The organism is Paenarthrobacter sp. OM7, from assembly GCF_029873575.1.
Classification (GTDB): Bacteria; Actinomycetota; Actinomycetes; order Actinomycetales; family Micrococcaceae; genus Arthrobacter.
Window position 1 is genome coordinate 678,811 of record NZ_CP123579.1, and the last position, 56,855, is coordinate 735,665.

The following is a 56,855-nucleotide window of genomic DNA, read 5'->3' on the forward strand; positions in this document are numbered from 1 at the left end:
AGGTTTCCACTTGGGCCGTTCCCGGCGTCGGTTTTTCCCACTGGTTCAGCTTGCCGTCCCACACCAGTTCGAATGTGCGCAGGAGGTTCACTTCGTTGGGCCCCGGTGCCACCAGCACCGAAGCGTGCTCCGCACCCGGGATGTACCACTCGAGTCCCTGGAAAATCAGTAGCCCAGGACGTGCTGCACGCTGCGCCTGGATTTCCTTGTTGGCATTGACTGCGCCGCCATTGTTGGCATGGCCGAAGTTGCTGTGTTCCGTTAATGCCAGCCAGTCAACGCCGTAGGCCTGCGCGGTGTCCAGCTGCTGCTTGATCATGTACTTCGCGTCGTGGCTGTACTGCGTGTGGACGTGGTGGTCACCCACGAGCCACTTCAGTTGGGGGTCGTTCCCACCCGGGTTCGCCATCGCCGGCCGGGCCGTGGCAGCCGTGGCAGCGGTGCCTGCGGCTATGATGCCGGCCGACTGCAGGATGCGCCGGCGGCTCAGCCCCATGCTCCTTAGTTCAGCATCGGCCAGCTTCACACTCTGGCTGTGGGTGGTCGTCATTTCTTCTCCAGTGCACATAGCGCTTCCCTCTGTCGATTCCGATCCCCCCAGCGGGATCACAGTAGGGAACCTGGATGGCACGAAGGTTAACCGGGCGGGAACGATTGGGGGAGGCGGTCCGGCTAAAACAGCGGAATCTGAACTTCCTTGATCCATTCGCCCCGGCGGTAGTCGCGGGCCCTGACTACTACGCAGTCGTTGTAGACCTCAACTTGCAACCCACTGGCTTCCCGGCCATCCAAGGCGCGTTCACCGCCCGCGCCATTGTCCTCCCAGAGCGTCTGGACTGCGCCGGTGTTGATGACTTGGAATCCCTGCAGGTTGCCCGTGCCTGGAACCGTGCGGCGAACTTCCCAGTCAGCCAACTGAAGCGCCCAATGGGTGTGGGCCGTGAAGACGAAGACGTTCTTGTATTTGCCCAGGATGCCCAGTAGCCGATCCGCCTGAAGGTAGTCGTTCTTGTACAGGTTGTTGCGGGTCCCAGAGACCGTGTCCGGGAACGGGTGGTGGGTGAAAACCATGACAGGTTTTCCCTTGCGGGCCCAATAAGCCAGACGCTGCTCGAGCCAGGTGATCTGCTCCTCGCTGAGCCAGACCTCGTCCCACAGCTTCGCATCGTGGTAATGCATGTACTTCTCGGTACCCAGGATCAGTCCCGGCACGCCTCCAAGGTCAATTTCGGCGTAGACCTTGTCCCGGCCGGTGAAGGTGAAGAAGCTTTCGAAGAGCGAAGCTTCAGTAGTTCCGTTGGGCCACGTGGCCTGGGCGAGCGTGGTGGGATTGGAGTACTTCGGGACGTAGAACTCATGGTTGCCGATGGCCCAGTGGACGTTGGAAGCGTGGGTGTTGGCATCCAGCACTTTCCGCACGGCATCGTACTCAAAGTCGTAGCCCCGCGGCGTGATGTCTCCGTTGACCACCAGGCCTGCGCTTCGCTTGCTCGGATTGGTACTTTCGATGTCCTTGAGCGCGAGGTCAAAATCGGCCAGATCGCCCTGGATATCGCTGATGACCGTGAAGATTGTGGCCTTGCCGGAGGGACGGTTGCTGCCGTGTCCATTCTCAGAGGCTTGCGCGGGAGATGCTACGGCGGCCGTGGCCCCGATGGTGGCCAACCCTGCGATTGATGCTGCGATGGCAGAGCGGCGGCTGGGGGAAATCATGATGGAACCTTTCATTCATACGGGATGCGTTGACCCTCAGAAGGTAGATTCGTCCGGTGAATTGCGGGCAAAGTAACCATGGCCAACTTGTCATGACAGGTTGGCCGTTTGGTGACCTTTAACGGAGGGTGAGCCGATCTCCGGCGGCAAGCGCGGCTCCAAGTTGTATAGCCAAGGGTCTGAACACCTCGTGCTTCCCTATACATATGTCGACCCTGCTGGTGAATTTTCGCTCAATGTAGTGCCCCTTACTGCCGGACCCTCCCTACGGTTGAACCAGATGCTTCACATCGATCCCGTCGGCAGAGAAGAGTACGCAGTGTCTGAAATCAACGAACTCCAGGTGGTCCCGCACTGGATCGGGGGCGCTGAGGCGCCGTCGGCCGGGGACCGCACGGCCCCCGTCTTCGATCCCGCCCTTGGCCGGGAAACCAAGCTGGTCAACCTTGGCAATGCCGAGGACATCGAGTCGGCCATCGCCTCGGCGAACAAGGCTTTCCCGGCGTGGCGCGACATGTCGATCACCAAGCGCCAGCAGATCATCTTCCGCTTCCGGGAACTGCTGAACGAGCGCAAGGGTGAACTCGCGGAGATCATCACCTCCGAGCACGGCAAAGTGATCTCCGATGCCCTCGGGGAAATCACCCGCGGCCAGGAAGTCGTGGAACTGGCCACCGGCTTCCCGCACCTCATCAAGGGCGAGCATTCAGAGAATGTCTCCACCGGCGTCGATGTTTACTCCACCAAGTCGCCGCTGGGCGTGGTGGGCATCATCAGCCCCTTCAACTTCCCCGCCATGGTGCCGCTGTGGTTCCTGCCGATCGCCATCGCGGCCGGCAACACCGTGGTGCTGAAGCCGAGCGAAAAGGACCCGACGGCGGCTAACTGGCTCGCTGCACTCTTCACCGAGGCGGGACTTCCGGATGGGGTCTTCAACGTCCTGCATGGAGACAAGGAAGCCGTGGATGGACTGCTGGAGCACCCGGATGTGAAGGCGATTTCGTTCGTTGGATCCACCCCGATCGCGCAGTACATCTACGAGACCGCGGCCCGCAACGGCAAGCGCGTCCAGGCTCTCGGCGGTGCCAAGAACCACATGCTGGTCCTGCCCGACGCCGACCTCGAACTGACTGCCGACGCCGCCATCAACGCCGGCTTCGGCTCCGCCGGCGAACGGTGCATGGCCATCAGCGTGGTGGTCGCCGTCGAGCCTGTCGCCGATGCCTTGATCGAGAAGATCACCGCCCGCATGTCCACGCTCCGGATCGGCGACGGACGCCGCAACTGCGACATGGGCCCACTGGTCACCCGCCAGCACCGCGACAAAGTGGCCTCCTACATCGACGTGGCCCTCGAGGACGGCGCCAAGGTTGTGGTGGACGGCCGCGGCATTGAGGTGGACGGCGACCAGAACGGCTTCTGGCTCGGCCCCACGTTGATCGACGACGTCCCGGTCACCTCGCGCGTCTACACGGAGGAAATCTTCGGCCCGGTCCTGGCCGTTGTCCGCGTCAAGAGCTACGAAGAGGGCCTGCACCTGATCAACTCGGGCGCCTTCGGCAACGGCACGGCCATTTTCACGAACGACGGCGGCGCCGCCCGCCGCTTCCAAACCGAGGTGGAGGTGGGCATGGTGGGCATCAACGTGCCGATCCCCGTGCCGGTGGCCTACTACTCGTTCGGCGGGTTCAAGGACTCCATCTTCGGCAGTTCGAAGGCTTACGGTCTGCAAGGATTCCAGTTCTTCACCCGCGAAAAGGCCATCACCTCACGCTGGCTCGACCCCAGCCACGGCGGCATCAACCTCGGCTTCCCCCAGAACTAGAGGGGAGTGGGGGCTAACGCTCTTCCAGGAACTCGACGGCGGCGAACAGTTCCAGCCTGTCGCGCAGGCTGTCCAGGTTGAGTCCCAGGACGGTGCCCGCAGTATCGATCCGGTTCCTGAGAGTGTGCCGGTGGATCCCCAACTGCCGTGCCGTCCGATCCCAGACGCAGTTGTTCGCCAACCACGCCGAAACTGTTGGCAGCAGCTGGGTCTGTTCGGTTTCGTCGTGCTTGGCCAACGGCTGAATGAGTCGCCGGGCAACGGAGCCGGCTTCATCGCTGTGCAGCAGGCCCAGCATCCCGCCCCGGGAGATTTCCTCGAAGGCCACAAGGGGGCGGGTGAGTTCCCGAGCCCTTTGCAGTGATCGCTCTGCTTCCTTCAACGCCTTGGCGAGGTGAACGAAGTCCGTCTCCACCGACGTGCCCGCCGTTGCGCCGTACCGTTCCAGGAGGACTGTGACCTTTTGTTGCAGTGCCGGACCTGCCAGCACCACGATGTTCTCGTTCCGTTGGGCGTAGAAGACGGCGCCGCGGTGGTCGTCCGACAACAGTTCCAGCGCCTCCAGGAGGTTCTGTCCTTGCCCGGGAGGTTGGGCCATGGTCACCACAACGGGGTCGGCGGGCAGCCTGCCCCAGACCTGGCGGGCCGTGCGCTCGGCAACATCCGTGCTTCCTGCCAGCAATTGCTCGAAAACGCCTGCACGCAGGTGGCGGCGTGCGGTATCGAGGGTGCGCGTTTGCTCCAGGGCGAGGCTGGCCAGCGCGATCACACTGTTGATGATGTCGGTGCGGGCCGGATCCAGGGGTTCGATGGCACCCAGGACCAGCACTCCGCGCAAATGGTGCCGGCGGCCCAGCGTCTGTAAGGTGATCTGCTCGCCGTCGACCGTCAGTTGCGAGACCGATCGCGAGCCTTGGTCCAAGGATTTCCGTACGGCATCCATCACGCCGGGCATGATCGACGACGGCACGGGACGGTTGTTGGGCATCAGGATATGGTTTCCCGCAGCGTCGAACATCGCCACCCAGCCATGCAGCTGCCGCTCAAGCTCGGCCAGGATGGAGCGCAGTCCGTCGGGACGCAGGGCAGCCCGCGCGATGGCCCGTTGTGCTTGGAGCGACCATTCGGACCGTGCGTTCTGTTCCCTCGCCAGCAAATCTGCAACGAATCGAATAACAGCGATGAACGGCGTCCTGTCGGGGACCTCCAGTAAAGGCAACGCGTGGTTGCGGCATGCCTCTACCAGGCCTGGTGGCAGCACCCCGTGAATCACTTGGGTGGCGAAACCGAGGCCGCTGATCCCATGCTTGACCAACCGCGACACGTAGTCGTTGTAGAGCGCCACGGGACCGTCGCCCACCGGGAACTGCGTTCCGTCTGTCAGCAGCAGCTGCCCGGGATCGAGGAACGGCGTGGGATCGTCAAGATCGGAACTGTGGACCCAGGACACGGACGCTTCCACCGCAGGATCACCTGCCTTCGGGGTCACCAGCCTCAGGTTCAGTGAGCTGTTGCGAAGGATGGTGTTGATGGTTGGCGGCATGCTCAGGCACTCCTTGGAAAAAAGTAGTTCCACACCCTGCCAACTATACAAATGTCCTGGGGTGTTGCTCTGTTCAAAAGTTCAAGATGAAGGGGAAGCCCCACCCGCCCTTTCGAGAGGACCTCAATGTCTCCCACCCGGACCGCCCTGGCTGTTCCCACCTCCAACGCAGAGGTTGCCGCGTTGGACACTGGCAATGTCTTCCACTCCTGGTCAGCCCAGAAGACGCTGAAGCCTATGGCCATAGCCGGTGGTTCCGGCAGTACTGTCTGGGACCACGAGGGCAGGACATATCTGGATTTCTCCAGCCAACTGGTCAACACGAACATCGGCCACCAGCACCCGCGCCTCATCGAAGCCATCAAGCAGCAACTGGACACGCTCACCACGGTTGCTCCCGCGCATGCCAATCACACCCGCGCCCTGGCGGCCCAGAAGGTCCTGTCCCACGCGCCGTCAACTATGGACAAGGTGTTCTTCACCAACGGAGGTGCGGACGCCAACGAGAATGCCATCCGCATGGCCCGCTTGCACACAGGGCGGGACAAGGTCATCTCCCGTTACCGCTCGTACCATGGCAACACCGGCGCAGCCATCGTGGCCACGGGAGACTGGCGCCGCATCCCCAACGAATACTCCCGCGGACACGTCCACGTCTTTGGGCCGTACCTTTACCGTTCCGAGTTCTGGGCCGAGACTCCGGAACAGGAAGCGGAGCGCGCCCTGCAGCACCTGCGCCGCACCATTGAACTGGAAGGGCCGCAGTCCGTTGCCGCTGTGCTCCTCGAGACCGTTCCCGGGACGGCCGGCATTCTGCTCCCGCCGCCTGGTTACCTCGAGGGCGTTCGTGCACTCTGCGATCAGCATGGAATCGTCCTGATCCTCGATGAGGTCATGGCCGGCTTCGGACGCACCGGGGACTGGTTCGCCCTGGATGCCTTCAACGTCAGGCCCGATCTCATCACCTTCGCCAAGGGCGTCAACTCGGGCTACGTCCCGGTAGGCGGGGTCGTCATTAACGAGGACATCTCGGCCACCTTTGACGAACGGGTTTTCCCTGGCGGCCTCACATACTCAGGCCATCCGCTGGCTGCGGCCTCCATCGTTGCCTCGATCGAGGCTTTCGAGGAAGAGAACATCGTCGGGAACGCGGCCCGGATCGGCGCCGATCACCTCGAGCCCGGCCTGAATGCCCTGGCTGCCAAGCACGACGCCATCGGTGAAGTCCGGGGCCGTGGTGTGTTCTGGGCACTCGAGCTCGTGGAGGACCGTCAGACCCGGACGCCGGTCAGTTCGGCTTTCATGGGCAAGCTCAAAGCCGAACTGCTCCACCGCGGACTGTTGCCCTTCATTGCCGACAACCGCGTGCACGTGGTGCCTCCCGCCGTCGTGACTCCCGAAGAAGTACGCCAGGCGTTGGCGATCTACGACGACGCCCTGACCGCCGTCAGCTGACGGCTTCCCTTCGACCCGCCGCAACCCCAACTGAGCAGTTTCGGAGAAGTTTTCGTCCCGCTGGCACCGTAACTTGGGGGTTAACCGCACAGTTACGCAGGACAGAAGAAGGAATCCACCATGGCTGAGACCGGAACAACCGACAAGACCAAGTCCTACGACGGATTTACGGAGGAAGAGCGCGCGGCGATGAAGGAGCGTGCGCAGGAACTGAAGAAGGCTCCGCGCAAGAAGGCGTCCAAAGGCGACGGCGAGGCTGACGTCCTGGCCAAAATCGCTGAGATGCCCGAGGGGGACAAAGCCATGGCCGAAGCGCTTCACGCGATCGTCAAGGAGCATGCGCCCGAGCTCACGCCCAAGACCTGGTACGGGATGCCGGCCTACGCCAAGGACGGAAAGAACATTCTCTTCTTCCAAAGCTCCCACAAGTTCAAGGCCCGCTACGCCACGCTCGGGTTCGAAGAAAACGCCAAGCTTGACGACGGCGACATGTGGCCCACCTCGTTTGCCCTCAAGGAAATCACGCCGGGGGTCGAGGCAAGGATCGTGGAGTTGCTCAAGAAGGCGCTCGGATAATCACGGGCTTCCGGGGCCCTCTTCCTTGGCCCTAAGCCGGTTGGCTGTTGGCCGGCGGCAGATCCGGATTCATGGGTTCCAGGTCCGGATCTTCTGCCGTCCATACCTGCACAATGGCCCAGGCTACCGCCGCAATGGGAACCGACAACACGGCGCCGATGATCCCGGCGAGGATGGTGCCTGCCGTCAGCGCCATCAGGATGACCAGTGCGTGCAGTTCCAGGGACTTGCCCATGACCACCGGCTGAAGGAAGTCACCTTCAAGTTGGTTGACGGCGATCACTGCGATCACGACGATCAGCGCCACGATGGGGCCGTTGGCGACAAGCGCGACCAAAGCTGCCAGGATCCCGGCGACCGTCGCCCCAACCAAGGGTATGAAAGCTCCAATGAACACGATGATTGCCAGGGGGATGGCCAGCGGCACTTGGAGGATGAGCAGGACCGTGCCGATCGCTACCGTGTCCACCAACGCAACGATCGCCGTGCCCCGGACGTAGCCGCCCAGAACCTCCATGGTTCGCTTTCCAACCCGGCGAAGCTTGGCTTCCCTCAGGCCGGTGAAGGGTCGCAGGAAGAACTCCCAGATCTTGGCGCCGTCCTTGAGGAAGAAGAACAGGATCACTACCACCAGGCTGGCGCCGGCAAGGAACTCCGTCACCACCGATAGCCCGGTAACCGCCCCGGAACGTACCTGACTGCTCTGGGCAAACTCCACTGCCGCTTCACGTGCCTGGTTCAACTGCTCCCGATCGATGGGAAACGGCCCGGTCAGCAGGAAGTTCTCCAACTCATCCAGTCCGGCCGCGGCTTGGCTGATCAGTTCGTCCCACTGGCTGCGCACCGACAGGACGATCACCGTGATGACCCCGCCGAGCACTATCAGGAGGCCCAGGAAAGCGACGCCGGTGGCCAGGCCGCCGCGCCAGCCGCGCCGTCGAAGCATGTTGACGAATGGCCCTATGGCCGCCGCCAGGATCAGGGATATGAGCACCGGGATGACGAGCAGGCGGATTTGAAGCAGCCCGAAGATCGCCACCACCGTCAGGGTCAGAATGAGCAGTACCTGCGCTGCCCGGACGGACGCGCGGCCCAAGGAGTCCTTCCAGGGGTCGGGCTTGCGTTGCTTGCGGACGGAAACGGGCGCTGTTTCCTCGTGTGCCGTCATGGGGGCTCCTGTTCGTTCGCATCGGTCAACCGACCTGATCAAACATAAGCCTACTGACTAATGCCCTTTCCTAGTGTGCCGGATCGGCTTCCTGGTGCGTCGGATCGGGGTGCGGTGGTACCGGACCTGGGTCGGGAACCGGCGATGGCCCGGGTGTGGGGTTTGGATCCGGAATAGGGCTGGGTGGAAACGGTGTGGTGGGGTCCGGTGGCGGTGGCACCGGACCCGGGTCCGGGGGGAATGGCTCGGGCTCGTGAGTGGGAGGAAGGGTCATGATCTCTCCTTTGCGTACGCGGTGTAGTGCTCCGGGCAGATGCTTGCAGCCTACTCCCCGTTGCGTGGCAGCTATAGGGTTTCCAGCGTTTGTGAATTTCTAGGTCAAATGACCTAAAGTGAGTGTCATGAATGATCTCCTTGAATCTGACTCCACCGGTCCCGTCCTGATCGTCGGCGGCTACGGCACCGTCGGTACGGCACTCACGCGACTCGCCGGTACCCAATGGCGATTGCTCCTCACAGGCAGGAATCCGGACCGCGGCAGCCACCTGGCAAGCGGAAATGTGACCCTCCAAAGGTGGGACCTCAGCCGCCCGGAACCCTTCGAAGCCAAGGTCAGGGCGGTGATCAGCACTGTCAACGACCCCGACGACAGAGTTCTCCGCGCTGCCGTCAGCGCCGGCATTCCGTACGTCGATGTCACCCGCTGGACCAGCCGCGTCACCAGGGCAGCCACCCTGGCAACAATCCTGCGGCCCACTGCTCCTGTATTGCTGAGCTCGGGCTGGATGGGTGGCGTGATCAACATCGTGGCAGCAGCCTTGGCCCAGGACGCGGGCGGCAGTGACCAGATTGACGTCGCCATCCGTTACGACATCAACGACAGCGCTGGAGTTGATTCAGTGGACTTCATGGACCGGCTGGGACTGGACTTTGAAGTACGCAAAGGCGGTAAGGCCGCCGTCGTACGTCCGTTGAGCGACACCCGCTGGGTAGACATTGCCGGGCACCGCACCAAGGTGGCACGGCTCGACACTCCCGAACAGTTCACTTTGCCGCTCACCCTTGGTGCCGGATCGGTGGCCACCCGGATTGGGTTCAGCTCCAATACGTCCACGACGGCGTTGCTCGCCGCACGTGCGGTGGGACTGTTCCGCTGGGGGAGTGGGGAACGGTGGACGCCGCTGCGACGCTCCCTGTTGTATTCGCCCGGCGCGGGCGGCACAGCCCACATCCGTGTTGACGTGAAAGGACCGGGGACAACACGAACGGCCGTCGTTTCAGATCCGCAGGGACAGGCCCATCTGACCGCGTTGGGCGGATTGCTGGGGCTGCGCGCAGTGCTCGCGGAGGGTGCGCGGCCCGGTGTTTCCTTCCCCGAATCTGCGCCGGATCCTGCATCCCGGCTCGCGGAACTTGAATCGCACGGTGTGACAATATTGAGGTCATGACCGAAAGCAAGGGCGCCCTCAGGAAGGCTGCGCTCCTTGACGCTGCTGAAGAAGTATTGGTCACCAAGGGCAACGCGAACGCTGCAATGCGGGACTTTGCCGCTGCCGCAGGGGTGCGGATCGGACATCTGCAGCACTACTTTCCAACCCGTTCAGACCTTATCCGCGCCGTCCTTGAGCGAGCCCTGGAGCGCTCGCTGCGGCGGCTTGAGGAGACAGCCGGGTTCGACCTCGGCTCAGACGCGTCAGGCACGTTGTCCCGGGACGATTCCGGCCGTCTGCTCACCGCGCTGCTTCTGGAGCATTCGGAGTTGGCTGATGTAAGGATGCACTTGGAGATTTGGGCACTGGCCGCCTCGGATGATCAGGCGGCCGGTGCTCTGCGGTCTTTTTACCACCAATACGCTGCGCACGTTCAAGGTGTTGTCCGGCGGGGCCGGCCGGAACTGTCGGAGCCGTCCCTGAGGGGAGTGGCGGCCGCTATCGTCAGCCTCTTTGAGGGAGCGGCCGTGACACGATCCGACATCGCGGGGCTACGAACCGAACAAGGCGATCATGCCATCATCCGCACCGCGCAGTGGTTGATCCACGGACAGGAAACCGCCCAGTGAACCACCTGACGCCCACGCCCGCGCAGCTTCGCTGGCAGCAACTCGAATTCGGCGCCTTCATCCACTTCGGCATCAATACCTTTGCCGGCAAGGAGTGGAGCGACGGCACCATACCGCCGTCGAAATTCAACCCCACAGAACTCGACGCCGGCAGCTGGGTTCGTGCGGCCAAGGAGGCGGGCGCGAGGTACTTGATCCTCACTGCCAAGCACCATGACGGATTCTGCCTCTGGCCCACGGCGACAACTGACTACTCTGTCGCGTCCTCGCCCTGGCGCGGTGGGTCAGGGGATGTTGTTCGCGACGTTGCCGGGGCCTGCGCAGAACAGGGCGTCGGACTGGGGCTCTACCTGTCGCCCTGGGACCGGAACGCGGGCTGTTACAGCGATCCCGCGGCCTACGACGACTTCTACGTCCAGCAGCTCACGGAACTCTGTACCAGTTATGGCCCGCTTATGGAACTGTGGTTCGACGGCGCGGGTTCAGTGGGCCGCGAGTACGACTGGGAACGGATCATCGCTGTTGTTAAGGAGCACCAGCCGGAAGCCATGATCTTCAACATGGGCCAGCCCACCATCCGCTGGGTAGGCAATGAGAATGGGCTGGCGTCGGACCCCGTGAACTACGTGGTGGACCGCACATCCGACACCCAGTACACGGAGTCCAGCTCAGGGCTGGGGATCGAACACTATCTACCGCCGGAGTGCGATGTTTCCCTCCGCCGCGGCTGGTTCTGGCACCCGGACGACGAGCCCAAATCCACCGAACACCTGCTGGCGATTTATTACCAATCGGTGGGAATGGGTGCGAACCTCCTGCTGAACCTTCCCCCAGACACTCGGGGGCTGCTTCCGGAGCAGGATGTCGCGAGGCTCCAGGAGTGGAAGGCCGAGCTGGACCGTCGCCTCTCCGGCGCGGTTGAGGCCACTATTGACCATCACGACGGCGGAGCGACCCTGAGTTTCCCGGCTGCCGTGACGTTCAACCATGTGGAACTCGCGGAGGACCTGAGTTCGGGGCAACGGATCACTCAGCACGCGGTGTTTGGTGATGACGGCGTTGGGGGAGCGGGGCTTGATGGTGGAGCGGGGCTTGTTCAGGGGCAGACGGTGGGGCACCGACGCATTCACCAGATGCCCGTTGTCACCGCAAAAAGGTTGCACGTGAAACTAAGCGGTAAGGGTGGCGGCGGCCGCCTTAGCTCAGCGCGTGTCTACACCGGAGCGCTGGATGCCGCAGTGCCGATGATTCCCGAAGGCTACGAAGCCCCCACGGACGCGCCGGACCAACAGCCCAACTAGGTAACAGTAAATGTCCCATTGAGCGCTCACTGGGACGTTTACTGTTACCTAGTTGGGAGCCCGGCTCTTCCCACACCGGCCCCCAGAACATGGTGCAGGGAGGTAGCAACAGCTGCCCTCAAAAAGTTTTCAAAAAAACTCTGTACCTCGCGTAACCCTTTGGCGTCCTTGGTCGATTACGTCTGTGAAAGGGCCGAGCTGGAATTTGTCCCCCATCATGTTCCAGCTCGGCTCTTCCTTGTTCGGAGGAGTTGTCCAAAGTAGTTTCCCGGACAAGCGGGTCCTCTCTGGGGATGGCCCGGCAGAGCAGATACCCTTGGTGGGGTTGTCCGTCGTTCAACGCGGGTGACCTGGCTGGAAAGCCACGGACCTGCCGCCGATCGAAAGTCCCACAATTGTGACCGACGCGTTGACCGACGAAGCGCTTCATGCGCTCAAGGGCAATACCGCGGAACTGTTCAGCGCCGTTTACCAGGCCTACGCGGGCCAGGTTCTCGGATACCTAACGGCCAAAGGCGTGCCCGATCCTGAAGCAAGTACGCAGGACGTGTTCCTGGCGGTGTTGCCGCGGCTCGATGACCTCAGTGGTGGCGTCAATGGCTTGCGGACTTTCATTTTCTCGGTGGCCCATGCACGGATGGTGGATGAGCACCGGAAGCAAAACCGGGCGCCGATACAGCACGAGTTCGAGCCCGAACGGGACACGCGCGAAACGAGTTCTGCAGAGGCCGAAGCTTTGTCCAGACTGGCGCCATATGAGGTTGCGGCGCTTCTGGACAACCTGGGCGAGGACCAGCGTGAGGTCCTGCATCTCCGCATCGTGGCCGGCCTGACGGTTGAACAGGTAGCCGACATCATGGGGAAAACTGCTGGCGCAGTCAAGCAATTACAGCGCCGGGCCCTCATTACGCTCCGTGAGCATTCGGCAGTAAAGGAATATGTGTCGCCATGACATGCAGGGATACAGAACGCGAAGCGATCGTGGACGAGTTACTGCTCGACGCCGGACTCGCCGACGCTTCAGACGTCCGCCAAGCGCTGGTTTCGCTGGGTACCTTCGCCAACCTTCCGGCTCCCGCTCCCAGCCCGGAACTCGCTGCCATGATCGCCGGCCCGCACGATGAACTGTCCAAGCGTCGCTGGCGTCACAAGCACCGGACAACAGTAGTCAGCATCGCGGTAGTGGCTGCAATGGGACTTGGGGTGAGCGGCGTCGCCGCGGCCAGCTCGGGATTCACCCGGAACCCTTCCTTCATTGACCAGCTCATCATCAATTTCCATCCCCGGCCATCAATCGCGGCACCCGAACTGCCATCGCCTGACGCTCCCAGAGTCACTACGGAACCGGCTCCTGCTGCAGACCCCGCGGCGATTCCACCTTCCTCGGAAGCAGCAACCATTCCACTCCCCGCGGCTGCTGATGCCGACAATGAGGCACAGGCACAGGCACAGGCGCAGGCGCAGGCGCAGGCGCAGGCGCAGGCGCAGGCGCAGGCGCAGGCGCAGGCGCAGGCGCAGGCGCCCGACGCCGTCCCGGCAGTTCCAGTACCTAAACCTGCCGACGCCGGCGCTGCCCACGCCGGCGCTGCCCAGCCGGGCGCTGCCGACGCAAGCTCTGCCCATCCAGGAACTGCCAAGCCGAACAAATCACTTGGCGGCGCAGCCCAAGGGCCGCAGGCCAAGGAAGACCAGTTCGGGCGGCAGAGCGCGGATACCCCTAAGGCTGAAGCGTCAAAAACCGACACCGGAAAGCCGGCAAAGCCCGGGCTCAGCGGCAAGCAAGGAGCGTTGCTTCCGGCGCTGTCAGACAAACGCACCGAAGAACAGTTCCAGCCCGTGACGGACCAGTGGAAGAAGTGGCTGAAGCAGGGTCACCGCTAGACACCCGCCATCTGGGCGCAGACGCAGAATATTCGGCCAGAAGGCCCGTCGGTGGGCAGGTAGTCTGGGGGGATGATGCATGTCAACGATCCTGACGTCGTGGAACGCTTGATGCGAACAAAGGGCACCTGGGCCATCGTCGGTCTCAGCACCAACCCGTGGCGTTCCGCGTATGAGGTCTCGCTCTATGTCAGGGACACCATGGGCATGGAAATCATTCCCGTAAATCTCAAGGGGGAGGACGTGCACGGCGAGAAAGGGTACCCAACCCTTGCGGATATTCCGGCAGCCAGGCATCCCATCGACGTTGTTGAGTGTTTCGTCAACTCCCAGCGCGTTGGCGCGGTGATCGACCAAGCGATTGCGATCGGCGCCAAGGCCGTGTGGCTCCAATTGGGCGTATTCGACGACGAAGCTACCCAGCGTGCCAAGGACGCGGGGCTCGAAGTGGTAGTGAACTCCTGCCCGGCGCGCGAAGGCTGGCACTACGGCTTGTGATTCCAGGCCCGGTTCCTCTGTTAGATTTCAGCTGAATCAATTCTTGAGTCTTGGGGGACAACCATGTTCGGCGACCATTCTGCGGTGCCATTTTCCACTCCCAGCAGGCGGGCCGCTTTCGGTATCCTTGGCGCTTCCATGGTGGCCGGCCTGACAGCTTGTACAACAGCGGAAAGTTCGACGCCGGCGCTGACGCCCACTGGAGCCGCCGGGTCGCCCGAGGCGCCGGGGCAGAACGGTGCACTGGGGGTCGGAGGCGAGGTTCCGACGTCGTCCGCTTCGACGACGCCGACGCCAAGTGCAACGCCGGCCCCCACCAAGCGCATCCGGCGCACCTTCATTCCGGACTACCAACTCCCGCCGATCGTGGGCGGCCTGGCGCCAGTGATCAGCAAGATCGAGACGAAGCACCCGGTGGTGTTCCTGACCATCGATGACGGCAACATCAAGACGCCTGAATCCGTGAAACTGATGGCGGAGTACGACTACCCCGCGTCACTGTTCCTCACCAAGGACACAGTGGCGGACAACCCGGCTTTCTTCAACGCCTTCAAAGACCAGGGCAGCCTGATTGAGAACCATACGGTCACGCACAACATCAACATGGTCCGGCAGTGGGGTTACCAGCAGCAGGTCAACGACATGGTGGGAATGCAGGAGTACGCGTTCCAGCACTACGGCCGCCGGCCCACGCTCTTCAGGCCGCCTGGAGGGGCTTACTCCAACGTGATGCGGCAAGCCGTGGCGGCATCGGGCATGAAGGCGATCGTCACCTGGGAAGCCAAGGCCAACGCGGGCAAGATGGACTATCAGGTGGGGAACTCCCTGCGCCCGGGGGACATTGTGCTCATGCATTTCCGAGCCGAATTCGCCGCCGACCTCGCTGCTTTCCGCGCGGCCCAGTTGGCTGCGGGCCTGGAAGTAGTGCTGCTGGAGGATTTCCTGGGCGTGGCGTAGGCAGCGGCGTAGACGTGGCCCCGCGCCCGGAGCGCCAGTAGGCTCGCTCCATGGACGTTTCCACCCTCCGCGACATCTGCCTGGGCTTTCCGGGCGCCTTTGAAGACTTCCCCTTCGGGCCTGAGACGTCCGTGTTCAAGGTGCGGGCCGCCGTCGCCGGGGGTGCCCGCCACGAGGCGAAGATGTTCGCCCTTTCCACGATGGATCCGGACAACTGGTCCGTGAGCCTCAAGTGCGAGCCCGCATTGGCAGAGCAGCTCAGGGCGGCAAACCCTGAAATCACCGGTGCCTGGCACATGAACAAGACCCATTGGAACGGTGTTCGCCTGGATGGTGGCCTATCCGACCAAATGGTGCGGGACATGGTGGAGGACTCTTATGACCTGGTGGTGGCAACGTTGAGCCGGAAGCAGCAGGAGCAACTGGGCTGGGCCCGGCTCGCAAAGCCGCAAGGCAACTGACACGCCCGCACACACCCTCCCCACGGCGCTGACATGGGGCTAGATTGATACTGCATACCTAAAGACCTCAGCTATGGGCTGGTCAGGAGCGGTTTGATGCTGGATCAGAAGACACTGGACCACTTATGGAACTTTCGCGATCCGGCTGCCTCGGAAGCCAGATTCCGTGCCGCGATGATCGAGGAAATGTACGACGCCGACGAACGTGCTGAGTTGGCAACCCAGCTTGGGCGGGCCATCAGTTTGCAAGGACGCTTTGAGGAAGCCGATGCGCTGCTGGACGACATCGACGACGACGAGCCCACCGTAGGCGTGCGCATCCTCCTGGAGCGCGGGCGGGTTTTGAACGCCGGCGGACGCCCCGCCATGGCTGTTCCCCTCCTGGAGCAGGCTGCCGAGTTGGCGGACCACCTTGGTGAGGAATTCCTGGCCGTCGATGCACTCCACATGCTCTCGCTCGCGGATGCCGCGCACGCCGAGGTTTGGATGCGAAGTGCCCTCGAATATGCCTCGACAGCACGTGATGAGCGGACCAAGCGCTGGATGATTGCTTTGCACGTTGGCCTCGGGACGTTTCTGAGCGGTAAAAAGCGGCTCACGGAGGCCATGGTGGAGTTCCAATTGGCCGAACAATGGGCGGAACGACTGGGATCCGAGGGGCAGAAGGCGTTGGCCCGGGAAGCCATCACGGAGTGCGGAAAAGCCCTCGCCGAAGGACCATAGAAAGATCACGCTTTGACATATGTTGATCGAAACTGCCGCGAAATATTGATTTTCGATCATTCGTGGTGAATTATGTCACAGAAGGTTGGTGCTGCCAGAGCGCCAACCCAGACTGTCTGACTGACCGGCTTTTCCGCCGCAACAGTCGACACTACGAGTCACTGGAGGGTTTAGAAATGAACGTTCAGCACCAGTCCGTCGGTCGCCGTGGATTCCTGCGCGGAGCACTCGCTGCAGCCGTGCTCGTGCCCATGGGGGGAACCATTGCTTCATGTGCCGCAGGTGGCGGCACCACCACCGCCGGCCCCACAGGCACTGTCTCCGACACCAACCCGTTCGGCATGGCAGACAAGTCCACAGTGGACGCCGTGATCTTCAAGGGCGGCTACGGGATCGACTACGTCGAGTTCGCAGGCAAGGCCTTCGAGAAGGCGCATGAGGGTTCCACGGCCAAGATCTCCCCGTCCACGGATATCGCCCAGGAACTTCAGCCGCGCTTTGTCGGTGGCAACCCGCCGGACCTGATCGACAACTCCGGCGCCAAGGCCATCGGCTTCAGCACCATCCTTGCCCAGCTCGAGGACCTCACCAGCGTTGTGGAGGCCAAGAACCTTGAAGGCAAGGTCATCAAGGACACCCTGTACACAGGCGTACTGGCTCCGGGCACATTCGACGGCAAGCTTGCTGCACTGAACTACGTCCTGACCGTCTTTGCCGTGTGGTACTCCGACTCCCTGCTCAAGGAAAACGGCTGGACCGTTCCGAAGACCTGGGATGAGATGTACGCACTCGGCGAGCAGGCCAAAGCCAAGGGCAAGTACCTCTTTGTCTGGGGCAAGGAAGCTGCCACGTACTACCAGGAACTGGCCATTGCCTCTGCCATCAAGGAAGGCGGCGACGACGTTCGCCTCGCCCTGGAGAACCTCAAGGCCGATTGCTGGTCGCACCCGGCCATCCAGTCCGTCTTCACGGCCCTGGACAAGATCGTCAAGGCCGGCTTCTTCAAGCCCGGCGGTTCCGGCACCCAGTTCACGGCCGCCCAGGCACAGTGGAGCAACGCCCAGGAGGCTGTGTTCTACCCCTCGGGTTCCTGGATCGAGAACGAAATGAAGGACCAGACCAAGGCCGGCTTCAACATGATGGGTGCCCCGGCCCCGTCCGTGAGCGCCAGCCCCAAGATGCCGCAGACAGCACTTCACAGCGCTGCAGGCGAGCCGTTCATTGTTCCGAGCCAGGGCAAGAACGCCGCCGGCGGCAAGGAGTTGCTCCGGATCATGCTCTCCAAGGAAGCTGCCACCAACTTCGCCAAGACCAAGCTTGCTCCCACCATCGTCAAGGACACCGTCCCGGCCGATGGATTCGGGTCCACAGCCCTGGTTTCGCAGACGAAGATGCTCAGTGACGCCGGCGAGAACATCTACACCTGGAACTTCATCGACCTGTACGGCACCAACAAGGACCAGCTGGTGGTTTGGAACACCTTCCTGGACGGCAAGTCGGACGTCGCAACCCTCACCTCGGCACTCCAGAACATCACCGACAAGGTCCGCAATGACAGCTCGGTCAAGAAGATCGAAGTGAAGTGACGTCAGTGAAAACTCAGCAGAGCCGGAACGACGACGGCCTGGCCGCCGTCGTTCCGGCGCCGGCTCCACCGCAAGTGATTAAGCGGCGGCGGAAGCCGTTGACGTGGGACAAGGTCAGTTTCTTTGCCGTCTTCCTCGGACTGCCGTTGGCGATCTACCTCTTGTTCGTCATTTGGCCGTTCATCCAGGCCTTCGGTTATTCGTTGACGGACTGGTCCGGTTTTTCGCCGAACCAGAACTTCATCGGCCTTGAAAACTATGTGAAGATCTTCACGGACGACATCTTCATGAAGGCGATGTCCAACAACATCGTCCTGGTGATCTTCCTCCCGATCATCACCATCATCCTCAGTTTGGTCCTTGCCTCCTTGGTGACAGTTGGAGGAAGCAGCAAAGGCCAGATCAAGGGCCTGCGCAATTCCAGCTTCTACCGCGTGGTCTCGTTCTTCCCGTACACCATTCCCGCAGTGGCCATTGGCATCATGTGGGGGCAGATCTACGATCCCTCCGGTGGACTGCTGAACGGCATCCTCACCGGATTGGGCCTGGACCAGTTCAAGGACTTCGCCTGGCTGGGTGACAAGAACACCGCAATGATCGCCACGATGTTCGTGATTGTGTGGGGCTTCGTAGGCTTCTACATGGTCCTGTTCGTCGCCGGCATCAAAGGCATTCCTGCGGAGCTTTTCGAGGCCGCCAGGATCGACGGCGCGGGCCGCTTCCGCACCGCAGTGTCCATCACCATCCCGCTGATCCGCGACAACATCCAGACCGCCTATATCTACATGGGCATCCTGGCACTGGACGCGTTCGTCTACATGGCCGCGCTGAACTCCGGCGGTGGTCCGGACAATTCCACGTTGGTCATGGCACAACAACTGTTCTTCACGGCTTTCAGCAAGGGACAGTTCGGTCTCGCCAGCGCCATGGGCGTTGTGCTGGCCATTGCCACGCTGATCTTCTCCGGACTGGTGTTTTTGGTCAACCGGCTCACCGGCGGCGATAAGGATGTGAGCCTGTAATGAGTACCAAAGTCTCAACCCCGGAAATGAAGTCACTGCACTTCCAGCCCCGGACCCCGGCAACCACGAAGGGCGACAAAGTGGTGGGAGCGGTGTCCCACACCGCGCTGACCATCTGGACGCTGATCGTTATCCTGCCGCTCCTGTGGACGTTCATGTCCTCCTTCAAGACCTCCAGCGAGATTTTCGCTTCACCGTTCGCTTTGCCTGGTGAATGGAAGCTGGACAACTATGTCAAGGCCTGGAGCGAAGCCGGCATCGGCAGCGCCTTCCTGAACTCGATCATCGTTGTGGCCGCAGCACTGGTGATCGTCATGGTCCTCGGTGCGATGTGTGCCTACGTCCTGGCCCGGTACACCTTCCGGGGCAGCAGGGCCATCTACTACCTGATGCTCGCCGGGCTGACGTTCCCGATCTTCCTTGCCATGGTGCCGTTGTTCTTCGTGCTGAAGAACATGGGACTGCTGAACACCCTGCCGGGCCTGATCCTGGTGTATGTGGGCTTCGCGCTTCCGTTCACGGTGTTCTTCCTCTTCTCCTTCTTCAAGTCTCTGCCGCACGAAATCACCGAAGCAGCAGCGCTTGACGGTGCAGGGGAGTGGAGGACGTTCTTCCAGGTCATGTTGCCGATGGCCAAGCCGGGCCTCGCCTCGGTTGCCATCTTCAACTTCCTGGGCCTTTGGAACCAGTTCCTGATTCCGGTGTCCATCAACGCCGCCGGCCCGCGGGTCCTCTCGCAGGAACTCGCGGCCTTCGCCGGCCAGATGGGCTACGCAGTGGACTACGGCGCGCTGTTCGCAGCCGTCAGCGTTACGGTCATCCCGGTGCTCATCGTCTACGTGATCTTCCAGCGCCAGCTGCAGGGTTCCGTTTCGCAGGGCACGTCCAAGTAGTTCAACCAAGCCAAAGACAGCGTTCGACGGCGGTCGTCACCTGAGGTGGCGGCCGCCGTCGGGTTTAACTTCTGTAAAGATGGAACGGATCTGTAGTGCAACGAAAGGCAGCAGCCCGTGATCTTTATTGTGGTCAAATTCAACGTCAAGCCTGATTGGTCCGAGCGCTGGCTGGACCTCGTGGCTGACTTCACCGAAGCAACCCGTGCTGAGCCGGGCAACCTCTGGTTCGACTGGTCCCGCAGCGTGGATAACCCCAACGAGTTCGTGTTGGTGGAAGCCTTCCAGGACGATGCCGCCGAAGCCCACGTCAACAGCGCCCACTTCAAGAAGGCCATGGCGGACATGCCGCAGGCCCTCGTGGAAACTCCGCACATCATCAGCCGCCAGTTCGAAGGCAGCGGTTGGGACCGCATGGGCGAGTTGACCATCGCCTAGCCAAAACAAAAGTGGTGCCCGGTTCAAGAAACCGGGCACCACGTGTTTAAGGACTGCTCAGAACATCCAGGGGATCTCGGCATGGCCGAAGTCGCTGAACGAGCCGAAACGTCCCGCCTTGAACGCCAGCACCTCGCCGTCCCGGTCCCGGCACGTGGTGACCTGGCCGAAGAAGACCTGGTGATCGCCGACGTCGTACTGCTGCACCACACTGCAGTCCGCCTGGGCGAGGGCGCCCTTGATGACCGGAAGGCCACTGTCTGTGACGTCGAAATCGCCGTCGCCGAAGCGGTCCCCGCCACGGACGGCAAACCGCCGGGCAACTGACTCCTGCTTCGCGCCGAGGATGGACACCGCGAACTTGCCGCTTTCCATCAAGGCCTCGCCGGTCCGGGTGCCGAAGTTCAGCGAGATCATCAGGATGGGTGGTTCAAGGCTGATGGACGTCAGCGAGCTGATGGTCATCCCGTACTGCTCGTCCTCGTGCTGGGTGGTGACCACAGCGACGCCGGTGACGAAACGGCCCATGGCGCGGCGCATCCCCATGGCGTCGGGGATGGTGAAGGCTGGTGCCAGGCTCATGTCAGTTGCTCCGCTCCGCTGGTACCGGATCCGTGTAGTACCGGACTTCGAACATCTTTGCGCCATTCTCCGAGATCCAAGGACCGTGCTCCATTCCAGGAGGACGGGTAGCCCAGTCTCCGGCTTTGAAAGTCCTGCCGAGGCGCTGGTCCACGAACGAGCCCTCGAAAATGAAGACCTCTTCCCAGAAGTCATGCGTGAGGACGCCGTTGGGGGAAGTATCCGTGCCGGGCTCGAACTTGAGGATCCGGGTAACGCTGTCGTTGTCGGAATCCCGGGCAAGGACCGCCTCGGACAGGCCCTCGATGTGCGGGGTGCAAGGTGCGAAGTCCACCGTCGATACGGGAGTGAACTCGAATTCGGGCTTTGCCATGGTCAGATCCCCTCCGATGCGGTGGTGCCGTCGATGCTGTAGGAGCCCAGGAACGTGTCCAGCTCCGCAACCAGGGCGTCGTAGCCGTAGCTCCGGTAGGTGTAGGCGCCGCGGACCACGAAGGGCGCACCGGCGTAGAACATTTCGTACTGCTGATGGCGGCCGGCGAACTCGGAACCGATGATGTCCCAGGCGAGCTTGAAGAGCTTGACGCGTTCCTCGCTGCTGACGCCGGGCGACTGGACGTAGCGTTCCATGTCCGGCCGGGTCACGCTGCTGGTCATGTCGGCAATGCTGGACGGCAACTGCAGGACGCCACCACCCACCAGGTCCCTCAGGATCGAGATCACGCGGGGGTACGTTTCGGACTGCAAGCCCATGGCCCCGTACAGTGCGCTCTTTCCCGGGACCCTCATGCCGGCGTCGTCCGTTGTTGCCGTGTATTCCGCGGCGAGAACCGCCGACTCAACGGACTGCACGATTGCAGCGAGTTCGCCGAGCTTCTCCTGGACGCCGGGGATCTTGTCCGTCCCGTTCACCTGCGTCACTTTGCGGGCCACCGAGGCGATGAACTTGAGCTTGGTGGAGAACCGGATCTGGGCCTGCCAGTTGCCCAGGGCGTGGGCGCCGGTGTCGAAGAACTGGCGGCGCAAGGTGTCGATGTTCCGGTTGATGAACACGCGGTCCCAAGGAATGAGCACGTCATCGAAGACCACCAGCGCGTCAGGCTCGTCGTAGTGGCTGGTCAGTGGGTAGTCGAAGTCGCTGGTAGCGGCCGGTGCGAACGGGCGGCGGCAGTAGAGCTTCAGTCCGTCGGTGGCCACGGGGATGGCGAAGCTGACGGCGAAGTCCACGTCGTCCGGGCCCAGGGGCTTGATGCAGGTGACGAAGACTTCGTCGGCGATCGCGGCGCCCGTGGCGAGCATCTGTGAGCCGCGGACAATAATGCCCTCCTCGGTTTCACGCACGACGCCGACCTGCAGGTATTCGCCTTCCCAACCGGACGCTGTGGTTGCGCGGGAAACCTGCGGGGGAATGATCGCGTAGGAAAGGTACAGGTTCTCGGACAGGATCTTCTTGTAGTACCGTTCAACGTTCCCGGCGAAGTCACGTTCCTCATTCTTGAAGACGTCCGGGTGGGAACCGAACGCGGCGAAGAACGTCCCCACGTGATCGGGGCTGCGGCCTACCCAGCCGTGGGTGTGCTTGGCCCACTTTTCGATGGCCTGGCGGCGCAGGACGAGCTCTTCCTGCGTGCGGGGGGCGGCGAAGGTCCGGTTGGCCGGTCCGTCGATCTCCTCGGAGTGGAATTGCATTCCGTTGGCGGGATCGGCTGCGATGTCGAACAGCTCGGACATGGTCCGGGCAACCTTCGCGAAGGCCGGGTGTTCCAGGACGTTGCCGACTACCTCGCCATCGAGGATCACCGTCCGGCCGTCGTTCAGGGACTTCAGATACTCATTTCCGGTCCTCATCAGAGTGAGCCTTTCTTCATTTTGTAGTTATGTTCAATGGTGGTCCCATTCGGGAAGGAGAGCTCCAACTTCCAGGAAGTTCCGTCAACAAACTTCCCGTTCAGCAGTGGCAGGGTGCCCCCAAGGCACATGAAGTCGGCGTCACCGATGTCGGTGCGTGCGAGGAGGCGCTCGACGACGTCGGCCGGCTTGCGCAGGCCGCTCAGCGAACCCTCCTGGTACAACTCGCCGTCCACCCACGAGCGTGCGGTGCACTGGTCGAGGTCAAGGTCTTCCAGCGACTCCACCTCGATGACCTCTGCTGCGACAGGCTTGGGACAGGCGCGCTTGGAATCGCCGATGTCCCGGGCTTCAATGTCCCGGTCCGTGTGGTCTGAGCCGATACCGAGGTAGTACTTGCCGTTGTGGCGGATATAGAGAGGCTCGATCTCACCGGAGGTCAGGTTCTCCGAGGTGTCATGCTCGCCCGCCGTTTCAAACAGATCCGAGTCCATCCGATAGAACATGGGGACCTCTGGCGGTGGAGCCACCCCAATGGCTGCCAGTTCATCGATGTGGTGCTGTACTGCTTTCGGATCCCGGCCTGTGTAACCTGCCACCACACCGTGGAAGTCCGTGACCATCATGGTCTTCTCTGTGCCCACTACCCGGAAGGTGAGGGGGACTTGCCTTGTTGTTTCCATTCCGTCTCCTTAAGTGCTTCCCAACGGTGTTGGTTCTAAACGGTGAGTGTGTCGTAGGCCGCGAGGCGGTCGCCGATGACGGGGAACTCGGCGCGGACTGCGTTGACTTGGCCAGGATCGATGTCCACCATCAGTACGGTTTCGTCGGAGGACGCTTCGGCAAGGATGTTGCCGGCGGGATCCACCACCCGGCTGTGCCCTCCGAGTTCCACGCCTTCCTGGGTGCCCGCCGCATTGCAGGCGATGACGAAGATCTGGTGCTCCAGTGCCCTGGCCGTGGTGAGCAGGCGCCAGTGCTCACGCCGGGCGGCCGGCCAGGCAGCAGGAACGATCACGATCTCAGCGCCGCGTTCGCTCAGCTCCATCCACAATCCTGGGAACCGGAGGTCGTAGCAGGTGATGCCTGCGACAGACCCGAAAGGCAAGGGGGCGACGGGAAGGGATGAACCTGCCGTCAGCAGGCTCGCCTCCTTGGACTGGTAGCCGAACACATGGATCTTCCGATACGTGTGGACCACGTTGCCCTCGGGGCCCAGCAGGATGGAGGTGTTGCTGAGCCGGCCGTCGTCGCCCGCTTCGATGATGCTGCCCAGATGAAGGTAGACGCCGAGGTCTTTGGCTACCCGTGAGCACATGGTCACCGTGGGGCCTGTGAGTGTCTCCGCCAAGGCCTCGTATTCGTCGAAGTGGAAGTAGCCTGCGCTCCACAGCTCCGGCAAGACGATCAGTTCGGCGCCGTTGATGCCCCGAAGGATGTCTTCGACGCGGTGGATTCGGTCTTCGCGGGTTTCGGAGTCCGGGCTGGCTACCTGGACGAGGGCGATTTTCATACTTTTTCCTTTGCGGTTTCGTTGTCCAGGTCGCTGAGGCGAAGGCCCTTGGTTTCCTTGGCAAACATCACCGAGACCATGGAGATCAGGCCCATGGCGGCCAGGTAAATGCCGATCGCATAGCCGGTGCCGAAAGCGCTGTAGAGAGCCAAGGCAATGATCGGTGACAACGAACCGGCGATCAGCGATGCCAGGTTGTAGGCCACTGAGGTGCCGCTGTACCGGACGTCCGTTGGGAAGAGTTCGGAGAAGAAAGCGCCGATGACCGAGCTGTACGCCGCGAAGATCAGCAGGCCACCCACGGCGGCCGCGATGATTCCCCAAGTCTGTCCGGTATTGAGCAGGGCGAAGAACGCGAAGGCCCACACCATGGTGGCAATCGAGGCTCCGATCAGGATGGGTTTGCGGCCCACCTTGTCCGCGTAAAGCGCCAGGATGGGAATAGCGACGACGGCCACGCCCTGCCCGATCATGACGGCGGTGAGGCCTGTCTGCCTCTGCAGTCCCATGATCTGGGTGACGTAGGTGATGATGAACAGCGAATAGATGTAGAAGCCCGCGTTCTCGCCCATCCGGCTGCCGGTGGCGATGAGGATTTCGCGCCAGTTACGGCGGAACAGGATAGTCAGGGGCATCTTGCGTTCCTTGTTGCCCTCGGCTTCGCGCTTCCGCTGTGCTTCCTTGAACAGCGGGGTTTCCTGCACGTAGAGCCGCAGGACCAGGCCAATAACCACCAGGAGTGCGGACAGGCCGAAGGCTATCCGCCAGCCCCAGGCCAGGAACTCGCTTTCCGGCATGGTGGCAGCGAGGATGGCCAGGACGCCGGCGGCCATCAGGTTGCCCAGGGGCGGTCCCATATTGGGCCAGGAAGCCCAAAATGCGCGTCGTGCGCTCTCATTGCTGTGCTCGGAGACGAGGAGGACAGCTCCGCCCCACTCACCACCCAAGGCAAACCCCTGGATCAAGCGGAGAAGCAGGAGCAACAGCGGCGCTGTGAGGCCGATCGCTGCATACGACGGGATGAAGGCGATGAGGGTGGTGGCGACACCCATGAGCATCAGGCTGGCCACCAACGTGGCGCGCCGGCCGTGCTTATCGCCCAGATGCCCCAGGACTATGGCCCCGATGGGGCGTGCCAGGAAGCCCGCGGCGAACGTTCCGAGTGCCAGCATGGTGCCGACCATGGGATCGTCGGTGGGGAAGTAGAGCTTGTTGAATACCAGCGCTGCTGCCGTGCCGTAGAGAAAGAAGTCGTACCATTCCACGGCTGTGCCGGCCAGGCTCGAAGCAGCTACAACAGGCAGGCTGGAGTGCTTCTGTTGCCTGGGTTCAGCTTTCTTCATATCGGTCATGTGGGGATCCTTTGCGATTGGCAGCCGCGTAGCTTCCGGTGGGCCGGGCCGCGAACTCCCAGGAAAATTGGGGTATTTCCGATGCGTGAGCGGAGTCACTAAGATCACTGTAGACGTGTTGTATACAACCTGTCTATATTTGAAGCAGAAGTTTTTTGGATGTCCCCCAAGCTGCTGAATGCAACTCGTATACTGGGCTACGCGAGAAAGGCTCTGCATGATCCAGATGACCCCCACTGCACAGTCGCAGCCAGAAGTGGCCTACCAGTGGATGAAAAGCTACATCGCAGCCCTGCCGCGTGAGGAAGAAACATTCCTGAACGAGGGAGTCCTGGCCAAGACCACGGGTACTTCACGAACGCCCGTACGTGAGGCACTGTTGCGCCTTGAAGCTGAAGGATTCGTCAAGCGGATCCCGCACAAGGGCGCCTACGTGCCACCCATCTCTGATCCCGACGTCCGGGCCATCCTGCAGGCCAGGTCCGTCGTGGAGAAATGGGCCGTCTCGGCGGTGGAAACCATGCTTGATGCCCAGATCGATGCCTTCCAGCGCGTGATCGACCAGCAGCAGGAAGCCCGGGACGATCCCGCCAGGTTCATCGAACTGGATACCGAGTTCCACACCCTCATGGTGCGTGCGGGCGGCAACCCCGTCCTGGCTGATTTCTACGCGTCACTCCGGCAAAAACAACTCCGGATTGGCGTTAAAGCCGTCAGCCAGGCCACGGATCGGGCCGGGGACGTCCTCCGGGAACACCAGTTGATCGTCGACGCACTCCGCAGCCGAAGCCTCGACAAAGCGCACAAAGCCATCGACGCACACTTGGATTCCACACGCCTGGCAGTGATCGGTTACTAGTCCTCGCTGTGCAGCTCCCGTTGCCGTGCGCTGAGCAGCTCAAACTCAGGCCGGGCAGCCACGAACCGTTCAACGGCGTCGAGCACCTGCTGCAGGTGGGCGTGATCCGGGGCCACCAACGCGGCTCCAATCAGCGCACGCCGATGCTGGTCCTGGAGCCCGGTCTCGGCAGCTGACACGTCGAAGCGGCGTTTGAGCTCGGCCACGAGGGGCCGGACCATGGAGCGCTTCTCTTTGAGACTATGGACATCGCCCAAAAGGAGGTCGAACTCAATCCATCCGATCCACATGGTCCATTATCACCGCAGGTCAGGTGACGTGTGCCATGTGGACTTGATCAAATCTTGAGCCAACGCAGCAAGGCGCCTTGAGTTCCGTTCGGCAGTGTCTATGAGGTTGGCCCAACCGGCCGACGGACTCATTCGCTGCTAGTTACTCAGGACTGACATCGTGCCCCAAACCCCTTCCCGGCTACGCCCGCGCACCCACGCCCCCTCTCATCCGGTCCGGATCCTGCTCGCCACCGCCAGCTTTGCACTTGCCACCGTCAGTGTGTTGGGAATCGGCGCTGCACCTGCCGCCGCCTCACCGGCAGATGCCTCTCCGGGCCAGGGAACGGCTGTCCGGGCATCCTCCAGTGTTTCAGCGCTCGCGGGCCAGACTGAGCAGATGGTAGTGGTTCCCGTGACGGCAGGGTTGGAACCCACCCGGGTGAAGGGGACCATCGCGGTGTCGGGGAAACCTGAGGGTACGGTCCGGGCAACGGTCAACGGCCGGGTCATCCTCGAAACGAACGCTGCAGCCACGGTTCCCCTGGACGAAGCGGTCAGCAATGCCGACGTTATTGGCCAGCAGCTTACGGTGGGGCTGCAGCTCATACCGGTAACCCACACCATGTGCGTGGTCTCCAACGCCACGGCAACCCTGAACAACATGACGGTCGACTTCAGCGGGACCGCCAAAGCACCCACCACGGTGGGCGAGTTCTTCCCGGCGTCCGTGCCCGCCGTCGTGCTTCCCGTCCCCGCGGATCCCGGCGCGGATGTTTCCGCCGCCATCATGACCGCCTCGGCCGCCATGGCCCAACGCTATCCGGACGCCGCCGTCGCAGTGCTTCCGGAAGCCGAACTGGTGGCGCGCGCTGCCACTCTCCCGGCCGGCAGCCGGATCCTCAGCGTCACCGCAGACCCGGGAGAAACCGCCACCAAACTGGCCACGGCAGCGGACCTCCCGCAGCTCATCCTCAGCGGCCACGACGAACAACTCCGCACCGCCGCCCGGGCGCTTGCCAGCGACAAAACCGCACTGGCCGTGACCTCCTCCGTGACCGGCCTGACCTCGGGGCTGCCTGCCGCACCGGGCCTGGTCCAGAGCCTCAAGGACCTGGGCAGCACCACCCTGAAACTCTCCGGCTACGGCACCCCGGAATCCTTTGTGGGCGTCACCCAGTCGCAGTTCGGAGGCCCGGTTTCGTCGGTGAAAGTCCAGCTCAAGGGCACGCACACGGCTGTCCCGGACAACGCACAGGCGCAGCTCTCGGTCTTCTGGAATGACTACCTGCTCAGTTCCAAGAACCTCGACGGCGGTGACACCTTCACGGTGGATGCTGAGGTTCCAGCGGGCCAGCTACAGGCGAAGAATGGCCTCCGGATCCGTCTGGCCGCCCTCCCGGCAGGCGGCGATTGCACCGGGCCCGCAGGTGTCATGCCCATGGAAGTCACCCTGGATACCTCTGGCAGCACCCTCACGGCGGTCCGTGGCGGATCCACGAAAGCCGGCTTCGAACGGTTCCCCCAGGCTTTCGGACAGAGCGTTCAGGTAGCGTTCGGCGATGGCAACGCCCAAGCCAACACCGTCAACGCAGCGACGCTGCTGGCTTCCCTGCAGCGTGACAGTGCCTCCCTGCTGGATACCCGTGTGGTGGGCCTAGACGCCTTGGCTGGCTCCAGCGAGTCCGGGCTGGTGGTGGGTGCCACCGCCGACGTCGCAAATAAGCTGTCCGCACCGCTGCGGTTGGCGGAGTTCCGCACCATCTCGCCGGATGAGGTCGAATACGGCGTAGGCGCCTCGGCTCCGTACGGCGTGTTGGAGGCTTTTGAGCAAGGCGGCCGGAATCTGCTGCTCCTGGGTGCTTGGGCACCTGAAAATGACGCTGCCGCCGCGTCCACGCTCCAGTCTTCATTGGCCTCCCATGTTGGTGCAGTTGAAGGCGGCTGGGCATCGCTGTCCCGGAACCTCCTGGTGACCCAGCCGTCGGGAACTCCCGTGCTGCTGGAGAGCAACGTGCTGGTTCCGCAGAAGGCTGTGACCGATGACTACCGTCCCTATGCCTGGTGGATCGGCGGGGCAGTGGTGGTCCTGGGCCTGGCGTTCGCCGCCCGGACAGTGCTCCTGCGGCGTCGTGCCCGGGCAGCACGGGCATATGTGGATGCTGAGCAAATGGCGGGACAACCGGCAGATGCCACAGGACCTGCGAAACCGGGTCATGACAACTAGCGCCGCCGCTCGTCCGCGGGCCGCCCACCGGCGTCCGGCGGCGCGGTCGCTGACACCGGGGCCTCTGACACTGCTGCGTTCGGTGACCGGGCTGGTCACGTGGGCCTGGGCGCGCCTCGGTGCGCCCGTGGCAGGGCGCAAGGTTCCCGGCACCAGGGTGGTAGCCGTGGTTTCACTGCTGGTGGGCTACCTCGCGTGCCTGTACACGATCGGCCAGGGCACCAACCTGGACTATTCGGATGCCCAAAGCCACCTGACCATCGCCCGGCGAATCTTCGACAGCAAGGCGCCCGGCTTTGAACAATTGGGCACCGTGTGGCTGCCCATGCCGCACCTGCTGCTGGCGCCGTTCGTGCTGAATATGTGGCTGTTCAGCACGGGCTGGGCTGCCGGAATCCTGGGGATCCTGGCGTTGTCCGCCACCACCACCGGCCTGTACCTGATCGCAGCCCGACTCGGATTGGGCAGGGCCGGACGTCTCGCCACGACCCTGGTGGTCCTGGCCAACCCGGCGGTTTTGTACGTCTACACCACGGCGTTGACGGAACCGGTGCTCATCATGTGCATCGTGGGCGGCATGGCTGGCTTGGCGCATTGGGCCACCAGCCGCCGTCGAATGAGTGCCGGAGAGCTGGCCGTCTTCGCCGGTATTCCGTCCGCCGCTGCAGTGCTTTCCCGTTACGAAGGCTGGGCGCTGGTGATGACCGGAACCCTGTTGGTGTTGATCGTCGCCAAGCGCCGCACCGGTGCGTGGCGGGAGGCATTCATCATGGCCGGTGGCTACGTGATGATTCCGGCCGCGGCGGTCCTCTGGTGGATCTCCTACAACTGGGCCATTTACGGCAACCCGCTGGAGTTTATGTTCGGGCAGTACTCCGCCTACGCGCAGCAGAAGAACATCACCGACGGCGGCCTGTTGCCCACCAAGGGCAACCTGGGACTCACGCTGACTACTTTCCATTGGTCCCTGCTGGAGACAGTCGGCGTGGTGGTCCTCGCGCTGGCGCCATGTGGCGCCGTCGTGCTGGTCTTCAGGCGGGGCTTTGCCAACAGCACCCTGCTGGTGGCGGTGACCGGCAGTGCGTATGCTTTTGCGGTGCTGAGCCTCTTCCTGGGGCAGACGGCCATCAACAACGACCATTCGCTGCCGTCAACGTGGTGGAACAACCGCTTCGCGCTGACGGCGCTGCCCCTGGTGGCCATCCTGGCAGCTGTGGTGGTGGAGGAGTTCACCCGCCCGGCCCGCATCAAGCCCGTGCTGATCGGCGTGTTGCTTGCTGGACTCGTGGTGCAGAACCTCTGGTGGGGGGAGGATCCCACGGGTCGTCTCGCCGTCCTGGCGGAGGGGCGGATGTCAGCGGAATCCACCACTAACTCCACGGCCGCGGCTCGCTGGCTTAAAGAGCACTACCAGTCCGGTGGAATCCTCATGGACGAGAGCGCCCGGGGCAATGCCGTGCTTCCTGTCATGGGCATTCCCCTTAAAGAGATCTACAACCGCGCCTCCGGAGACTACTTTGCTCCGGCGCTGAAGGACCCTGCCAAGTACGCGCAGTGGGTATTCGTCAACGTTGAAGCCGGAAAGGGAGCACGGGACTCGGGTCCCACGGACCTTGTGTACCAGGCGATCGTGGCGAACCCGTCGTTCACTGTCCGCTACTCCGTGGCATTCTCGACTCCAACCCACCGGATCTATGAAAGGTCCTCCCACTGATGACTTCCCTTTCACGTTTGGCGGACTCCACGCTCAACCGGCAGTCGATTGGCCAGACGCTGCTTGCGGCGGGGCTCATCACCCCGGAACAGCTGCAGCGTGCGCTGGATCGAGCGGCGAGCGAAGGTGGGCTGCTGGGCAGGCACCTGATCCTGGAGGCCGGGCTGGACCGCCGTCGGATTTATGAAGTCCTGGCACAGCATTGGGACGCGCCGCTGGTGGACCTGGTGGCTGAACCGGTGGACGACCAGCTGATGGAGGTGCTGGGGTACAGCGATGTGGGCGAGCCGCAGTGGCTGCCATGGAAGATGGACGGTGACGTATTGACGGTGGCCACTGCGGTGGCTCCGTCAACGGCCATCGCAGAGGAAGCGGCGCGTTTTTTCGGCGCCGCATCTGTTGAATTTCGCACCACCACCGACTGGGACATCAACCAGTCCATCCAGCGTTCCTTCCGGCGCCACCTCCTCTACGAATCCGCCGAGCGCCTTGCCGAAGAGCGGCCCGGCGAATCCGCACGTACCGCCCTGACCCCATGGCAGCGCTACCTCCCGGTGGTCCTGCTCACGGGACTAATCACTGCGTTCGTGCTCTCTCCGCTGACGGCTTTGATCGTCCTTCTGGCAGCAGCAAACGTCGTATTCCTGGTGAGCATCGGCTTCAAGACGCTCGCCAGTCTCCGCAGCCCTTTCGACCGGATGCGTGACGCCGCAGTGGCCAAAGCCAGGGATAAGGAGAGGGCCACGCGTGGACTGCCTCCCTTGGCGGAGGAACGGGTCCCCGATGGCGACTTGCCTGTCTACACGATCCTGGTTCCGGTATTCCGGGAAGCGAACATCATCGACAAATTGTTGGCCAACCTGGGCCAACTGGACTACCCACGTTCCAAGCTGGATGTCCTGGTCCTCCTGGAAGAAGACGACGCCGAGACCATCGCCGCGGCGAAGGCTTCGCGGCCACCGGAATACGTCCGAATCCTCATCGTGCCCAAGGGTGATCCGCAGACCAAGCCAAGGGCCTGCAACTACGGGCTGACGTTCGCCCGCGGTGAGTACGTGGTCATCTACGATGCCGAGGACCGCCCCGAGCCCGGCCAGCTGCGTGCTTCCATCGCCGCGTTCAAGCAGGACGCCTTTGAACGGGAACACCTCAACCCGGACCGCAAACCATTGATCTGCGTCCAGGCTGCGCTCAACTACTTCAACGCGGACCAGAACGTCCTCACCCGGATGTTCACCATCGAATACACGCACTGGTTTGACTCGATGCTCCCTGGCCTGGACAACTCAGGGATCCCGCTGCCGCTGGGTGGGACCTCCAACCACTTTGTGACCTCGCTGCTGAAGGAAGTCGGTGCGTGGGACCCATGGAACGTCACGGAGGATGCCGATCTGGGACTCCGGGCGGCCGTGGACGGATACCGCGTGGGCGTCATCAATTCCACTACGTGGGAAGAAGCGTGCTCGCAGGTGCCGGCGTGGATCAAGCAACGCACCCGCTGGATCAAGGGATACATGGTCACCTCGGCCGTCAATACCCGGAACACGGTGCGTTACATCAAGAGCACAGGTGTTGCCGGCGCCGTCGGGTTCCTCGGCCTGATCCTGGGAACCCCACTGGCGTTCCTTGCCTACCCGCTCGTGGTGGGCTTCACCGTGGTCACGTACATCGGCTACGACATTGTTGGCCTGGTCCTGCCCGAATGGTTGCTGGTGGGCGGAGTGGTGTCCATGCTGTTCGGCAACGCCATGATGATCGTAGTTTCCGGTGTGGCCACCCTTCGCCGGCACGGATGGAGGATCGCGATCTTCGCCCTGCTCAACCCGTTCTATTGGGTGCTGCACTCAGTAGCGGCCTGGCGGGCGGCCTGGCAGATGCTTACCAGCCCGCATAAGTGGGAGAAGACGCCGCACGGGCTGGAGGCCGAATACCACGACGACGGACACTGGGTTGGTTGAAGCGCGGCCGGTTGGATCCGCCCCTGATCTTGAGCAAATCCTGAGCAAATGCCGCAGTGGGATTGAGTAAGCCTCGCCACACTGAACTCAAAGCCGCAGGATGACCAGCTGAGGGGGTTGGACACGGTGCTCGATGCTTTCTCGGTACGGGTTGGTTTAGGCGTAGTCACGGTAACGCTCCTGGTGCTGTTCTGTATCTCCTTCCAGCGCACCCGCTCACCTTATGCGGGCTGGTGGAGCCTGGCCTTGCTGGAATTCATGGTGGGCAACGCAGCTTTCCTGCTCAACGGCACCCCTCACCAGCAATGGGCCAACCCCGTGGGCAACATCCTGGTGGTGGCCGGAGCGTTCAGCGTTTGGGCAGGCGCAAAGACCCTTCGGGACCGGAAAGCGGCACCATGGCAGTTGGCCATCGGTCCCGCCGTTACCGCCGTCGCGTCCTTCCTGGATAGTCCCGGGACCAATGTATGGTCCGGCGGATTCGTTTATCTGGCGATGATGACCGTGGGCATTGCCTTGGCCGCCTATGACTTGTGGTTCATCAAGTCCTCGCACTCCCAGGTCCACAAAGCACTGTCCGTCGCGGCAGGCCTGCTTGCCGGCTATTACCTGGGCAGGTGGCTCGTTTTTGTACTGGAAGGCCCGTCAAGCCACACGTTCACTACGTACTTTGGACCTGCACCTTCGGCACTGATATCCATGGTGCTTCTGGTCACCGTGTCCTTCAGCATGACCGCACTCACCAGCGACCAACTCATCAAGGGACTCAAGGAACGGGCCGACCGCGACCACCTGACCGGCCTCCTTAACCGGGGAACCTTCCTGGACATGGCCACCACTGAACTCCACCGCCTGCAGTCCGCAGGATCCGGCGCAGCCATAGTCCTTGCGGACCTTGACCATTTCAAGGCCGTCAACGACGAATTCGGCCACGGAGCCGGGGACAAGGCCCTCCAGGCCTTTGCCGAGGCCTGCGGTGCCTCGGTCAGGTCCACCGATCTGATCGGGCGTTACGGCGGTGAAGAATTTATCCTGTTCCTGCCCGGTGCCACGCAGGACCGGGCCGAGGACATCGCAGCCGAAATCAGCCGCCGGATGGCAGCCACCCCGGCGCCCGAGGGCGTCGCTTTTCCCACCATCAGCTATGGAGTCACCTCCAGCATCCCCGCTGGTGCCGACATGAAATTCATGATTGAGGTGGCGGACGCAGCCCTGTACAGCGCCAAAGCGCAAGGAAGAAACCGGATTGTAGGAGCTGACCGCCATCAGGCGGCCATTATCGCGGATGAGGCACGATCATGACCTTCAACGAACTCACCACCAGGATCCAGATCCAGCACACCCAGGAGCTGTCCGCCTTCCGGCAAAACATCACCAGCGCTCCCTACATGGCTGGAACGCCGACGTCCCTGAATGCGGACCGCCGGTCAGTCCGGATGGGTCCCGTTCAATCGGTGGAGGACGGGAACGCCAACCTGACCATCGTGGCCGATGTGGAAGGTCTGGCCTGGTTCACTGCTGACAAAGGCCTGCTGGGCAGTTGCATCACGGTGTCCATCGCGGGTCACCGCAGGAACACCGGGACCCGCGTCCACCTCCCTCTGGCCGAATGCGACGCCTGGATCGAGGCCATCCTCGGCGGCTCCTGGATCACCCACGTGTACCGCGCGGGTAAGAGGGTGGAGCCCGATGGCAGGATGGACGTCGCCTCCTACCGGCTGTTCCTGGACGAGCGCCGCAATCCCGTCGCCAAGCCGCAGGCTGTCGCTGATACCACGCTGCGGCGCCTGGAAGAATCGTGACCAGCACCAAGCCCCGAAGACTTGTCCCCGCTGACGCTGACTCCCGCATCGAAAAACTGGAACGGCACGTCCAGGCGCTCATGGAAGAGCTCCACCATGTCCGCCATGAGCAGCGCCGCGAAGCGCTCACTGATGCACTCACCGGACTCGGCAACCGTCTGGCCTTGGTGGAGGCCTTCGTTGCGGCACGGAACGCCGCGGCCCACGGTTCGGCTCAACCTGCGCTCCTCCTCGTGAACCTGGACGGCTTCAAGGCTTTGAAGAACTCCGCCGGCCTTGCCGCGGCGGACCAAGTCCTGGTCACCGTGGCGATGCGAATCCAGTCGGCCGCACGGGAGAACGACATCGTCACCCGCCTGGGTGCCGACGAATATGCGGTGCTGTTGCCCGCCACCCCGCAAAACCGGGCCACCGCCGTCGGCAACCGCATCTTGGCCGCGCTGGAACCGAACATCGATCTCGGGAACAACAGCGTCCGCTGCGGTGCAAGCATGGGACTGCGGACAGCAGAGCCACACCATACCCTCGAGGACCTGCTCCAGGAAGCCGATATCGCTGTGGAGGAATCCAAGAGCGAGGGCCGGAACAAGCTCAGGGTGTTCGATCCCGCCACGCTGCACGCCCGGCAGCTCCAGCGGCAGATTGTGGGTGAACTCCGCGAAGCCATCCGTACAGATCAGTTGGTTCTGAACTACCAGCCGATCGTGGAGCTGGCCACGGGAAGGATCGAAGGCTGCGAAGCCCTGGTCCGGTGGAACCACCCTGTGCACGGCTTGATCATGCCGGACCAGTTCATTCCCGTGGCCGAGGCTACGGGACTCATCGCGGAACTGGGGAGGTGGGTCCTGCGCACGGCCGTGGGGCAGTTGCGGCAGTGGCGGGACAACCCGGCCACGGCCCAGCATGACTTCTCCATGCGCATCAATGTCTCCGCTGCGGACCTGCAGAGCCTCGAGTTCGTGGACGACGTCAGCGAAGCCCTTGCCGAGGAAAGCCTGCGGCCGGAATCGCTCGTCCTGGAGCTGACCGAAAGCGCCATCATCCAGAACAATGAGCTGGACCGCTACACCCTGGCGAGCCTGCACAGGCTGGGTGTGGGGCTTGAAATCGATGACTTTGGTGCCGGATATTCGTCTATGGGCTACCTGCGGAAACTCCCCGTGGACCGGGTGAAAGTGGACCGGCAATTTGTGAAGGACCTCGGAAGGGACCCCTCCCAGCTCGCGTTCCTGGCGGCCATCCAGGAGGTCATCCGGTCCTGTGGGCTGGAAGGAGTGTGGGAAGGCATCGAAACCGCCGAGGAAGCAGCGGCGCTCCAGAGCATTGGCTGCGCCAGCGGCCAGGGGTATTACTTCGGCAGGCCCTTGCCCGGGGCTGAGTTCACGGAGCAGTTGACCCGGCTGCGGACCTGGCCGGCGTAATCTCCTTGTAAGACGTCAAAAGGCCCCTGCAATCGTCCTCGCGGGCGCGTGCAGGGGCCTTTTGCTTGGCCAGTCGTTAGCCGAAGTACTTCGGCAGGGTGGCTTCGTGTGCTTCGCGGAGAGTGTCCAAGGAGAGCTCGTCCACACCGTTGATCTCCAGCTTTCCACCGGCAGCGTCAACAACGCCGATCCGGAGGTGGGCGAAGCCGCGGGCGGTGCACATGTCCTTGAAGCGGACTTCCTCGGAGCGCGGCACGGACACGATCGCACGGGCCTGGGACTCGGAGAAGAGGGCCGTGAACAGGTCCACTCCATCGCGCTCCATGAGTTCTTCAAGGGCGATCCGGGCACCCACACCGTAGCGCAGCGAGGATTCCACCAAGGCAGCAGCGAGGCCACCTTCGGAGAGGTCGTGTGCTGCGTCAACCATGCCATCGCGGGAAGCGTTGATCAGGATCTCGCCCAAGGCGCGCTCTGCTGCGAGGTCGACCTTCGGGGGCAGGCCACCGAGGTGTCCGCGGAGGTTTGACCATTCCGAACCGTCCAACTCTGCTGCGGTGGTGCCCAGCAGGTAGATGGCCTGGCCGTCCTCGCGCCAGCCCGACGGCGTGCGGCGGGCGACGTCGTCGAGCTTGCCCAGGACTGCCACCACGGGGGAGGGGTGGATGGGTGTGGTGCCGGTCTGGTTGTACAGGGAGACGTTGCCGCCCGTGACCGGGATGCCGAGCTCCATGCAGGCATCCGACAGGCCGCGGATGGCCTCGGCGAGCTGCCACATGACGTCCGGGTCCTCAGGGGAACCGAAGTTCAGGCAGTCGCTGACAGCCATCGGAACAGCGCCGGACGTTGCGACGTTGCGGTAGGCCTCGGCCAGCGCAAGCTGTGCACCCTGGTACGGCTCCAGATAGGTGTAGCGGCCGTTGGCGTCGGTAGCCAGGGCAACACCCAGTCCGGTTTCCTCGTCAACGCGGACCACGCCGGAGTCATCCGGGAAGGCCATGGCCGTGTTGCCGCCAACGTAGCGGTCGTACTGGTTGGTGATCCAGGCCTTGCTGCACATGTTGGGCGATGCAACGAGTTCGGTGACGGCTGCTGCCAGCTCGGACGGAGCTGCTGGGCGGCCGGCATCCTCAACGGAACCGGTGAAGGCGTTGGCCTGCACCGAGTCCTGCCACTCCGGGCGGGCGAACGGACGGTCGTAGACCGGGCCGTCGTGCGCAACGGTGCGGGGATCGACGTCGACGATTACTTCGCCTTCCCAGGTGATGATGAGGCGACCGGTGTCGGTGACCTCACCCAACCAGGAGTACTCGACGGCCCACTTGTCCATGACAGCTTCGAACGCTTCGATGTTCTCCGGGGTGACCACGGCCATCATGCGTTCCTGCGACTCGGACATGAGGATCTCGCCCGGCGTCAGCGTGGGATCGCGCAGCAGGACCGAGGTCAGCTCCACCTCCATGCCGCCGTCGCCGTTGGAGGCGAGCTCGGACGTGGCGCAGGAAATACCTGCGGCGCCGAGGTCCTGGATACCTTCAACCAGCGAGCCCTTGAAGAGCTCCAGGCAGCACTCGATCAGGACCTTCTCCGCGAATGGGTCGCCCACCTGGACGGCAGGACGCTTGGATGGCTTGGTGTCATCGAAGGACTCCGAGGCCAGCACCGAAGCGCCGCCGATGCCGTCGCCACCCGTGCGGGCACCGAACAGGACTACCTTGTTGCCCTTGCCGGAGGCGTTGGCGAGGCGAATATCTTCGTGGCGCATGACGCCAACAGCCAGGGCGTTCACCAGCGGGTTGCCCTGGTAGACGGAGTCGAAGACCATTTCGCCGCCGATGTTCGGCAGGCCAAGGCAGTTGCCGTAGCCACCGATGCCGGCGACAGCACCGTGCATGACGCGTGCGGTGTCCGGGTGGTCGATTGCGCCGAAACGCAACGGGTCCATCACGGCAACCGGGCGGGCGCCCATGGAGATGATGTCTCGGACAATACCGCCGATGCCAGTAGCGGCACCCTGGTACGGCTCAACGAAGGACGGCGAGTTGTGGGACTCGATCTTGAACGTCACGGCCCAGCCGTCGCCCAGGTTGGTGACACCGGCGTTCTCGCCGATACCCACCAGCATGTCCTTCTTCATTTCCTCGGTGACCTTCTCGCCGAACTGGCGGAGGTGGTTCTTGGAGGACTTGTAGGAGCAGTGCTCGCTCCACATGACCGAGTACATGGCCAGCTCGGCGCCGGTGGGGCGGCGGCCCAGGACCTTGACGATCTCGTCGAATTCGTTCTGCTTCAGGCCCAGCTCGGCCCACGGGAGTTCCGTGTCCGGGGTCTTGGCAGCATGCTCAACGGTGTCGATGTTGAACTTCTTGGTGGTTTCCGTGGTCACTTGTCGCCTCCCACAATCTTGGTCAAAACGGAGGTGAAGAAGCCCAGGCCGTCGGTGTCGCGGGTTTCGCCGGCGGAGCCGGACAAGCCAGCCTCCGGGCCGAAGCCGGCCTCCACTGCGTGCTCGGGGTGCGGCATGAGGCCCACCACGTTGCCCGCGGCGTTGGAGATGCCCGCGATGTCGCGGCGGGAACCGTTCGGGTTGAATCCTACGTAGCGGAACACCACGCGGCCCTCAGCCTCAAGGGCATCGAGGGTCTTCTCGTCAGCGATGTACTGGCCGTCCTGGTTCTTCAACGGCACAATGATTTCCTGGCCGTCGGTGTAGTCCACGGTCCAGGCGGTGTTGGCGTTTTCGACGCGCAGCGTCTGGTCGCGGCAGATGAACTTCAGGTGGTCGTTCTTGATCATGGAACCGGGGAGCAGGTGCGACTCGGTGAGGATCTGGAAGCCGTTGCAAATACCCAACACCGGGAGCTTCGCGTCGGAGTTCGCGGCATCGATGATCTTGGACATCAGCGGCGCGAAGCGCGAAATGGCGCCGGCACGGAGGTAGTCACCGTAGGAGAAACCGCCGGGGATGATGACTGCGTCAACATCGCCGAGTTCGGAATCGGCATGCCAGAGGGGCACCGCCGTGGCGCCTGCGAGCCGCACTGCACGGGCGGCGTCGCGGTCGTCAAGGGTACCGGGGAAGGTGACGACGCCAACCTTGGCGCCAGCGAGCCGGGGCTCGGCGGCGACGGCGACAGCCTCGCCAATCAGGGGGATCGACGTCATATCAGGCCTCGACGACCTCGACGTTGACAACATCCTCGATCACCGGGTTGGACAGGAGGGTCTCGGCAGCTTCACGGGCCTGGGCCAGGATAGCGTCGGTCACCTCGCCGTCGACGGTCAGTTCGAAGCGCTTGCCCTGGCGGACTGCGCTGAAGCTGTTGAAGCCGAGGCGGGGCAGTGCACCCACGATGGCCTTCCCCTGGGGGTCCAGAATCTCGGGCTTGGGCATGACGTCAACGACGATCCGGGGCATCCGGTAACTCCTGTGCGTGAGTTGGGTGAACCTTAAATAAGGCTGCCGCGGAGGTGCCGTCTCACGCCATTCAGCCGCATTCAAACAGCGTCTTGAACACAGGGTTAAACACGGTGGTGAACTGCAATGTTTGAACGGCATGGGGGGCGCTCCGCGAGCTTGCACACCTATTCTACCGGGAGTGGCGCACATACCCTATTCAGGCGGATTGCGCGAGGACACCCCGCCGCGGCGGTGCAAAAGTCCCAACTGAAGGCTCGACGGCGGCGGCTGCTCATGCCTGCTGGCGGGGCTTGCGCCGGCACTGGCAGGGGGTGTCCGGTGTCACTAGGATTGCGGCATGGCTGAGAAACCGAAATCCATGGTGCTGGGCGTTGTCGCCGCGGCAGTTTTTGCTGGATTGGGCCGCATGGTGATCCAGAAAATCCTGGCGGACAGGGCTGGGCGGAGCAGCCATGTGACCGCTCCGTTGGACGCCGAAACGCGGGCTAAAATCAGTGACGCATTGCGTACTCCAAGTAAGTGAAGCCTCACCTTGCATCTGCCGTTTTTCGGCGGAATGGCGCGGATTAGGGCACATACAAATGCGCTATTAAATTGGGTCAACCGGCGTGATTCCGGCGTAGTTTGGAAAGTACACGCGGGGTTCAGCCCCAGTACTATTCAGGATCCACACCAGGAGGAACAATGACCGAACACATTGCCGAAGTATCCGCCTGTAGCGTTGGCAGCTGCGGATTCAACCATGATGGCTGCACCGCCTTTGGAATCACCATCGGTGGAAGCACGGATCATGCATCCTGTGCAACGTTCATTGACACCAATGCCATGGGCGGCCTTCCCAAGGTCCTGGCCCACGTAGGTGCCTGCCAGCGCTCGGAGTGCGTCCACAACAACAACCTCATGTGCGAGGCCCACGACGTCAAGGTCGGCCCGGGCCGGGAAGCCGCCGATTGCCTCACGTACGAGCACGCCTGATAATTCCTCGTTCCGCCAAAAGCGGGCCCGTCCTCCTTCGAGGACAGGCCCGCTTTTTCGTGCGGATTTACTTCTTGCTGGTTGCTGCAGTCTTGGCAGCCGCGGACTTGCCTTCCTTGGGGCTGTCCGCATCTTTTAGTTCCTGCTCCGCTGTGGCCTGGATGAGCGCCAGGAGCTCAGGATCCAGGCCGGGGGCGAACTCTTCCTTGCGTTCAGGGGAGATGGTGATAGGGAATCCGTCCGGCATCACATCGGTGCTGAGCTCAGTTCCGTCGTTGGATGGCGAAGCTCCGCGGTAGAGCTTGCCGGCTTCGCTCAGGTTGTCGGCGCTGAAGGTGTACTGGATACTTTGCAGGCCCTTGTCCAGCAGTTTCTTCACCTCTGGGAACTGCTCGGCGTTGGTCTTGGGGATCGGAAGGACCTTCCCCCAGTTGACGCCCAGGCTCTCCAAGGCCTTGGCGTAGGCATTCTCGTGCGCCTGGTCACGGACTATCAGGTACGCAATGGTGGAGCGCGCCGTCTTGTTCTCCGTCATCTCGTAGATGCGGCACTTCTGGAGCCGGCCTGTGGATTCCAGCATCAGGTTGTAGAGCAGGTCCAGGACCAAGTTGCCACTGTTGTAGACGTAGGAGCCGCTCCACGGATTGCCGGCAGCGTCCACCGGCAAAGCGCCCTGGGCACCTACCAGGTAGTGGTGGATGTTGCTGGTGTCCAGCGCGATCTTCAGGGGAGTAGCTCCCCCCGCGCCTGGCTGGTCCACGGGATCGGACTTCTTGCCCTGGTAGCGGGGCGAACCATCGAGGAGCTGGGAAATGGTGGTGCCGATGAGCTCCACATGGCTGATCTCTTCCGTGCCAATGCCCTGAAGAAGGTCCTTGTAGGGTTTCGAAGCTGCGTCACCCCGGAAATTCATGCTCTGGAAGAGGTATTGCATCATGGTGCGCATCTCGCCGAATTGACCGCCGAGACCTTCCTGGAGGGCGTTGGCGGCTGCGGGATCTGGCTCGTCGGCAGCGATTTCATTGATGAGAAGCTGGGTGTGCAGGTACATACGTTTCCTCACGTTGTCTCATGCTATGCGTGGGATGGAAACCCTCTGCTGGCCACCCCGGACCCACCCACCATAAGCATGCTTACTATTCGGTGGCAATGAAATCCCGTGAGGAATCGGAGGATTGGTTATCCGGCCACTTGGTTGGTCAACGGCTTGCCCTCCTTGAGGGCGGAGATGTTTTCCGTGACCAGCCGGGCGGAGCCCTTGGGCCGGTTACCCGCCACGTGGGGCGTGATGATCAGGTTCGGGGCGCTCCACAGCTGTGAGCTGGCGGGGAGAGGTTCAACCTTGGTGACGTCCAGGGCGGCGGCGCGCAGTCGGCCCTCGGTAAGCGCGGCCAGGAGTGCGTTTTCGTCCACCGTGGCCCCGCGTCCCACGTTCACGAATACGGCGGTCTTCGGGAGGGCCCGCAAGACGTCCTCGTTCAGGGCATCCGCGGTTTCGGCCGTCGCAGGCAGGATGGAAATCAGGACATCCGTGGTGCGCAGAACATCGGGTAGTTCTTCTGTTGAAGCGACCGGGAACCCGTAGCGCTCCCCCTTGGAATTGGCCACGCCGGTGACCTTCGCGCCCAAAGCGGCCAGCAGGGGAGCCAGCCGCCCCGCGATGGAACCGAAGCCCCAGATGGTGACGTTGGCGCCGTCGAGTGTATAGAGCTGTTCGGTCGCGGGGTTGGACTGCGCCTCGTTGTACGGGCTGTTCCAGCGAGCGTCCTTCTGGGATTCGAGCAGGACATCCAGCCGGCGGATGGCTGCCAGCGCGAGCGCGAGCGCGTGTTCAGCCACGGGACCGTCGTGCAGTGAGCGGCCGGAGGTGATGGCCACGTTGTCGGCGAATCCGGCAGCGAGAACGGAGTCCGGGCCTGCCGCGAGCGTTTGGACCAGCCTGAGTTTCGGAAGTTCCTCGGCGGCGTCCGAGAGGTTCTCCGGAGTGTTCCGCCACACCACCAGGACCTCGGCATCCCGGTGTTCGGCGGGGATGGGCTCGTCCACCGCGTACACCACCGGGTGATCCCCTGAAGTGGTGAGATCGGCGAGGCTCAATTCGATGGTGTCCGGGACGAGGATTTTCACGGCAACTCCAGGTTCAAAAGCGGTGGGCGGTGTGCCCTTGAGGCTACCGCTTCAGCGCGGGGGGAGGTGCGCCCGAAAGTCATTCCTAGCAATGTGACGGCGAACACCCTATGGTTGTAGGACGTTCGACGTAGCACGTAACACGAACGTCCCTCGCGCCGATTCGAAAGGACCTTGGATTTGAAATCCATACCCCCTGCACCATCGCTCGCCCGCATCGCAGCCGCCGGCGCACTGAGCCTTGGCCTCCTTGGAGGCCTCGCTCTTCCGGCCACCGCCGCCCCCATCCCACCCAACAACCCTGCGGCAGCGCCGGGTACCTTCACTGAGGCCAACATCGCGGCTGACCGCACGGCCGCCAACTTCTTCTACCGGATCCCCGCCCTGACGTATCTGGGCAACAACGTGGTGCTCGCATCATGGGACGGTCGTCCGGGCTCAGCCGCGGATGCTCCGAACCCCAACTCGATAGTCCAACGCCGCAGTACTGACGGCGGACAGACCTGGGGACCTGTCACCGTTATAGCCGCCGGGCACGTGGGCGACGCCAGCGGTCCCAAATACGGCTACAGCGACCCCTCCTACGTCTACGACGCCGAGGCCGGCAAGGTCTTCAATTTCTTTGTGTACTCCAAGGACCAGGGCTTCGGCGGCAGCCAGTTCGGTAACAACGATGCCGACAGGTCAGTGATTTCCTCGGCGGTCATCGAGTCCTCGGACGGCGGCGTCACCTGGAGCCAGCCGCGGCTTATTACGAATGTCACCAAACCCGGAACCAGCAAAACCAGCCCGGTGGCCGGCGACGTGCGCTCCAACTTCGCATCCTCGGGCGAGGGCATCCAGCTCAAGTACGGCCCGTACAAGGGCCGCCTCATCCAGCAGTACGCCGGTGATATCCGCCAGGCAGACGGCACCAACAAGATCCAGGCCTACAGTGTCTACTCCGACGACCATGGGGTGACGTGGAAGAAGGGCGCCAACGTCGGTGACCGGATGGACGAGAACAAGACCGTGGAACTCTCCGATGGCCGGGTGCTGCTGAATTCCCGGGACAACGCCAACCAGGGCTACCGTAAAGTGGCCATTTCCACGGACGGCGGCGCTACCTACGGTCCGGTCACGCAGGACACGGAACTCCCGGATCCCGCCAACAACGGGGCCATTGCACGCATGTTCCCCAACGCGGCGCAGGGCTCGGCCGACGCGAAGAAACTCATCTTCACCAACGCGAACTCCAAGACCGGACGTGAAAATGTCTCGGCCCGTGTCTCCTGCGACGACGGTGCCACCTGGCCGGGCGTCCGCACCATCCGCTCCGGCTTCTCCGCGTACTCCACGGTCACCCGCTTGGAAGAGGGCAAGTTCGGGGTGCTTTACGAAGGCAACTACACGGACAACATGCCGTTCGCGAAGTTCGACGACGCCTGGCTGAATTACGCCTGCGCTCCGCTCTCCGTCCAGGCCGTCACCACCGCACCGGGGGCCACCCAGCAGGTGCCCGTGACAGTGACCAACCAGGAGGCCACCACACTGTCCGGTGCAACAGCCACCGTCTACACCCCCAGCGGATGGTCGGCCACCACAGTGCCGGTTCCCGACGTCGCCCCCGGGGCCTCGGTGACCGTCAACGTTGCCCTGACGGCACCGGCCAACGCCAGTGGCCAGCAGAATCTCAACGCAGCATTTACGACGGCGAATGGCCGGGTTTCGCAATTCACCTTCACCGCCACCGTGCCGGTTGCGCCGCAGGTGGGCCTGACGATCACGGGAACGGCACCCACCCGGGATGTCGTGGCCAGCCCCTACCAGGTGGGCGACGTCCTCAGCTACTCGCTTAACGTCAAGAGCACCGCGAACGTCACGGCCAATTCAGTACCGGTTTCCGGGACATTCGACTCCGGCTTCCTGCCACCGTCTGCCCCGAATTGCCGGTTCAACAACCTGGCCCCAGGTGCCAGCTACACCTGCACCACCGCCAAACATGTGATCACGGCAGCCGACATCGAGCGTGGCTACTTCGTGCCGGAAGCCAGCTTCAGCATCACAGCCAGCTCGACGCCGTCGCTCACTAAGACGGTGCCGTTCACCGGCGCTGCCGTCGCTTTGCGCGACGGCCTGCTGACGGCCGGGATCAGCGGGGCGCGTGCCGACGTCGGGCGTGACCTTGCGACCCAGCCGTACGCGGCAGGGGACCTGGTCCCGTACACCTTCACGGTGAAGAACACGAGCCCGCTGGTTGAGAAGGTGGTCCCGACCGCCGGTAACTTCAGCCCCTTCCTTCCGGAGGGGCCGGGCAACTGCCGCTACAGCGTGCTGCCGGCCGGCCAGAGCTACCAGTGCGCCACCCCTCGCCACACGGTGACTGCACAGGAAGCTGAGCAGGGGTTCTTCGTTCCGACAAGCACGTGGGAAGTCAGCTCGGCCGGCCAAACCACCAAGACCATCACGGTGAACGGCGGCGAAGTGGACCTGAAAGTCCGCGAGCCCAAGCTTGAGGGAACCGTTTCTGCCCAGTGGATCGACACCGACGGTGACCGCTTCGCCAGCGTCGGCGATCCGGTGACGTACACGTACACCGTGGGCAACGCCGGAAACGTTGCAGTGACCGGACTGGAAGCCCCCGATGCCGGCATCTCTGCAGCCACCCTTGCTGCCGGTGAGACTGTTACCGCCACCCGGGACTACGTCTTGACGGCCGTGGATGTTGCTGCAGGCAGCCTGGGCGCAGTCTCTTTTGAGGCGACGGCCCGCAACGGAGCGCTGGAGGCGGCAACGTCGGCATCGGGTGATCCCCTCGAGCTGAAGGTCCAGCCGGAAAAGCCCGAAAGCGCTCCCGAACTCAAGGTCCAGGAGCTGGGTACGCCGCCGACCGACTTGGGCACCGCAGATAAATACCGCACGGGCCAAAAGGTAGTGCTGCAGGGTTTGGACCACGGCCAGTGGTACTACGTGTACCTGAACAAGACGGGGCATCGCCTGGGATGGATCTTCCCCACGACAGGCAACACCGTTGAGTTCATCCTTCCCTCCGATGTGCAAAACGGCCGGGACGACGTCGTAGTCCTGGATCAGGATGGCCTTCAGGTGTCCTTTGACCGGCTTCAGGTGACGCCGAAGGGCTGATCTTTCCCGGCAGGCTCACACAACGGACCGCAGGACATTCCTGCGGTCCGTTGTGGGTAGTTCCATGACGAACCGCCACCGCTGTGACAAGACAAAATTCCTGAAATGTGCTGTATGTCATATTCGGCTATCACTAGGTACTCTGTGACTCGGCTGGTTGCGCGGCTTTGACAAGAACTGTCAAAGGTTCAACCAACTAAAAGTTGACAGGTCCAGGCGATGGAGCCTGGTCCTCCCTCAGTGAAAGGTGCAACCACTCGTGAAATCACAAGGAAAGAGCTTCGTCAGAAGCGGGGGGCTTCGAAAGGCCGCGGCACTGGCCGTTGGCTTGCCGTTGCTTCTCTCTTCGATGGCGATGCCGGCCCAGGCCGCTCCCACGCCGGAGACGCCCGGGACCGTTGCAGGCGTGGCCAAGAAGAACCTTGACCCCAGTGCCTACAAGGACGGCCGCTACATGGTTGTCCTGGCGGAAAAGCCTGCAGCAACGTACGACGGCGGCACGGCGGGCCTCGCGCCCACCAAGCCGGAAGAGGGCAAGAAGCTCGACGCCGACAGCGCCGAGGTGAAGGAATACCAATCGCACCTGCAGCAGAAGCAGCAGGAAGTCGCGAAACAGGAAAACATCACTATCGAGCGTGACTTCACTACCGCCGTCAATGGCTTCAGCGCCAATCTGACGGCAGACCAGGCCATCAATCTGGCCAAGGATCCCAAGGTCCTCATGGTGGCACCGGACACCCAGTACGCCCCGGACTACTCCACCACCGACTTCCTGAAGCTCAGCGGCCCCAACGGCACCTGGGCCACCCAGTACGGTGGCCAGGACAACGCGGGCAAGGGCACCGTTGTTGGCGTGATCGACACCGGCTATACCCCCTCCAACCCGTTCTTCGCGGGTGAGCCCGTTGGCCCGCTGGCAGGCAACCCGCAGGTCGGCGTTCCCTACCGCACGGCAGATGGCAAGATCGCCATGCTCAAGGCCGACGGCGATACTTTCGTCGGTGAATGCCAGCCCGGCACCGACACCGGCGCGGACTACGACGGCAGCGCCTGCAACTCCAAGGTCCTGAGCACCCACTACTTCGCAGACGCCTTCCTGGAAACTGTTCCCCCGGAAAACCGTGCCCCGGAAGAAGTCATCTCTCCCGTGGACGTGGACAGCCACGGCACCCACACAGCCAGCACCGCGGCAGGCAACGCCAACGTCGACGCCGTTGTGGACGGCCGAAGCTTCGGAACCACCAGCGGTATCGCACCCGCCGCCAAGCTCGCCGTCTACAAGGTCTGCTGGGAAGATACAGATCCTGCCACGGGTGGTTGCTACGGCTCCGCTTCCGTGGACGCGATCGAGCAGGCAATCCTGGATGGCGTGGACGTCCTGAACTACTCCATCTCCGGTTCCACCACGTCCACCACGGATCCTGTTTCGCTGGCCTTCCTCTCGGCAGCATCGGCAGGTATCTTCGTGGCCACCTCGGCAGGCAACTCCGGACCAACCGCCAGCACCGTGAACCACGGAGCCCCCTGGCTGACCACGGTTGCCGCGACCTCGTTCTCGCAGGAGCTTCAGGGAACCGTTGAGTTTTCCGATGGCAGCAAGTTCCGCGGAGCGAGCATCATGAACCGCGAGGTGAGCGGGGCCGGCGTCGTGCTGTCCACCAACGCTGCAAGCGGTGAAGGCAACGCGGCTCTGTGTGCTCCGGGCTCCTTGGATCCGGCCAAGGTAGCCGGCAAGGTTGTAGTCTGCGACCGCGGCGTGGTTGACCGCACCGCCAAGAGCGCCGAAGTACTGCGCGGTGGTGGCGTCGGCATGATCCTGGTGAACCTGACGGATTCGTCGCTGGACACGGACAAGCACGTCATCCCCACGGTCCACGTGAACCCGCCGGCAACGCAGACCATCAAGGACAAGGTGACAGCCAACCCGGCCATCACCGTCTCCCTGCTGAACCGGGACACCACTGGCCTGCCCGCCGAAGCACAGCCGCAGATTGCCGGCTTCTCGTCGCGCGGTCCGTTGCTCGCAACTGACTCTGACCTGCTGAAGCCTGACGTGTCCGCTCCCGGCGTCGCGATCCTCGCTGGTGTCTCGCCGATCGGAACCGGTGGAGACAACTTCGGCTTCCTCTCCGGAACGTCCATGGCCTCACCGCACGTTGCCGGTTTCGGCGCACTGATCCTGGGCAAGAACCCGCAGTGGTCCCCGGCCACCGTGAAGTCCGCCATGATGACCACCGCCGGACCGGTCAAGCTGGCCAACGGCGCCGTCAACAAGGACGTCTTCGCCACCGGCGCCGGACAGGTTGACCCCGCAAAGGTGCTCTCGCCCGGCCTCGTGTATGACGCAACCACCGAGGACTACCTCAAGTTCATCCAAGGCACGGGCATGGACCTGGGGATGGAAGGGCTTGGCACTACCGCACCACGCGACATGAACGTTCCCTCCTTCGCCCTCGGCAACCTCGCAGGCAAGATCGAAGTCACCCGAACGCTCACGGCCTTGACCGCGGGAACCTACCGGGCATCAGTCAACGTTCCAGGTGTCAACGTCAAGGTCACGCCGTCCGTGCTGACCTTCGGAGCTCCCGGTGAGAAGAAGACCTTCAAGGTCCAGTTCGAAAACAAAAACGCTGAGCTGGGCAAGTTCGCCACGGGTTCGCTGAGCTGGCAGGGTGCCAACAAGACCGTCACCTCGCCGATCGCCGTCCGGCCGCAGTCCGTCATCGCGGACAAGGCCCTGGCCTTCACGGGAACCGGCCCCAATGGCTCCGCCACCATCAACATCACTTCCGGCACCAACCTGCCGGTCGGGGTTACGGTTGATGGCCTGTCCAAGGCTGATTCCTCGGCTGTTGAGCTGGTTCCCGGTCCGTTCGCGGGTGACACCAATGCCTCCAACTATGTGAAGAAGGTGACCGTTGGCGAGGGCAGTGCCCTGGCTAAATTCTCGGTCATATCCTCGAACGAGGCCGCGGACTTCGACATGCTGGTGCTCACCCCGTCCGGCCAGCAGTTGCCGGCCGCAACGGCGTCCGCCAGCGAGACCCTGTCCGTTCCCAACCCGGCACCGGGCGACTACTACGTGTTCGCCAACCTCTACGCGAGCCCCAACAACCAGGCCACCAAGGCCACTGTTGATGCCGCGGTCCTGGGTGCCAACCAGGGCAACGCCACCGTGACGCCGAATCCGATCCGCCTGGCCAACGGCAAGACGGGCCAGATTTCGCTGAACTGGAAGAACCTGGAGCCCGGCTCCTACATTGGCCGCCTGACGTTCGCAGGAACCAGTGAGCCGAGCTTCGTTACCGTCCTGGTCAACCCGGGCGGAACCGTAGTGGTTCCGGACGAGGAAGACCCCAAGAAGGACAAGAAGGACAAGAAGCACGGCGGCAAGATCCGCGCCGACGAGCCGACGCAGGGCAACAACGCCGGCTAAACCTCTGACGGACACGCAAATGGGCTGAGGACTCCCGAATTCGGGCGTCCCCAGCCCATTTGCATGTCGTAGACCGGAAAGGGTGTCCTAGACAGCTCCCGTCGAACCTCCGGTGTTCCCCAGCAACGATGCCAGGGTCTTCCAGCGCGCGATCTCGCAGCCGTCGGTCCTGCTGAACTGGCTGTTAACCTTGCGACCACGGAACCATCCCGTGACGACGGCTACCTGCGGGCCGCCGTATTGTTGCGTGCAGATCCGGTCCGGCCGGGGTTCCGGGAAGAAGATCTCCTCGCCAAACTGCTCGACGGCGGCAAGCGCCGCCCGTGCGTCCGGCAAGTTTGAGTCCAGTGAGTCGGGGTCCGGGGAGAGGACACCGGCCACGGACCGGAGGTGGAATTCGTGGCTCTCAGCGCCAGGTGCCTCGGTCAGCGTGACTGTGAGGTCGACGTCGTACTCGCTGTTGGGTGACTCGCTCGTGGGGGAAACCATAGTGACCTTTCGCTGGTGGCGGCGGGTGCTCAGGCGGCCAATCCACTCAGCTCATGGAGGAGCGGATCTACTGCCTGGAGCACGCGGGTCCGCAGCTCCTGGGATTCGGCCGCGAAAGCCCGCTGGTATTCAACGTACTCGGCCTTGCCCTGCGGTGTCTCGATCCTGATGGGTGGGTAGCCCCATTCTTCGAGATCATAGGGGGAGGCCTGCATATCCATGACGCGGATCCTCCATGAGAGTTCGAAGCAGTCCATCACCAGCTCGCTGGGCAGCGCCGGGGTCAGCTTGTACGCCCACTTGTAGAGGTCCATGTTGGCGTGCAAACAGCCCGGCTGCTCCATGGTCCGCTGGTTTTCACGGGTGGGTTCGAGCTCGTTCAGGGGAATGGCGTCCGGAGTGTAGAACCGGAACGCGTCGAAATGCGAGCAACGGATACGGTTCTCCTCCACCACGGTGTCCGTGCCTTCACCACCAAGTCGCAGTTTCAGGTATTCGTGCCGCAGCTCAAATTTCTCCTGCCGGTACACCATGGCCCACTCGTGCAGGCCAAAGCAGCCGAACTGGGCCGGGCGCTTCGCCGTGCCCGCGAGGATGATTCCCGCGAAGCGGACAGCTTCGGAGCGGTCGGCCAGGAAGCCGCGGCGATCAAAGGTAACCGCCGGCGTTCCCGCCGGCAGCCCGAGTGAGGTGAGCTCGCCGTCGTCGAGCGTTCGGTAGAACTTCCATGTGGCGCGCGCAAGGGCGCTTGGGCCGCTGAGAACAGTGCCGTCGCCCGGATGCCAGCGCAGCAATTGGCCCGGCTTCTGCGTGTAATAGGTGAACAGGAAATCCTCAACAGGGTGCTTCCGGCCCGCCGAACGCCTGGCCAGGTAGGGGTCCGCGTAGCGCGCCACCCGGGTGTGATGGGCTGCCTCCAGCCCGAGCCATTGCTCCTGGGGGAGGTGCCGCAGCCTAGAGTCCGCCATCTGATCCGAGGATGCTCTTTGCGGCGTCCCACAGTGCGATCTGGCAGCCGTCCGTGCGGTTGAAGGCCGCGGTGACTTCCTTGCCGTCCACGGCGCCGGTCACCTTGGCCGTTGCCGGGCCGCCGTACTGCATGGTGCAGGCCTGGTCCGTTTTGGTGGGGGCAGGATTCAGGATGGCGGGGTTGTTCTTGATGGACGTGCAGGCTTCGGCGGCTGTTGGATGGTTGCTTTCAGCGGCCGGGACGCCGTCCGCGCAGACGAGCGTGAAAGTTTGGGGCGCGGCTTCGGGGGATTCCACCAGCGTGATGGAGAGTTCGGCGCTGCCGGTGCCGGTGGCTGCTGACGCACTGGGAGTTGCACTGCCGGGGCTGCTGCTTGAAGGGGACGACGACGGGGCTTGGCTTGCGCTGCCTGTGGTACCTGGGGTTGGGGTGCCTGAGCATGCGGCCAGGCCGGCGACGGCCAGGACTGCCAACAGGGGCCGAACAAATCGCATGCGCATGGAATCTCCTAGGTTGCGTCCATTTTACGTGGCACTTGTGGTGCCCGTTTCTCTGTTCGCTTCAAGAACACCACCGGGGCAGTGCGCTTGGCTAGGGGGCACGCGGGTGGTCTGCCTGGATTGCAGGGTTGGTCCGTTAGAGGGAGTTGTTCCGCTGGGTGGCAGCGATCAGGCCCGTCATTGCCTGGTGCAGCTCGGCTACCTCTTCCCGGCTGAGTTGAAGGCGCTCGCGGATTTCACCGGGGACGGCGGTGGCCTGCTGGCGGAGGGCGGCGCCTTTTTCCGTCAGGGTGATGGCCAGGGCGCGTTCGTTGCCGGGAACGCGTTCCCGGGTGATGAGTTCGGCTTCCTCCAAGCGTTTCAGCAGTGGGGAGAGTGTTGCGGGCTCGTGGAGGAGGCTGTCGCTGATGTCCTTCAACGTACGGGGACTCCGCTCCCAGAGGGCCAGCATCACCAGGTACTGGGGGTGCGTTAGCCCGAGGCGTTCCAGTACGGGCTTGTAAACGCCCACCACGCTGCGGGAAGCAACAGTGAGGGCGAAGCATAGTTGGCGTTCCAAAAGGAGGTCGTCGACTTCCTGGGTGCTCTGGTCCGTGGCCGTCATGGCTGCCTCCTGTGCTTGCATCCGCTCGCGTCGATCAATTAGTTAGTGTACTAATGATTAGCGTACTATGGACTCATTGAACCGTCTAAAAAGGAGTCGATCCGAGTGGCCAAGGAATCCCTCACCCGGAAGTTCATGCGCGCCACAGGCAAGTTCAGGGTTGTTTTCGGCCCCGCGCACAGCAGTTCCCTCGACCATGAAATGACTGAAGCCAACCGGAAGCTGCTCGCCCAGCGCCAGGCCGAAACCCAGCAGTGGGAAACACTCCGCCGCCCCGACGGCAGCACCTACGTAGTGCCCCGCAACCCGGACGACAAGTCCCTGCGGTAAACCCCCTCTATCTCGGCGTTGGATTGTGGGCGTAAAATTGCCTCACTGAACGGCACGCACTGACCCTGCCGCTCTTTCTCTCCTGTAGGAAAGGAGGTGGAAGAACATGGGACGCAGAATGGAAGGCTTCGTCCATGTGACCGAGCGGCTGCAGTCCGTTTTTGGACCGGCAACCCACGGCGACGCGGACAGCCCTGTGGTGCACAAGCATGACGACTTCGAGACAGCCTCCGAAGCCGATCTGAAGAATTTCGACATCGAGACGGACTCTGAAGGGCATCACTACGCGGTCCGTAACAACGATCCAGGCCCTACCTCAACTGACTACTCCATGCGTCACTGACTATCGCCCAACTCATCAGCATGCTTAGTATGTAGGAGCAGGGTGATGTCGGGACAAGAGGGGGTCGTCAATGAGTTTCCAGGATGATGCAGCAGGGGTTCCCGCCGGGGCTCCCCGTCAGGACAGGGCTGTCCCACCTCCCGTGTCCGGCGCGTCCAGGCCCACCCGCACGGCCGCCTTGTGGGTGGCAGTGGCCGTTGGCTTGGTGGTCCTGGTGATGCTGATCGTGTTCTTTGTCCAGAACCAGGACATGATCACGGTCCGTTTCTTCGGGCTGCAGGGAACGCTCGCGCTGGGCACCACCCTCTTTATCGCGGCCGTGGGCGGAGGCGTGCTGGTGGCCCTTGCCGGAGGAGCGCGGATCCTCCAGCTCAGAATGGTCAACCACCGCCGCAAGAAGACGGTGGGCGGCCCGGGAGCGGCGCCGTAGGGACTCGAGGCTGCCAGCTGTTAACTGCGGAAGGACCGGAGCGCTTGCTCCGGTCCTTCCGCAATTTAATCCCGACGGCGGCACTCCCTGACGATGTTGATTCCGCCGGGGTGGTGGGCTGTCTTAGCCTTCGCAGTCGGTGCAGTAGGCGACGCCATCTTTTTCGCGTGCGATCTGCGAGCGGTGGCGAACCAGGAAGCAGGAGTGACAAGTGAACTCGTCGTTTGCCTGCGGAATGACCTGGATAACCAGTTCTTCGGCGACGATTTCGCCACCGGGGCCGTTGGCGTCGAGGCCATCGGTTTCGTCCAGTTCAAGCACGACACTCTTGGCCGTGGGAGCGCTGGCGGATTGAAGAGCCTGGAGCGACTGCTCCTGGTTCTCTTTTACATCGGTACGGAGTTCGTCGTAATCGGCTGCCACTTTTTAATGCCTCTTCGTGTTAGGGGGTTACCGGGTATGCAACGTACAGCATGCCACGAAAATTCCATACCATACCCCAGTTCTCCCGCTTGTGGCGAAAACCACGTGGGTGACGGGCAAAAAAACCCGCCACCCAGCGTGATTTCGCCCATGTGTTACCGGAGTTCGATGTCCAATGATTGGAAGTGGTCGGCCGCGTGGCGACCCACAAGCAGGCGGAACGTGCCCTGCTCAAACTGCCAGCCGCCGTCGTAATGTGCAAACGCCTTGGCGGGGATATGTATTTCCACGCTTTCGGTTCCGTTCGCGGCAAGGTGCGTTCCGGCGTAGCCGGCAAGCCAGCGGACGGGACGTTCGACGGCGGAATCGGCGCGGTCCAGATAGACCTGGACCACTTCCCGGCCGGTACGCGTGCCGGTGTTCTTGACGGGCACGTGGACCACGACGTCGTTCCCGGCGGTCACCGCCTGCGGTGCGTGCGCTGTGCCGAGCTCGAACGTTGTGTACCCGAGGCCATAACCGAACGGGAGGGCCGGGGCTGCTCCGCCCTCTGCTTCCTGCTTGAGCCAGGCGCGGTAGCCGATGTGGATTCCTTCGGCGTAGACCACCTTGCCCTCAACGGGGGTGGTGTTCAACACCGGGACGTTTTCCAGCGCGGCGGGCCAGGTGGTGGGCAGGCGTCCGCCAGGCTCTTCGATGCCCAGCAGGATGTCTGCGATGGCGCTGCCGAACTCCTGGCCGCCGAACCAGCCCAGCAGGACTGCATCCACCTTGGCCAACCATGGCATGAGCACTGGCGAGCCGGAGTTCACCACCACCACCGTGCGCGGATTGGCTGCCACGACGGCCTCCACCAACTGGTTCTGGTAGCCAGGGAGGTCCAGGTCCTTGCGGTCGAAGCCCTCGGACTCAATGGCGGCGTTGGTGCCCACCACAACCACTGCGACGTCGGAGGCACGGGCGGCTTCCACCGCGGCGTCGATCTCTGCCTGCGGGTCTGGAACCACGGTTTCCTCGCCCAACAGGATCGCAGTGAAGGGGATGGCCTGCTCCTTGGGCAGCTGGTACTCGGCCTCGATGCGGACCGCTTGGCCGGCCGCGGTTTCAAGGGAGTGGACAGTCTTGGGCGGGTCGAACAGGGCGGCCCCGAGGACCTCGGTGTCGTCCTCAAGTTCACCGTTGAAGACTTCCGTGCCGTCCAGGACGAAGCGGATCGATCCCACGGTCCCCACGCCCAGGTGGTGCACGCCTGCTGTTTCGGGTGTCCAGTCCGCTTCCATACGAATGGAGGCGGCGCCGTCGGGAATTCCTACGCCGAACCAGATGAGGTGTGAGGCAAGGCGGTCTTCTCCGGAGATTTCCGTGCCGTCTTCGGCGAGGAAGGTCACGCGGATTCCGGGGACGTCGGAGACCGGGTTATGCAGCGAGGTGCGGGGGAAAGCCTGGATGCCTTCTGCCACCTTGGCGCCGCGGGCGTAGGTGACTGTGACGTCGTCGGGCAGTGCTTTCCGCAGCCCGTCAAGCGGCGAGACGGTGTACTTGGGCATCACGGTGGCGCTGCCGCCGCCTTGGGTGCGGGCTTCGTCGGCATTGTGGCCGATCACCGCGATACTGCTGAGCGTCTTGGCATCCAGCGGTAGCAGGCCCTGGTTGCGAACAAGCACGGCACCGCGGACGGCAACTTCACGCGCGACGGCGGCCCCGTTCAGTTCTGCGGGGAGCTGGGTCACCGCGGGTTCGAAACCTTCCAGCGAGCCCACGCGGGCTGCGAGGCGCAGGATCCGGGTGACCTTTTCCAGGATCGCTTCCCGGCTGACGCGGCCATCGTTGACGGCGGCCAGGAGCTTGGGACCCCAGTGGCCCACCGGGCCGGGCATTTCCAGGTCCTGGTGTGCGTTGGCGGCGTCGACCGAGCGGACACCGGTCCAGTCCGACACGACGACGCCGTCGAAACCCCACTCGGTGGACAGTGGTGTTTCAAGGAGCGTGTTCTCGCTGGCGGTGGTGCCGTTGATGGAGTTGTACGAGCTCATGACCAGCCAGGCGCGGGCTTCGGTGATGGCGTCCTCGAAGGCTGCCAGGTAGAGCTCCCGCAACGGTCGTTCGTCCACTACTGAATCGGCGGTGAAGCGTTCAGTTTCGGCCTCGTTGGCCAAGTAGTGCTTCGGAGTGGCGCCGACCCCCATGGACTGCACGCCGGCAACGTACCCCGCTGCCATGGTGGCGGTGAGCCGCGGGTCCTCGCTCATGCACTCAAAGTGGCGTCCGCCCAGCGGTGAGCGGTGCAGGTTGATGGTGGGGCCCAGGACAGCGTGGACGCCCTTGCGGCGGGCCTCCTGTCCCAGGACCTGGCCATAGCGGTGGGCCGTTTCGACGCTCCACGTCGCGGACAAAGCCGACGACGACGGCAAGGAGACGGAGTCGTGACGCTCATCGAAGTCTTCGCCGCGGACGCCTGCGGGCCCATCGGACATGACGACGCGGGACAGTCCGATCTCCGGGATGGCGTGCGTGGACCACACGTCCGCGCCGGTCAGGAGCTGCACCTGCTGCTCGAGGGACAGACTCCGGGCCAGTTCCTGAATTCTGGCTTCCGCATCCTGTGTTCCTGCCTGTGGCGCCGTGACAGCTGCCGGGAGGGTGGGATTCATTTACTTGACTCCTTTGATACGTGTGACGAGGAGGGCGCCGATGATGCCGACTACCGCACCACCGAGGAACAATGCGGGGTAGCCACCCAGTGCGATGACAGGGAAGGCAATGGCAGGCACCAGGGACTGGGGAAGGGCCTGTGCAATGTTGAAGACACCGAAGGTTTTGGCATTCTCCGACTGGTCTTTTGGCAGCAGGTCCGTGATGAGGGCGACGTCCACGGCGCTGAAGATGCCAAGCCCCAATCCGAGGATGCCCTGGCCTACCAAGACCTGGCCGGTGCCCGTGCTGGTGGCGATGACGATCAGGCCGGCCATCATGATCAGCGCGGACATGATCACCATGCTCTTGCGCTTGCCAAGGCGGTCGCTGATCCAGCCGCCGGCGAGGCTGGTGATCACAGTGCCGGCAGAGCTCACCAGGGTTGCCTGGAACACCAGGCTGGTCACCTGTGTTTCGGCTACGTGGAGGTGGTCGGTGAAGAAGTACGGCAGGTAGAGCAGGCCCGCGCAGTATCCGACGTACACCATGAATTTGGTCAACCAGGCCCAGCCAAGGCCCGGGAAGGCCTTGGGGTTGAAGTAGAACGAGCCCAGAATCTCCTTGACGTTCAGAGGTGCCGGCTTCTCGGTGAGGACACGGTCCTTGAAGGTGAAGGCGAAGGCGATGGCTACCGCCGTTCCCACGATGCCGGGGACCACAGCCATCTGGAGGGCGTTGTCGAACATCTGGGCGAAGAAGGCTGCCGCCACGAGGCCGATGGGAAGCGTCATGCCGATCAGGCCGGACAGGCGTCCGCGCTCCGAGGGGCCAGCCTGGTCAGGGAGCGTGGCTACGAGGGCAGCCAGAGCAGCGTTGAAGCCCAGCTGTGCTACAACCCAGGCGATCAGGACGGTTCCGACGTTGGTCCCGGAGCCCAGCAGGAAGAGTGCGGCCAGGCCGACCAGGGAGCCGCCTACGATCCACGGCTTGCGCATCCCGAAGCGGGAGGTGGTGCGGTCACTCAATCGGCCGAAGAACGGGTTCGCCAGGAGTGCAACGGCCGCTCCCACTCCTGCGACGAGGCTGAGCGCACCCGCGCGGGTATCCGGGGTGGTGATCTCTGAAACCTTGATGGCGAGGACTACCAGGGCTGGGGCGAGGACTGCCATCCACAAGCCTGCGCTCGCGATCGGCATGCCGATGACGTAGGCGCGCGAAGCCGATTGAGGCGGGGTGCTTCCGGTACCCGGGGCGGCGGTTTCCGCGCCTGCCTTCTGCTGATCGATATTGAGGGCCACATTGCCTCCTGATGAACGGGTGGCCCACCGTTGGGCCGCTGCAATGACTCTAGTCCTGAAAATCTAGTGTGACTAGGTTTTTGACAAAAAAGTCGAGTGACCCTCGAT

The 56,855-nt window shown here is 63.0% G+C and carries 53 protein-coding genes (1 of these 53 running past the window's edge); 30 read left to right on the top strand and 23 right to left on the bottom strand.

Annotated elements, in window-relative coordinates; translation table 11 throughout:
* Positions 1-550 carry the beginning of a PHP domain-containing protein gene (locus QEH68_RS03265; RefSeq protein WP_280626434.1) on the bottom strand. 1,157 nt of this gene lie to the left of the window's left edge, so 550 of the gene's 1,707 nt are visible here — the first part of the coding sequence; it begins with the start codon at positions 548-550; its stop codon lies beyond the left edge, outside the window.
* Positions 551-672: 122 nt separating this feature from the next.
* Positions 673-1,713 (bottom strand): DUF4073 domain-containing protein, encoded by a 1,041-nt coding sequence (locus QEH68_RS03270; RefSeq protein ID WP_280626436.1) that lies wholly within the window; start codon positions 1,711-1,713, stop codon positions 673-675.
* Between the two features lie 280 nt (positions 1,714-1,993).
* Between QEH68_RS03270 and QEH68_RS03275 the strand changes: the two genes are divergently transcribed.
* On the top strand, positions 1,994-3,538 hold the full coding sequence (locus QEH68_RS03275) for a CoA-acylating methylmalonate-semialdehyde dehydrogenase (RefSeq protein ID WP_280627963.1): 1,545 nt from the start codon (positions 1,994-1,996) through the stop codon (positions 3,536-3,538).
* Positions 3,539-3,551: 13 nt separating this feature from the next.
* Here QEH68_RS03275 and QEH68_RS03280 read toward each other — a convergent pair whose 3' ends face one another.
* The gene (locus QEH68_RS03280) at positions 3,552-5,081 is read right to left on the bottom strand and encodes a PucR family transcriptional regulator (RefSeq protein WP_280626438.1); all 1,530 of its coding nucleotides are present in this window, start codon (positions 5,079-5,081) and stop codon (positions 3,552-3,554) included.
* Between the two features lie 126 nt (positions 5,082-5,207).
* On the opposite strand from QEH68_RS03280, the gene QEH68_RS03285 reads away from it, so the two are divergent.
* Positions 5,208-6,536: an aspartate aminotransferase family protein gene (locus QEH68_RS03285; RefSeq protein ID WP_280626440.1), complete on the top strand. Its 1,329-nt coding sequence runs from the start codon at positions 5,208-5,210 to the stop codon at positions 6,534-6,536.
* 120 nt (positions 6,537-6,656) lie between these two features.
* Positions 6,657-7,112, top strand: a complete 456-nt coding sequence (locus tag QEH68_RS03290; protein WP_280626442.1) for a DUF1801 domain-containing protein — start codon at positions 6,657-6,659, stop codon at positions 7,110-7,112.
* A gap of 31 nt (positions 7,113-7,143) precedes the next feature.
* On the opposite strand, the gene QEH68_RS03295 is transcribed toward QEH68_RS03290, so the two are convergent.
* Positions 7,144-8,280, bottom strand: coding sequence for an AI-2E family transporter (locus QEH68_RS03295; RefSeq protein ID WP_280626444.1), 1,137 nt, complete (start codon positions 8,278-8,280; stop codon positions 7,144-7,146).
* Between the two features lie 401 nt (positions 8,281-8,681).
* Between QEH68_RS03295 and QEH68_RS03300 the strand changes: the two genes are divergently transcribed.
* The 13 genes from QEH68_RS03300 (at position 8,682) to QEH68_RS03360 (ending at position 20,099) form a co-directional block, all read left to right on the top strand.
* Positions 8,682-9,728: a saccharopine dehydrogenase gene (locus QEH68_RS03300; RefSeq protein WP_280626446.1), complete on the top strand. Its 1,047-nt coding sequence runs from the start codon at positions 8,682-8,684 to the stop codon at positions 9,726-9,728.
* Positions 9,725-10,339, top strand: coding sequence for a TetR/AcrR family transcriptional regulator (locus QEH68_RS03305; protein WP_207596146.1), 615 nt, complete (start codon positions 9,725-9,727; stop codon positions 10,337-10,339). Before QEH68_RS03300 ends, QEH68_RS03305 begins: the two co-directional genes overlap by 4 nt.
* Entirely contained in the window at positions 10,336-11,640 is a 1,305-nt protein-coding gene (locus QEH68_RS03310) for an alpha-L-fucosidase (protein ID WP_280626448.1), read from the top strand. The genes QEH68_RS03305 and QEH68_RS03310 overlap by 4 nt, the downstream gene beginning before the upstream one ends.
* A gap of 397 nt (positions 11,641-12,037) precedes the next feature.
* Entirely contained in the window at positions 12,038-12,592 is a 555-nt protein-coding gene (locus tag QEH68_RS03315) for a sigma-70 family RNA polymerase sigma factor (RefSeq protein ID WP_280626450.1), read from the top strand.
* Positions 12,589-13,521 (top strand): hypothetical protein, encoded by a 933-nt coding sequence (locus QEH68_RS03320; RefSeq protein WP_280626452.1) that lies wholly within the window; start codon positions 12,589-12,591, stop codon positions 13,519-13,521. The genes QEH68_RS03315 and QEH68_RS03320 overlap by 4 nt, the downstream gene beginning before the upstream one ends.
* Positions 13,522-13,593: 72 nt before the next feature.
* Entirely contained in the window at positions 13,594-14,019 is a 426-nt protein-coding gene (locus tag QEH68_RS03325; protein WP_280626455.1) for a CoA-binding protein, read from the top strand.
* 84 nt (positions 14,020-14,103) lie between these two features.
* Positions 14,104-14,976 carry a polysaccharide deacetylase family protein gene (locus QEH68_RS03330; RefSeq protein ID WP_280626457.1) on the top strand — a complete coding sequence of 291 codons (873 nt, stop codon included), beginning with the start codon at positions 14,104-14,106 and terminating at the stop codon, positions 14,974-14,976.
* A gap of 50 nt (positions 14,977-15,026) precedes the next feature.
* Entirely contained in the window at positions 15,027-15,437 is a 411-nt protein-coding gene (locus QEH68_RS03335; protein WP_207596152.1) for an MmcQ/YjbR family DNA-binding protein, read from the top strand.
* Between the two features lie 96 nt (positions 15,438-15,533).
* Complete coding sequence (locus QEH68_RS03340; RefSeq protein ID WP_280626460.1) at positions 15,534-16,160, top strand: hypothetical protein; 627 nt, start codon at positions 15,534-15,536, stop codon at positions 16,158-16,160.
* A 176-nt stretch (positions 16,161-16,336) separates the two neighbouring features.
* Positions 16,337-17,746 (top strand): N-acetylglucosamine/diacetylchitobiose ABC transporter substrate-binding protein, encoded by a 1,410-nt coding sequence (gene ngcE / locus QEH68_RS03345; protein WP_089593576.1) that lies wholly within the window; start codon positions 16,337-16,339, stop codon positions 17,744-17,746.
* 5 nt (positions 17,747-17,751) lie between these two features.
* The gene (locus tag QEH68_RS03350; protein ID WP_242703509.1) at positions 17,752-18,768 is read left to right on the top strand and encodes a sugar ABC transporter permease; all 1,017 of its coding nucleotides are present in this window, start codon (positions 17,752-17,754) and stop codon (positions 18,766-18,768) included.
* The gene (locus QEH68_RS03355) at positions 18,768-19,661 is read left to right on the top strand and encodes a carbohydrate ABC transporter permease (protein WP_026541797.1); all 894 of its coding nucleotides are present in this window, start codon (positions 18,768-18,770) and stop codon (positions 19,659-19,661) included. The genes QEH68_RS03350 and QEH68_RS03355 overlap by 1 nt, the downstream gene beginning before the upstream one ends.
* Positions 19,662-19,778: 117 nt before the next feature.
* A complete protein-coding gene (locus QEH68_RS03360; RefSeq protein ID WP_207596155.1) occupies positions 19,779-20,099 on the top strand; it encodes a putative quinol monooxygenase in 321 nt (106 codons plus the stop codon).
* Between the two features lie 57 nt (positions 20,100-20,156).
* On the opposite strand, the gene QEH68_RS03365 is transcribed toward QEH68_RS03360, so the two are convergent.
* The 6 genes from QEH68_RS03365 to QEH68_RS03390 are packed head-to-tail and all read right to left on the bottom strand — an operon-like array spanning position 20,157 to position 25,394.
* Positions 20,157-20,681, bottom strand: a complete 525-nt coding sequence (locus tag QEH68_RS03365) for a flavin reductase family protein (protein WP_207596156.1) — start codon at positions 20,679-20,681, stop codon at positions 20,157-20,159.
* A gap of 1 nt (position 20,682) precedes the next feature.
* Positions 20,683-21,054: a cupin domain-containing protein gene (locus QEH68_RS03370; RefSeq protein ID WP_207596157.1), complete on the bottom strand. Its 372-nt coding sequence runs from the start codon at positions 21,052-21,054 to the stop codon at positions 20,683-20,685.
* 2 nt (positions 21,055-21,056) lie between these two features.
* Entirely contained in the window at positions 21,057-22,529 is a 1,473-nt protein-coding gene (locus QEH68_RS03375; protein WP_280626466.1) for a 4-hydroxyphenylacetate 3-hydroxylase N-terminal domain-containing protein, read from the bottom strand.
* Entirely contained in the window at positions 22,529-23,212 is a 684-nt protein-coding gene (locus tag QEH68_RS03380; protein WP_280626467.1) for a DUF2848 family protein, read from the bottom strand. The genes QEH68_RS03375 and QEH68_RS03380 overlap by 1 nt, the downstream gene beginning before the upstream one ends.
* A gap of 35 nt (positions 23,213-23,247) precedes the next feature.
* On the bottom strand, positions 23,248-24,042 hold the full coding sequence (locus QEH68_RS03385) for a carbon-nitrogen family hydrolase (RefSeq protein WP_280626469.1): 795 nt from the start codon (positions 24,040-24,042) through the stop codon (positions 23,248-23,250).
* Positions 24,039-25,394, bottom strand: coding sequence for an MFS transporter (locus QEH68_RS03390; protein ID WP_280626471.1), 1,356 nt, complete (start codon positions 25,392-25,394; stop codon positions 24,039-24,041). Before QEH68_RS03390 ends, QEH68_RS03385 begins: the two co-directional genes overlap by 4 nt.
* Before the next feature lie 217 nt (positions 25,395-25,611).
* On the opposite strand from QEH68_RS03390, the gene QEH68_RS03395 reads away from it, so the two are divergent.
* A complete protein-coding gene (locus QEH68_RS03395) occupies positions 25,612-26,253 on the top strand; it encodes a GntR family transcriptional regulator (RefSeq protein WP_089593584.1) in 642 nt (213 codons plus the stop codon).
* Here the strand turns inward: QEH68_RS03395 and QEH68_RS03400 are convergent.
* Entirely contained in the window at positions 26,250-26,543 is a 294-nt protein-coding gene (locus QEH68_RS03400) for a DUF503 domain-containing protein (RefSeq protein WP_280626473.1), read from the bottom strand. The two genes, QEH68_RS03395 and QEH68_RS03400, sit on opposite strands and share 4 nt — an antisense overlap.
* Before the next feature lie 160 nt (positions 26,544-26,703).
* Here QEH68_RS03400 and QEH68_RS03405 point away from each other — a divergent pair, with 160 nt between their 5' ends.
* The 6 genes from QEH68_RS03405 to QEH68_RS03430 all read left to right on the top strand — a co-directional run bounded on the left by QEH68_RS03405 (position 26,704) and on the right by QEH68_RS03430 (position 35,644).
* A complete protein-coding gene (locus QEH68_RS03405; protein ID WP_280626475.1) occupies positions 26,704-28,749 on the top strand; it encodes a cellulose biosynthesis cyclic di-GMP-binding regulatory protein BcsB in 2,046 nt (681 codons plus the stop codon).
* A complete protein-coding gene (locus QEH68_RS03410) occupies positions 28,739-30,463 on the top strand; it encodes a hypothetical protein (protein ID WP_280626477.1) in 1,725 nt (574 codons plus the stop codon). The genes QEH68_RS03405 and QEH68_RS03410 overlap by 11 nt, the downstream gene beginning before the upstream one ends.
* Positions 30,463-32,421 carry a glycosyltransferase gene (locus QEH68_RS03415; protein ID WP_280626479.1) on the top strand — a complete coding sequence of 653 codons (1,959 nt, stop codon included), beginning with the start codon at positions 30,463-30,465 and terminating at the stop codon, positions 32,419-32,421. The genes QEH68_RS03410 and QEH68_RS03415 overlap by 1 nt, the downstream gene beginning before the upstream one ends.
* Before the next feature lie 117 nt (positions 32,422-32,538).
* The gene (locus tag QEH68_RS03420; RefSeq protein WP_207596165.1) at positions 32,539-33,723 is read left to right on the top strand and encodes a GGDEF domain-containing protein; all 1,185 of its coding nucleotides are present in this window, start codon (positions 32,539-32,541) and stop codon (positions 33,721-33,723) included.
* A complete protein-coding gene (locus tag QEH68_RS03425) occupies positions 33,720-34,223 on the top strand; it encodes a hypothetical protein (RefSeq protein ID WP_207596166.1) in 504 nt (167 codons plus the stop codon). Before QEH68_RS03420 ends, QEH68_RS03425 begins: the two co-directional genes overlap by 4 nt.
* A complete protein-coding gene (locus QEH68_RS03430) occupies positions 34,220-35,644 on the top strand; it encodes a bifunctional diguanylate cyclase/phosphodiesterase (RefSeq protein WP_280626482.1) in 1,425 nt (474 codons plus the stop codon). Before QEH68_RS03425 ends, QEH68_RS03430 begins: the two co-directional genes overlap by 4 nt.
* 76 nt (positions 35,645-35,720) lie before the next feature.
* On the opposite strand, the gene purL is transcribed toward QEH68_RS03430, so the two are convergent.
* Genes purL through purS form a run of 3 tightly spaced genes read right to left on the bottom strand, consistent with a single transcriptional unit; the run spans position 35,721 to position 39,062 of the window.
* The gene (gene purL / locus QEH68_RS03435) at positions 35,721-38,030 is read right to left on the bottom strand and encodes a phosphoribosylformylglycinamidine synthase subunit PurL (RefSeq protein WP_280626484.1); all 2,310 of its coding nucleotides are present in this window, start codon (positions 38,028-38,030) and stop codon (positions 35,721-35,723) included.
* Positions 38,027-38,809, bottom strand: a complete 783-nt coding sequence (purQ, locus tag QEH68_RS03440; protein WP_280626486.1) for a phosphoribosylformylglycinamidine synthase subunit PurQ — start codon at positions 38,807-38,809, stop codon at positions 38,027-38,029. The genes purL and purQ overlap by 4 nt, the downstream gene beginning before the upstream one ends.
* Before the next feature lies 1 nt (position 38,810).
* Complete coding sequence (gene purS, locus QEH68_RS03445; RefSeq protein ID WP_011773385.1) at positions 38,811-39,062, bottom strand: phosphoribosylformylglycinamidine synthase subunit PurS; 252 nt, start codon at positions 39,060-39,062, stop codon at positions 38,811-38,813.
* A 340-nt stretch (positions 39,063-39,402) separates the two neighbouring features.
* Between purS and QEH68_RS03450 the strand changes: the two genes are divergently transcribed.
* Positions 39,403-39,588: a hypothetical protein gene (locus QEH68_RS03450; RefSeq protein ID WP_207596170.1), complete on the top strand. Its 186-nt coding sequence runs from the start codon at positions 39,403-39,405 to the stop codon at positions 39,586-39,588.
* Between the two features lie 161 nt (positions 39,589-39,749).
* Positions 39,750-40,040: a DUF1540 domain-containing protein gene (locus QEH68_RS03455; protein ID WP_207596171.1), complete on the top strand. Its 291-nt coding sequence runs from the start codon at positions 39,750-39,752 to the stop codon at positions 40,038-40,040.
* Positions 40,041-40,107: 67 nt separating this feature from the next.
* On the opposite strand, the gene QEH68_RS03460 is transcribed toward QEH68_RS03455, so the two are convergent.
* Positions 40,108-41,091: a manganese catalase family protein gene (locus QEH68_RS03460; protein WP_207596172.1), complete on the bottom strand. Its 984-nt coding sequence runs from the start codon at positions 41,089-41,091 to the stop codon at positions 40,108-40,110.
* Positions 41,092-41,219: 128 nt separating this feature from the next.
* Positions 41,220-42,167 carry an NAD(P)-dependent oxidoreductase gene (locus QEH68_RS03465; protein WP_280626516.1) on the bottom strand — a complete coding sequence of 316 codons (948 nt, stop codon included), beginning with the start codon at positions 42,165-42,167 and terminating at the stop codon, positions 41,220-41,222.
* Positions 42,168-42,347: 180 nt separating this feature from the next.
* On the opposite strand from QEH68_RS03465, the gene QEH68_RS03470 reads away from it, so the two are divergent.
* Positions 42,348-45,290 carry an exo-alpha-sialidase gene (locus QEH68_RS03470; protein ID WP_280626517.1) on the top strand — a complete coding sequence of 981 codons (2,943 nt, stop codon included), beginning with the start codon at positions 42,348-42,350 and terminating at the stop codon, positions 45,288-45,290.
* Positions 45,291-45,639: 349 nt separating this feature from the next.
* Positions 45,640-48,726: a S8 family peptidase gene (locus QEH68_RS03475; RefSeq protein WP_280627964.1), complete on the top strand. Its 3,087-nt coding sequence runs from the start codon at positions 45,640-45,642 to the stop codon at positions 48,724-48,726.
* 87 nt (positions 48,727-48,813) lie between these two features.
* Here the strand turns inward: QEH68_RS03475 and QEH68_RS03480 are convergent, their stop codons facing one another.
* The 4 genes from QEH68_RS03480 to QEH68_RS03495 form a co-directional block, all read right to left on the bottom strand.
* Positions 48,814-49,215, bottom strand: coding sequence for a serine protease inhibitor (locus QEH68_RS03480; protein WP_207596175.1), 402 nt, complete (start codon positions 49,213-49,215; stop codon positions 48,814-48,816).
* A gap of 29 nt (positions 49,216-49,244) precedes the next feature.
* Entirely contained in the window at positions 49,245-50,183 is a 939-nt protein-coding gene (locus tag QEH68_RS03485; protein WP_280626518.1) for a 3-methyladenine DNA glycosylase, read from the bottom strand.
* Positions 50,170-50,685, bottom strand: a complete 516-nt coding sequence (locus QEH68_RS03490; protein WP_280626519.1) for an SSI family serine proteinase inhibitor — start codon at positions 50,683-50,685, stop codon at positions 50,170-50,172. The genes QEH68_RS03485 and QEH68_RS03490 overlap by 14 nt, the downstream gene beginning before the upstream one ends.
* A gap of 136 nt (positions 50,686-50,821) precedes the next feature.
* A complete protein-coding gene (locus tag QEH68_RS03495) occupies positions 50,822-51,289 on the bottom strand; it encodes a MarR family transcriptional regulator (protein WP_280626521.1) in 468 nt (155 codons plus the stop codon).
* Positions 51,290-51,394: 105 nt separating this feature from the next.
* On the opposite strand from QEH68_RS03495, the gene QEH68_RS03500 reads away from it, so the two are divergent.
* The 3 genes from QEH68_RS03500 (at position 51,395) to QEH68_RS03510 (ending at position 52,392) form a co-directional block, all read left to right on the top strand.
* Positions 51,395-51,619: a hypothetical protein gene (locus QEH68_RS03500; RefSeq protein ID WP_026541816.1), complete on the top strand. Its 225-nt coding sequence runs from the start codon at positions 51,395-51,397 to the stop codon at positions 51,617-51,619.
* Positions 51,620-51,725: 106 nt separating this feature from the next.
* The gene (locus tag QEH68_RS03505) at positions 51,726-51,962 is read left to right on the top strand and encodes a hypothetical protein (RefSeq protein WP_207596179.1); all 237 of its coding nucleotides are present in this window, start codon (positions 51,726-51,728) and stop codon (positions 51,960-51,962) included.
* A gap of 70 nt (positions 51,963-52,032) precedes the next feature.
* Complete coding sequence (locus QEH68_RS03510; protein WP_207596180.1) at positions 52,033-52,392, top strand: LapA family protein; 360 nt, start codon at positions 52,033-52,035, stop codon at positions 52,390-52,392.
* Between the two features lie 123 nt (positions 52,393-52,515).
* On the opposite strand, the gene QEH68_RS03515 is transcribed toward QEH68_RS03510, so the two are convergent.
* The 3 genes from QEH68_RS03515 to QEH68_RS03525 all read right to left on the bottom strand — a co-directional run bounded on the left by QEH68_RS03515 (position 52,516) and on the right by QEH68_RS03525 (position 56,747).
* Positions 52,516-52,815 (bottom strand): DUF4193 domain-containing protein, encoded by a 300-nt coding sequence (locus QEH68_RS03515; RefSeq protein WP_011773410.1) that lies wholly within the window; start codon positions 52,813-52,815, stop codon positions 52,516-52,518.
* A 155-nt stretch (positions 52,816-52,970) separates the two neighbouring features.
* Entirely contained in the window at positions 52,971-55,466 is a 2,496-nt protein-coding gene (locus tag QEH68_RS03520; protein ID WP_280626527.1) for a glycoside hydrolase family 3 C-terminal domain-containing protein, read from the bottom strand.
* A complete protein-coding gene (locus QEH68_RS03525; protein ID WP_242703512.1) occupies positions 55,467-56,747 on the bottom strand; it encodes an MFS transporter in 1,281 nt (426 codons plus the stop codon).
* Positions 56,748-56,855 lie beyond the last annotated feature (108 nt).

What these genes read in the sequence shown, in the direction of transcription:
- QEH68_RS03270 (WP_280626436.1), bottom strand. Translation starts at nt 1,713, where the DNA reads ATGATTTCCCCCAGCCGCCGCTCTGCCATCGCAGCATCAATCGCAGGG.
- QEH68_RS03275 (WP_280627963.1), top strand. Translation starts at nt 1,994, where the DNA reads ATGCTTCACATCGATCCCGTCGGCAGAGAAGAGTACGCAGTGTCTGAA.
- QEH68_RS03280 (WP_280626438.1), bottom strand. Translation starts at nt 5,081, where the DNA reads ATGCCGCCAACCATCAACACCATCCTTCGCAACAGCTCACTGAACCTG.
- QEH68_RS03285 (WP_280626440.1), top strand. Translation starts at nt 5,208, where the DNA reads ATGTCTCCCACCCGGACCGCCCTGGCTGTTCCCACCTCCAACGCAGAG.
- QEH68_RS03290 (WP_280626442.1), top strand. Translation starts at nt 6,657, where the DNA reads ATGGCTGAGACCGGAACAACCGACAAGACCAAGTCCTACGACGGATTT.
- QEH68_RS03295 (WP_280626444.1), bottom strand. Translation starts at nt 8,280, where the DNA reads ATGACGGCACACGAGGAAACAGCGCCCGTTTCCGTCCGCAAGCAACGC.
- QEH68_RS03300 (WP_280626446.1), top strand. Translation starts at nt 8,682, where the DNA reads ATGAATGATCTCCTTGAATCTGACTCCACCGGTCCCGTCCTGATCGTC.
- QEH68_RS03305 (WP_207596146.1), top strand. Translation starts at nt 9,725, where the DNA reads ATGACCGAAAGCAAGGGCGCCCTCAGGAAGGCTGCGCTCCTTGACGCT.
- QEH68_RS03320 (WP_280626452.1), top strand. Translation starts at nt 12,589, where the DNA reads ATGACATGCAGGGATACAGAACGCGAAGCGATCGTGGACGAGTTACTG.
- QEH68_RS03325 (WP_280626455.1), top strand. Translation starts at nt 13,594, where the DNA reads ATGATGCATGTCAACGATCCTGACGTCGTGGAACGCTTGATGCGAACA.
- QEH68_RS03335 (WP_207596152.1), top strand. Translation starts at nt 15,027, where the DNA reads ATGGACGTTTCCACCCTCCGCGACATCTGCCTGGGCTTTCCGGGCGCC.
- QEH68_RS03340 (WP_280626460.1), top strand. Translation starts at nt 15,534, where the DNA reads ATGCTGGATCAGAAGACACTGGACCACTTATGGAACTTTCGCGATCCG.
- ngcE (WP_089593576.1), top strand. Translation starts at nt 16,337, where the DNA reads ATGAACGTTCAGCACCAGTCCGTCGGTCGCCGTGGATTCCTGCGCGGA.
- QEH68_RS03355 (WP_026541797.1), top strand. Translation starts at nt 18,768, where the DNA reads ATGAGTACCAAAGTCTCAACCCCGGAAATGAAGTCACTGCACTTCCAG.
- QEH68_RS03365 (WP_207596156.1), bottom strand. Translation starts at nt 20,681, where the DNA reads ATGAGCCTGGCACCAGCCTTCACCATCCCCGACGCCATGGGGATGCGC.
- QEH68_RS03370 (WP_207596157.1), bottom strand. Translation starts at nt 21,054, where the DNA reads ATGGCAAAGCCCGAATTCGAGTTCACTCCCGTATCGACGGTGGACTTC.
- QEH68_RS03375 (WP_280626466.1), bottom strand. Translation starts at nt 22,529, where the DNA reads ATGAGGACCGGAAATGAGTATCTGAAGTCCCTGAACGACGGCCGGACG.
- QEH68_RS03380 (WP_280626467.1), bottom strand. Translation starts at nt 23,212, where the DNA reads ATGGAAACAACAAGGCAAGTCCCCCTCACCTTCCGGGTAGTGGGCACA.
- QEH68_RS03385 (WP_280626469.1), bottom strand. Translation starts at nt 24,042, where the DNA reads ATGAAAATCGCCCTCGTCCAGGTAGCCAGCCCGGACTCCGAAACCCGC.
- QEH68_RS03390 (WP_280626471.1), bottom strand. Translation starts at nt 25,394, where the DNA reads ATGACCGATATGAAGAAAGCTGAACCCAGGCAACAGAAGCACTCCAGC.
- QEH68_RS03395 (WP_089593584.1), top strand. Translation starts at nt 25,612, where the DNA reads ATGATCCAGATGACCCCCACTGCACAGTCGCAGCCAGAAGTGGCCTAC.
- QEH68_RS03400 (WP_280626473.1), bottom strand. Translation starts at nt 26,543, where the DNA reads ATGTGGATCGGATGGATTGAGTTCGACCTCCTTTTGGGCGATGTCCAT.
- QEH68_RS03410 (WP_280626477.1), top strand. Translation starts at nt 28,739, where the DNA reads ATGACAACTAGCGCCGCCGCTCGTCCGCGGGCCGCCCACCGGCGTCCG.
- QEH68_RS03415 (WP_280626479.1), top strand. Translation starts at nt 30,463, where the DNA reads ATGACTTCCCTTTCACGTTTGGCGGACTCCACGCTCAACCGGCAGTCG.
- QEH68_RS03425 (WP_207596166.1), top strand. Translation starts at nt 33,720, where the DNA reads ATGACCTTCAACGAACTCACCACCAGGATCCAGATCCAGCACACCCAG.
- purQ (WP_280626486.1), bottom strand. Translation starts at nt 38,809, where the DNA reads ATGACGTCGATCCCCCTGATTGGCGAGGCTGTCGCCGTCGCCGCCGAG.
- purS (WP_011773385.1), bottom strand. Translation starts at nt 39,062, where the DNA reads ATGCCCCGGATCGTCGTTGACGTCATGCCCAAGCCCGAGATTCTGGAC.
- QEH68_RS03450 (WP_207596170.1), top strand. Translation starts at nt 39,403, where the DNA reads ATGGCTGAGAAACCGAAATCCATGGTGCTGGGCGTTGTCGCCGCGGCA.
- QEH68_RS03455 (WP_207596171.1), top strand. Translation starts at nt 39,750, where the DNA reads ATGACCGAACACATTGCCGAAGTATCCGCCTGTAGCGTTGGCAGCTGC.
- QEH68_RS03460 (WP_207596172.1), bottom strand. Translation starts at nt 41,091, where the DNA reads ATGTACCTGCACACCCAGCTTCTCATCAATGAAATCGCTGCCGACGAG.
- QEH68_RS03475 (WP_280627964.1), top strand. Translation starts at nt 45,640, where the DNA reads ATGGCGATGCCGGCCCAGGCCGCTCCCACGCCGGAGACGCCCGGGACC.
- QEH68_RS03480 (WP_207596175.1), bottom strand. Translation starts at nt 49,215, where the DNA reads ATGGTTTCCCCCACGAGCGAGTCACCCAACAGCGAGTACGACGTCGAC.
- QEH68_RS03485 (WP_280626518.1), bottom strand. Translation starts at nt 50,183, where the DNA reads ATGGCGGACTCTAGGCTGCGGCACCTCCCCCAGGAGCAATGGCTCGGG.
- QEH68_RS03490 (WP_280626519.1), bottom strand. Translation starts at nt 50,685, where the DNA reads ATGCGCATGCGATTTGTTCGGCCCCTGTTGGCAGTCCTGGCCGTCGCC.
- QEH68_RS03495 (WP_280626521.1), bottom strand. Translation starts at nt 51,289, where the DNA reads ATGACGGCCACGGACCAGAGCACCCAGGAAGTCGACGACCTCCTTTTG.
- QEH68_RS03505 (WP_207596179.1), top strand. Translation starts at nt 51,726, where the DNA reads ATGGGACGCAGAATGGAAGGCTTCGTCCATGTGACCGAGCGGCTGCAG.
- QEH68_RS03510 (WP_207596180.1), top strand. Translation starts at nt 52,033, where the DNA reads ATGAGTTTCCAGGATGATGCAGCAGGGGTTCCCGCCGGGGCTCCCCGT.
- QEH68_RS03520 (WP_280626527.1), bottom strand. Translation starts at nt 55,466, where the DNA reads ATGAATCCCACCCTCCCGGCAGCTGTCACGGCGCCACAGGCAGGAACA.